The organism is Micromonospora sp. LOL_013 (genome assembly GCF_048060315.1).
GTDB lineage: Bacteria > Actinomycetota > Actinomycetes > Mycobacteriales > Micromonosporaceae > Micromonospora_E.
Window position 1 is genome coordinate 1 of record NZ_JBHMIQ010000003.1, and the last position, 56,994, is coordinate 56,994.

General features: G+C 71.3%; 55 protein-coding genes (1 of these 55 only partly in view). 24 read left to right on the forward strand and 31 right to left on the reverse strand.

Annotation, left to right across the window (positions count from 1 at the left end; translation table 11 throughout):
• The first annotated feature begins 220 nt into the window (after positions 1–220).
• Positions 221–382 (forward strand): hypothetical protein, encoded by a 162-nt coding sequence (locus ACFHWS_RS03010; RefSeq protein WP_416567572.1) that lies wholly within the window; start codon positions 221–223, stop codon positions 380–382.
• Between the two features lie 233 nt (positions 383–615).
• Here the strand turns inward: ACFHWS_RS03010 and ACFHWS_RS03015 are convergent, their stop codons facing one another.
• Positions 616–1,416: an NPP1 family protein gene (locus ACFHWS_RS03015; protein ID WP_416567573.1), complete on the reverse strand. Its 801-nt coding sequence runs from the start codon at positions 1,414–1,416 to the stop codon at positions 616–618.
• Between the two features lie 103 nt (positions 1,417–1,519).
• Positions 1,520–1,819, reverse strand: coding sequence for a SelT/SelW/SelH family protein (locus tag ACFHWS_RS03020; protein WP_416552357.1), 300 nt, complete (start codon positions 1,817–1,819; stop codon positions 1,520–1,522).
• Positions 1,820–1,943: 124 nt separating this feature from the next.
• Between ACFHWS_RS03020 and ACFHWS_RS03025 the strand changes: the two genes are divergently transcribed.
• Both ACFHWS_RS03025 and ACFHWS_RS03030 read left to right on the forward strand, forming a co-directional pair.
• Complete coding sequence (locus ACFHWS_RS03025; RefSeq protein ID WP_416552356.1) at positions 1,944–2,579, forward strand: helix-turn-helix domain-containing protein; 636 nt, start codon at positions 1,944–1,946, stop codon at positions 2,577–2,579.
• A 413-nt stretch (positions 2,580–2,992) separates the two neighbouring features.
• Complete coding sequence (locus ACFHWS_RS03030) at positions 2,993–3,298, forward strand: hypothetical protein (RefSeq protein WP_416552355.1); 306 nt, start codon at positions 2,993–2,995, stop codon at positions 3,296–3,298.
• A 240-nt stretch (positions 3,299–3,538) separates the two neighbouring features.
• On the opposite strand, the gene ACFHWS_RS03035 is transcribed toward ACFHWS_RS03030, so the two are convergent.
• The gene (locus ACFHWS_RS03035; protein ID WP_416567574.1) at positions 3,539–6,850 is read right to left on the reverse strand and encodes an SNF2-related protein; all 3,312 of its coding nucleotides are present in this window, start codon (positions 6,848–6,850) and stop codon (positions 3,539–3,541) included.
• Between the two features lie 47 nt (positions 6,851–6,897).
• On the opposite strand from ACFHWS_RS03035, the gene ACFHWS_RS03040 reads away from it, so the two are divergent.
• The 4 genes from ACFHWS_RS03040 (at position 6,898) to ACFHWS_RS03055 (ending at position 9,290) form a co-directional block, all read left to right on the forward strand.
• On the forward strand, positions 6,898–7,401 hold the full coding sequence (locus tag ACFHWS_RS03040) for an SRPBCC family protein (RefSeq protein ID WP_416567575.1): 504 nt from the start codon (positions 6,898–6,900) through the stop codon (positions 7,399–7,401).
• 340 nt (positions 7,402–7,741) lie between these two features.
• A complete protein-coding gene (locus ACFHWS_RS03045) occupies positions 7,742–8,242 on the forward strand; it encodes a sigma-70 family RNA polymerase sigma factor (RefSeq protein WP_416567576.1) in 501 nt (166 codons plus the stop codon).
• Between the two features lie 83 nt (positions 8,243–8,325).
• Positions 8,326–8,604, forward strand: a complete 279-nt coding sequence (locus tag ACFHWS_RS03050; protein WP_416567577.1) for a hypothetical protein — start codon at positions 8,326–8,328, stop codon at positions 8,602–8,604.
• Entirely contained in the window at positions 8,601–9,290 is a 690-nt protein-coding gene (locus tag ACFHWS_RS03055; RefSeq protein WP_416567578.1) for a hypothetical protein, read from the forward strand. Before ACFHWS_RS03050 ends, ACFHWS_RS03055 begins: the two co-directional genes overlap by 4 nt.
• A 960-nt stretch (positions 9,291–10,250) precedes the next feature.
• Here the strand turns inward: ACFHWS_RS03055 and ACFHWS_RS03060 are convergent.
• The 4 genes from ACFHWS_RS03060 to ACFHWS_RS03075 form a co-directional block, all read right to left on the reverse strand.
• Positions 10,251–10,775 carry a GNAT family N-acetyltransferase gene (locus tag ACFHWS_RS03060; RefSeq protein ID WP_416567579.1) on the reverse strand — a complete coding sequence of 175 codons (525 nt, stop codon included), beginning with the start codon at positions 10,773–10,775 and terminating at the stop codon, positions 10,251–10,253.
• A gap of 14 nt (positions 10,776–10,789) precedes the next feature.
• A complete protein-coding gene (locus tag ACFHWS_RS03065; protein ID WP_289207543.1) occupies positions 10,790–10,984 on the reverse strand; it encodes a DUF397 domain-containing protein in 195 nt (64 codons plus the stop codon).
• Positions 10,985–11,345: 361 nt separating this feature from the next.
• A complete protein-coding gene (locus ACFHWS_RS03070; protein WP_123605197.1) occupies positions 11,346–11,540 on the reverse strand; it encodes a DUF397 domain-containing protein in 195 nt (64 codons plus the stop codon).
• Positions 11,527–12,300: a helix-turn-helix domain-containing protein gene (locus ACFHWS_RS03075; RefSeq protein ID WP_416567580.1), complete on the reverse strand. Its 774-nt coding sequence runs from the start codon at positions 12,298–12,300 to the stop codon at positions 11,527–11,529. Before ACFHWS_RS03075 ends, ACFHWS_RS03070 begins: the two co-directional genes overlap by 14 nt.
• 49 nt (positions 12,301–12,349) lie before the next feature.
• Between ACFHWS_RS03075 and ACFHWS_RS03080 the strand changes: the two genes are divergently transcribed.
• Positions 12,350–12,829 (forward strand): hypothetical protein, encoded by a 480-nt coding sequence (locus tag ACFHWS_RS03080; RefSeq protein ID WP_416552348.1) that lies wholly within the window; start codon positions 12,350–12,352, stop codon positions 12,827–12,829.
• Positions 12,819–13,106 (forward strand): hypothetical protein, encoded by a 288-nt coding sequence (locus ACFHWS_RS03085; protein WP_416552347.1) that lies wholly within the window; start codon positions 12,819–12,821, stop codon positions 13,104–13,106. The genes ACFHWS_RS03080 and ACFHWS_RS03085 overlap by 11 nt, the downstream gene beginning before the upstream one ends.
• A 128-nt stretch (positions 13,107–13,234) precedes the next feature.
• On the opposite strand, the gene ACFHWS_RS03090 is transcribed toward ACFHWS_RS03085, so the two are convergent.
• Both ACFHWS_RS03090 and ACFHWS_RS03095 read right to left on the reverse strand, forming a co-directional pair.
• Complete coding sequence (locus ACFHWS_RS03090) at positions 13,235–14,350, reverse strand: FHA domain-containing protein (RefSeq protein ID WP_416552346.1); 1,116 nt, start codon at positions 14,348–14,350, stop codon at positions 13,235–13,237.
• Between the two features lie 75 nt (positions 14,351–14,425).
• Positions 14,426–14,719 carry a 4a-hydroxytetrahydrobiopterin dehydratase gene (locus ACFHWS_RS03095; RefSeq protein WP_278167350.1) on the reverse strand — a complete coding sequence of 98 codons (294 nt, stop codon included), beginning with the start codon at positions 14,717–14,719 and terminating at the stop codon, positions 14,426–14,428.
• 99 nt (positions 14,720–14,818) lie between these two features.
• On the opposite strand from ACFHWS_RS03095, the gene ACFHWS_RS03100 reads away from it, so the two are divergent.
• The gene (locus ACFHWS_RS03100) at positions 14,819–15,643 is read left to right on the forward strand and encodes a hypothetical protein (protein WP_416552345.1); all 825 of its coding nucleotides are present in this window, start codon (positions 14,819–14,821) and stop codon (positions 15,641–15,643) included.
• A 244-nt stretch (positions 15,644–15,887) separates the two neighbouring features.
• Positions 15,888–16,664 (forward strand): hypothetical protein, encoded by a 777-nt coding sequence (locus ACFHWS_RS03105; protein WP_416552344.1) that lies wholly within the window; start codon positions 15,888–15,890, stop codon positions 16,662–16,664.
• A gap of 281 nt (positions 16,665–16,945) precedes the next feature.
• Here the strand turns inward: ACFHWS_RS03105 and ACFHWS_RS03110 are convergent, their stop codons facing one another.
• The 5 genes from ACFHWS_RS03110 to ACFHWS_RS03130 all read right to left on the reverse strand — a co-directional run bounded on the left by ACFHWS_RS03110 (position 16,946) and on the right by ACFHWS_RS03130 (position 24,009).
• Entirely contained in the window at positions 16,946–17,971 is a 1,026-nt protein-coding gene (locus ACFHWS_RS03110) for a fatty acid desaturase family protein (protein ID WP_416567581.1), read from the reverse strand.
• Between the two features lie 226 nt (positions 17,972–18,197).
• Positions 18,198–21,695 carry an SCO7613 C-terminal domain-containing membrane protein gene (locus tag ACFHWS_RS03115; RefSeq protein ID WP_416567582.1) on the reverse strand — a complete coding sequence of 1,166 codons (3,498 nt, stop codon included), beginning with the start codon at positions 21,693–21,695 and terminating at the stop codon, positions 18,198–18,200.
• Between the two features lie 124 nt (positions 21,696–21,819).
• Complete coding sequence (gene cutA, locus ACFHWS_RS03120; protein WP_123605207.1) at positions 21,820–22,140, reverse strand: divalent-cation tolerance protein CutA; 321 nt, start codon at positions 22,138–22,140, stop codon at positions 21,820–21,822.
• A 10-nt stretch (positions 22,141–22,150) separates the two neighbouring features.
• Positions 22,151–23,173 carry a 1-acyl-sn-glycerol-3-phosphate acyltransferase gene (locus ACFHWS_RS03125; RefSeq protein WP_416552341.1) on the reverse strand — a complete coding sequence of 341 codons (1,023 nt, stop codon included), beginning with the start codon at positions 23,171–23,173 and terminating at the stop codon, positions 22,151–22,153.
• Positions 23,173–24,009, reverse strand: coding sequence for a patatin-like phospholipase family protein (locus ACFHWS_RS03130; protein WP_416552340.1), 837 nt, complete (start codon positions 24,007–24,009; stop codon positions 23,173–23,175). The genes ACFHWS_RS03125 and ACFHWS_RS03130 overlap by 1 nt, the downstream gene beginning before the upstream one ends.
• Before the next feature lie 203 nt (positions 24,010–24,212).
• Here ACFHWS_RS03130 and ACFHWS_RS03135 point away from each other — a divergent pair, with 203 nt between their 5' ends.
• Complete coding sequence (locus ACFHWS_RS03135) at positions 24,213–25,709, forward strand: protein kinase domain-containing protein (protein WP_416567583.1); 1,497 nt, start codon at positions 24,213–24,215, stop codon at positions 25,707–25,709.
• A 43-nt stretch (positions 25,710–25,752) separates the two neighbouring features.
• On the opposite strand, the gene ACFHWS_RS03140 is transcribed toward ACFHWS_RS03135, so the two are convergent.
• From ACFHWS_RS03140 to ACFHWS_RS03175, 8 genes are all read right to left on the reverse strand, one after another.
• Positions 25,753–27,123, reverse strand: a complete 1,371-nt coding sequence (locus ACFHWS_RS03140; RefSeq protein WP_416552338.1) for an ABC transporter ATP-binding protein — start codon at positions 27,121–27,123, stop codon at positions 25,753–25,755.
• Positions 27,124–27,222: 99 nt separating this feature from the next.
• On the reverse strand, positions 27,223–28,065 hold the full coding sequence (locus tag ACFHWS_RS03145) for a hypothetical protein (protein WP_416567584.1): 843 nt from the start codon (positions 28,063–28,065) through the stop codon (positions 27,223–27,225).
• Positions 28,066–28,150: 85 nt separating this feature from the next.
• Positions 28,151–28,306, reverse strand: coding sequence for a hypothetical protein (locus ACFHWS_RS03150; protein WP_416552336.1), 156 nt, complete (start codon positions 28,304–28,306; stop codon positions 28,151–28,153).
• 103 nt (positions 28,307–28,409) lie between these two features.
• Positions 28,410–31,871 (reverse strand): cyclic nucleotide-binding protein, encoded by a 3,462-nt coding sequence (locus tag ACFHWS_RS03155; protein WP_416567585.1) that lies wholly within the window; start codon positions 31,869–31,871, stop codon positions 28,410–28,412.
• A 127-nt stretch (positions 31,872–31,998) separates the two neighbouring features.
• Positions 31,999–32,454, reverse strand: coding sequence for an SRPBCC family protein (locus tag ACFHWS_RS03160; protein WP_416552334.1), 456 nt, complete (start codon positions 32,452–32,454; stop codon positions 31,999–32,001).
• Positions 32,455–32,556: 102 nt separating this feature from the next.
• Positions 32,557–34,134, reverse strand: coding sequence for a trypsin-like peptidase domain-containing protein (locus ACFHWS_RS03165; RefSeq protein ID WP_416567586.1), 1,578 nt, complete (start codon positions 34,132–34,134; stop codon positions 32,557–32,559).
• A 62-nt stretch (positions 34,135–34,196) separates the two neighbouring features.
• A complete protein-coding gene (locus ACFHWS_RS03170) occupies positions 34,197–35,813 on the reverse strand; it encodes a sensor histidine kinase (protein WP_416552332.1) in 1,617 nt (538 codons plus the stop codon).
• On the reverse strand, positions 35,810–36,511 hold the full coding sequence (locus tag ACFHWS_RS03175) for a response regulator transcription factor (protein WP_416567587.1): 702 nt from the start codon (positions 36,509–36,511) through the stop codon (positions 35,810–35,812). Before ACFHWS_RS03175 ends, ACFHWS_RS03170 begins: the two co-directional genes overlap by 4 nt.
• A gap of 442 nt (positions 36,512–36,953) precedes the next feature.
• Between ACFHWS_RS03175 and ACFHWS_RS03180 the strand changes: the two genes are divergently transcribed.
• The 7 genes from ACFHWS_RS03180 to ACFHWS_RS03210 all read left to right on the forward strand — a co-directional run bounded on the left by ACFHWS_RS03180 (position 36,954) and on the right by ACFHWS_RS03210 (position 47,082).
• Entirely contained in the window at positions 36,954–37,724 is a 771-nt protein-coding gene (locus ACFHWS_RS03180; protein WP_416552329.1) for a hypothetical protein, read from the forward strand.
• Positions 37,725–37,737: 13 nt separating this feature from the next.
• Positions 37,738–38,652 (forward strand): ATP-binding cassette domain-containing protein, encoded by a 915-nt coding sequence (locus ACFHWS_RS03185; protein WP_416567588.1) that lies wholly within the window; start codon positions 37,738–37,740, stop codon positions 38,650–38,652.
• The gene (locus tag ACFHWS_RS03190; RefSeq protein ID WP_416552327.1) at positions 38,649–39,476 is read left to right on the forward strand and encodes an ABC transporter permease; all 828 of its coding nucleotides are present in this window, start codon (positions 38,649–38,651) and stop codon (positions 39,474–39,476) included. Before ACFHWS_RS03185 ends, ACFHWS_RS03190 begins: the two co-directional genes overlap by 4 nt.
• 226 nt (positions 39,477–39,702) lie before the next feature.
• On the forward strand, positions 39,703–43,623 hold the full coding sequence (locus tag ACFHWS_RS03195) for a multifunctional oxoglutarate decarboxylase/oxoglutarate dehydrogenase thiamine pyrophosphate-binding subunit/dihydrolipoyllysine-residue succinyltransferase subunit (protein WP_416567589.1): 3,921 nt from the start codon (positions 39,703–39,705) through the stop codon (positions 43,621–43,623).
• Positions 43,624–43,636: 13 nt separating this feature from the next.
• The gene (locus ACFHWS_RS03200) at positions 43,637–43,813 is read left to right on the forward strand and encodes a DUF6104 family protein (RefSeq protein ID WP_199757927.1); all 177 of its coding nucleotides are present in this window, start codon (positions 43,637–43,639) and stop codon (positions 43,811–43,813) included.
• Between the two features lie 81 nt (positions 43,814–43,894).
• Positions 43,895–45,958 (forward strand): phosphate acetyltransferase, encoded by a 2,064-nt coding sequence (gene pta, locus ACFHWS_RS03205; protein ID WP_416552325.1) that lies wholly within the window; start codon positions 43,895–43,897, stop codon positions 45,956–45,958.
• Positions 45,959–45,963: 5 nt separating this feature from the next.
• Positions 45,964–47,082: an acetate/propionate family kinase gene (locus ACFHWS_RS03210; RefSeq protein ID WP_416567650.1), complete on the forward strand. Its 1,119-nt coding sequence runs from the start codon at positions 45,964–45,966 to the stop codon at positions 47,080–47,082.
• 52 nt (positions 47,083–47,134) lie between these two features.
• On the opposite strand, the gene ACFHWS_RS03215 is transcribed toward ACFHWS_RS03210, so the two are convergent.
• Positions 47,135–47,305, reverse strand: coding sequence for a hypothetical protein (locus ACFHWS_RS03215; RefSeq protein WP_416552324.1), 171 nt, complete (start codon positions 47,303–47,305; stop codon positions 47,135–47,137).
• A 92-nt stretch (positions 47,306–47,397) separates the two neighbouring features.
• Between ACFHWS_RS03215 and ACFHWS_RS03220 the strand changes: the two genes are divergently transcribed.
• Complete coding sequence (locus ACFHWS_RS03220) at positions 47,398–48,360, forward strand: alpha/beta hydrolase family protein (protein ID WP_416552323.1); 963 nt, start codon at positions 47,398–47,400, stop codon at positions 48,358–48,360.
• A 25-nt stretch (positions 48,361–48,385) separates the two neighbouring features.
• Here ACFHWS_RS03220 and ACFHWS_RS03225 read toward each other — a convergent pair whose 3' ends face one another.
• The 3 genes from ACFHWS_RS03225 to ACFHWS_RS03235 form a co-directional block, all read right to left on the reverse strand.
• Positions 48,386–49,339 carry a zinc-binding dehydrogenase gene (locus tag ACFHWS_RS03225; protein ID WP_416552322.1) on the reverse strand — a complete coding sequence of 318 codons (954 nt, stop codon included), beginning with the start codon at positions 49,337–49,339 and terminating at the stop codon, positions 48,386–48,388.
• Between the two features lie 63 nt (positions 49,340–49,402).
• Positions 49,403–50,569, reverse strand: a complete 1,167-nt coding sequence (locus tag ACFHWS_RS03230) for an NAD(P)-dependent malic enzyme (protein WP_416552321.1) — start codon at positions 50,567–50,569, stop codon at positions 49,403–49,405.
• A 139-nt stretch (positions 50,570–50,708) separates the two neighbouring features.
• Positions 50,709–51,038 (reverse strand): S24/S26 family peptidase, encoded by a 330-nt coding sequence (locus ACFHWS_RS03235; RefSeq protein WP_416552320.1) that lies wholly within the window; start codon positions 51,036–51,038, stop codon positions 50,709–50,711.
• Positions 51,039–51,147: 109 nt separating this feature from the next.
• Here ACFHWS_RS03235 and sodN point away from each other — a divergent pair, with 109 nt between their 5' ends.
• Complete coding sequence (gene sodN, locus ACFHWS_RS03240; RefSeq protein WP_123605226.1) at positions 51,148–51,555, forward strand: superoxide dismutase, Ni; 408 nt, start codon at positions 51,148–51,150, stop codon at positions 51,553–51,555.
• A 188-nt stretch (positions 51,556–51,743) separates the two neighbouring features.
• Positions 51,744–52,157, forward strand: coding sequence for an ATP-binding protein (locus tag ACFHWS_RS03245; protein ID WP_416552319.1), 414 nt, complete (start codon positions 51,744–51,746; stop codon positions 52,155–52,157).
• Positions 52,158–52,206: 49 nt separating this feature from the next.
• On the opposite strand, the gene ACFHWS_RS03250 is transcribed toward ACFHWS_RS03245, so the two are convergent.
• Positions 52,207–52,596 (reverse strand): hypothetical protein, encoded by a 390-nt coding sequence (locus ACFHWS_RS03250; protein WP_416552318.1) that lies wholly within the window; start codon positions 52,594–52,596, stop codon positions 52,207–52,209.
• A 42-nt stretch (positions 52,597–52,638) separates the two neighbouring features.
• Between ACFHWS_RS03250 and ACFHWS_RS03255 the strand changes: the two genes are divergently transcribed.
• Positions 52,639–53,589: a diacylglycerol/lipid kinase family protein gene (locus ACFHWS_RS03255; RefSeq protein ID WP_416552317.1), complete on the forward strand. Its 951-nt coding sequence runs from the start codon at positions 52,639–52,641 to the stop codon at positions 53,587–53,589.
• A gap of 424 nt (positions 53,590–54,013) precedes the next feature.
• Positions 54,014–54,271, forward strand: a complete 258-nt coding sequence (locus tag ACFHWS_RS03260) for a WhiB family transcriptional regulator (RefSeq protein WP_123605230.1) — start codon at positions 54,014–54,016, stop codon at positions 54,269–54,271.
• 119 nt (positions 54,272–54,390) lie between these two features.
• Here the strand turns inward: ACFHWS_RS03260 and ACFHWS_RS03265 are convergent, their stop codons facing one another.
• The 4 genes in view from ACFHWS_RS03265 to ACFHWS_RS03280 are tightly spaced (at most 19 nt apart) and all read right to left on the reverse strand, a layout consistent with a single transcriptional unit that may run on beyond the window.
• Positions 54,391–55,152, reverse strand: coding sequence for a sirohydrochlorin chelatase (locus ACFHWS_RS03265; RefSeq protein ID WP_416552316.1), 762 nt, complete (start codon positions 55,150–55,152; stop codon positions 54,391–54,393).
• Positions 55,134–55,895: a phosphoadenylyl-sulfate reductase gene (locus ACFHWS_RS03270; RefSeq protein WP_416552315.1), complete on the reverse strand. Its 762-nt coding sequence runs from the start codon at positions 55,893–55,895 to the stop codon at positions 55,134–55,136. Before ACFHWS_RS03270 ends, ACFHWS_RS03265 begins: the two co-directional genes overlap by 19 nt.
• Positions 55,892–56,056, reverse strand: a complete 165-nt coding sequence (locus ACFHWS_RS03275; protein WP_416552314.1) for a hypothetical protein — start codon at positions 56,054–56,056, stop codon at positions 55,892–55,894. The genes ACFHWS_RS03270 and ACFHWS_RS03275 overlap by 4 nt, the downstream gene beginning before the upstream one ends.
• Positions 56,057–56,075: 19 nt before the next feature.
• Positions 56,076–56,994 carry the 3' portion of a nitrite/sulfite reductase gene (locus tag ACFHWS_RS03280; protein WP_416552313.1) on the reverse strand. It continues 773 nt past the right edge of the window, so the window shows 919 of its 1,692 coding nt (coding positions 774–1,692); the start codon falls outside the window, past its right edge — the gene reads right to left on this strand; it ends in the stop codon at positions 56,076–56,078.

Genomic DNA, 56,994 nt, shown 5'->3' on the forward strand with positions numbered 1-56,994 from the left:
CGCCGGCGGCGGCCACGGGTGCGGCCAGGGCGGTGGGGGCGTGCTCGGCGGCCAGGGCGGGCGCGGCGACCGCGCCGCCGGCCAGGGTCAGCCCGGCGATACCGAGGGCGGTGTTACGCAGGGTACGGGTGATGATCGTGGTCATGGGGGGTCCACCTTCCGTTTGCCGAGGGGGCACACCCGTCACGGACGGGCGGGTGCGCGGTAAACGGTCATCCGGGTGGTACGGGGGTCAGACGCGGTGGCGCGGGGGGCGCTGCCGCGCGCCGTGACCATGTACAACCACGCCGGCCCGCCGACGATTCCCGACCGGGCCCACCCGCCGGGCCGCCCGGCCGGTGCTCAACGGCTACGGGCCTGGGCCTGGTGGCCGGCGGCCTGAGCCGGGCTGCCGCAGGCCGGAGTGCGTGGCGCGACCATGCACAACGACCCCGCCCGCCGGATCATTCCGCGCCGACCTGGACCTCAGGGCCACCCACGCTCGACGCGCAGCGTCACCTCGATGAGCCCACTGGCGACGCGGCGGGAGAGACCGGGTCGCACCAGAGCCGTCGGGCAGCCGGCTGAGGGCTGGTGTTGGCCTAGGCTCTGGTTGGCCAGTGCAGCCATCATGGGTCAGGCCCACGGGTCGAAGGGGATATCTGCCGGTTTCGAGCGGTCGAGCAGGTTACGGAACCGGTCGTCCTGATCGGTGATCTTAATGCTGGCGGAGCCGAAGTCGGCCGTCATCAACCGGTCCCGCAGCGCCGTGCTGGGCCAGCCGTTCCAGTCGACGACCGGCGGGTACCGCCAGGTGCCATAGTGGTTCTCCGGCGGGTCGTCGTTGCTGCTCGCCAGCCGGAAGTTGTGCGAGCCGAAGGCACCTTCCTTGTGGTAAACGACCTTTGGGTGCGTGCCGTCGAAACGCACCGAGGACCGCGGATAGGTTTGCACCTCACCGTGCACCGTACGGGACACGTAGTCGACCCGGTCCGACGTTTGGTTCACCCAGGAGACGACGTGCTCCCAGTCGTGCCGGTGACCGCAGCAGCCCGGCAGAACCTGGTCCTTCTCAAAGTAACTCGCGTACACGATGGCGCACCAGCCGTTGTTGCACTTCGACCTGGCGTACGTCTGAGTCCGGTCGAGATCGGACTGGTCACGGCAGTTGCCGTTGACCGCACCGCTGGTGTTCAGTCCGCCGTTGAGGGTGCCGTCGGGGGCGATCGCCGCGACCGGGTAGCACCCGTCGCCGTCGTAGTCGTAGGCCGGGGAGAACATCAGCTCATAGCCGCCGGCGGACTGGGGCAGGTTGGGCAGGTTCGCGGCCCGCGCGGCCGTGGCTGAAGCGACGACCAGCACAGTGGACAGCGCTGCGGCCGCGATCCAGTTCCGGCTGCGGGTCGGCGTACGGTTCGGGCTGGCGGATCGACGCAAGGCGGCCTCCCTGGGTGACCGAAGTGACCAGCTTATTGTGGTCAACGTCGATATCCAAGGAGTTGACTACCGGTGGCCGTACGGTGCACAGCCGAGCAGTGGATCAGAGCCCGTGCGGCAGGGCCCGGTCGGTGTGGCCGAGGCTGAGATCGGGCGCGATACGGTCCCGTACCAGTCTTTTCAGCTCGGGGATCCCCGGGAAGCCGCTCTCCCCCCGCGACCAGATCGTTTCGCCGTCCAGCCGGACCTCGAACACGCCGCCGGTGCCCGGCACCAGCGCCACCTCACCGAGCCGCAGCGCGAATGTGGTGAGCAGCTCCTGAGCCGTCCACGCGGCGCGCAGCATCCAGCGGCACTGCGTGCAGTACTCGATCTCCAACCGTGGCTGTTTGGTGTTGGTCACCAACCGAGTATGCCTGCGCCGGGCACCGGGTCGACAAGGCCACTGCCCGGCATGTCCGGCACGGCACCGTCGACTAGGCCACCGTACCGGCAAACGCCTTTGCCGGTCTGGCAAGCTGGGTGGCATGGACGACGACCTCGACCATGCCCTCGACTCGGTCGGCCCCCGGCTGCGGGCGCTGCGCAAACAGCGCGAGACGACCCTCGCGGAGCTGTCGGCTGCCACCGGCATCTCGGTGAGTACCCTGTCCCGGCTGGAATCCGGCGCTCGCCGGCCCACCCTGGAACTGCTGCTGCCCCTCGCCCGCGCCCACGGGGTCAGCCTGGACGAACTGGTCGACGCGCCACCGACCGGCGACCCGCGCATCCACCTGCGGCCGGTCAGCCGCTTCGGGATGACCGTCCTTCCGCTCAGCCAGCGGGCCGGCGGCATCCAGGCGTACAAGCTGATCATCCCAGCACTCAGCCCACGCCGCGAGCCTGAGCTGAAAACCCACGAAGGCTACGAATGGCTGTACGTCCTCGACGGGCGACTGCGTGTCCTGCTCGGTGAGCACGATCTGATCCTCTCCCCCGGCGAGGCGGCGGAGTTCGATACCAGGGTGCCCCACTGGTTCGGCGCTGTCGGTGATGAGCCGGTCGAGTTCCTCAGCCTCTTCGGCCAACAGGGCGAACGCGCCCACCTGCGCGCCCGCCCCCGGGAGCGAGCGCGGGAGCGGGAGCGGGCCGGGGAACGAGCCAGGGAGGGTGGCAGGCCCTGAACCGCGTACGTGTCTGGGCCATGCTCGGCTCCGTCTGCGTCGCCGTCGGTCTGTCGACCGCGATGGCCGCGCCGACCTGACCCTGTTCCTCGACGACGCGGTCCGGGCCAGCGCCGGACAGATCGCGCTGTGCCTGGTCGCCGCCCCGGTCTCGGCGGTGGTGACCGCCACCGTGGTCGGCCGGGTGTTCATCCAGTGCGCTCACCTCGGTCGTACGGACTTCCCGGTCTTTCTGCTCATCACGGTCACCTTGACCGCGTCGGCGCAGGTGATGGTCCCGCAGATGTTCGCCTACGCCCGGGAGGCGCTGGCCGGGTCCGCGCGAATAGCGATGGCGATGAGCACCTTCCGTACGCCGTTCTCCGTCGCCTGGGTGGCCAACCCGCCGCTGGCGTCGCTGCTGCTCACCGCCGGTGGATTCCGGCTCACCTACGCCGCCGTCCGCCCTGGTGTACGCCGTCGCCGGCGGCGTCGTCCTGCTCGCCTTGCGGCACCGTCGTCACCCGGACCTCGGTGCGGCGCGGGACACCGACCGGTACGGGACGGACGCCTCCCGCCGGATGATCTGGTTGAGCGTCGCCGCGTTCGGCCCGCGCGGGTTCCGGGAGACCCGTGGCCCGGTCGCCGAGGTGCGGGCCAGCGATCAGGCCCGGGATCCGGGCAACGGCCGCCGGATGTGGGCGGCGGCGGCCCGGCTCACCGGCGTCACGTACCTCTGACCGCCGCAGGAGATCACCATTGGGCCGATCCGTCGATGGGCGCAAGGTCGACCTCGGCCAACCGTCGGGCTCGACACTGCCGGGTCATCACAGTGGCCGGTCGAGGCAGACGAGGTCACCGCCGCCACCCCACAGGTGCACGAACGCTACGTCGACGTCCGCGACCGGGCGCTGCCGCTGCTCACCTGAGGCCGGCCGCCGCGTACGCCGACCCGATCCGGTCCCCGGTGCCAGATCGGCTCAGTCAAGGTCGAGCAGGTCTTTGATGTCGGCGGCGGACAGCTGCGCGGAGGCGAACTCGCCCCCGTCGAGCACACTGCTGAACAGCTCGGCCTTGCGCTGCTTCAACGCCATGACCTTCTCCTCGATGGTGTCCTTGGCGACCATCCGGTAGACCATGACGTTCGACGTCTGGCCGATCCGGTGGACGCGGTCGACGGCCTGGGCCTCGGTCGCCGGGTTCCACCACGGGTCGAGCAGGATGCAGTAGTCGGCCTCGGTCAGGTTGAGACCGAAGCCGCCCGCCTTGAGGCTGATCAGGAAGACGTCGGCGTCGCCGCGTTTGAACTCGGCGATCACGGCGGCCCGGTTGGTCGTCGACCCGTCGAGGTAGCCGCACCGGACGCCGGCGGCGACGAGCCGGTCACGCGCCGCGCCGAGAAAGCGCGTGAACTGACTGAACACCAGCGTACGGTGGCCTTCGGCGACCAGGTTGGTGATCTGGTCGGCCAGCACGTCCAGTTTGGTCGATGGGACACCCTGGTGTCTCGGGTCGACCAGGGCGACGTCGAGGCTGGCCTGGCGCAGCAACGTCAACGACCGGAAGATCTCGAACCGGTTCTTCTCCAGGTCCCCGAGCAGGCCGAGGACCTTCTGCCGTTCCCGTTGCAGATAGGCCTGGTAAATCCGGCGATGCTTACGGTCGAGGTCGAGCTCCAATACCTGTTCCTGCTTTTCCGGCAGGTCGGCGGCGACGTCGGCCTTGCGACGACGCAACATCAGCGGCCGGATGCGGCGGCGCAGCTGGGCGAGCCGGTCACCGTCGCGGTCCTTCTCGATCGGCGTACGATAGTAGTCGATGAACCGATCCAGCCGGGGAAACAACCCGGGGGCGGTGATCGAGCAGAGCGCCCAGAGTTCGAGCAGGTTGTTCTCCATCGGCGTACCGGTGATGGCCAGCTTGAACGGCGCAGTGAGCTGCTTGGCGCAGCGGTGGCTCTGCGACTGGTGGTTCTTGACGAACTGTGCCTCGTCGAGGATCAGCCCCGCCCAGTCGAGCGCCTGGTAGTCGTCGAACTCCAGCCGCAGCAGCGTGTACGAGGTGACGACGATGTCCGCCCCGGCGGCCGCCCCGGCGAGTTCCATGCCACGCCGTGCCGCGGTCTGGGTGACCGCCCGTACGGTCAGATCCGGGGTGAACCGCGCGGCCTCGGCGACCCAGTTGTGGATGACGCTGGCGGGGGCGACGACGAGGAACGGCACGTCGGCGTGGGCGTGCCGGATCAGGGCCAGCGCCTGCAGGGTCTTGCCGAGACCCATGTCATCGGCGAGGATGCCGCCGAGCTGGTGCTCCCGCAGGGCGGCGAGCCAGCGGAACCCGTCGAGCTGGTACGGGCGCAGCTCCGCCCGTACCTGCGGGGGCACCTGGTGGTCGACGGCGGCGCCGGCGGTGGCCAGCTCGCGGACCGCGCGCTGCCAGGCGGCGGCCTGGCCGGTGATCTCCCCCAGCTCAGCCAGTTCGGCCCAGAGACCGGCCTGGAAGCGGCCGACCCGCAGCAGGCCCGGTGGCCGGTCCTCCAGTGCCCGCGATTCGTCGATCAGCTCGCGGAGCTGGGCGAACTCGGGGCGGTCGAGGCTGAAGTACGTGCCGCTGGGCAGGATGAGGTACTGCCGGTCCTGGGCCAGCGCGGTGAACAGCTGATCGAAGACGACCTGTTCGCCGCCGACGCTGACCTGCACTGACAGGTCGAACCAGTCGTGTTCGCCGGGATGGTCGGTGCCGGCGAACCGAATGACCGGCGCCTCGTCCGCTTCCCGGTAGTCCGGTACGGGCTCCGCCGCCGACTCGACCACCTCGACGCCGTCGATGTCGGCGAGCCGGGGCACGACCTCGCTGAGGAACCGGATCATGGCGTCGCCGCGGAGCGTGGTCAGGGCGACGAGTCGCGGGCCGTTCGGAGTCGACTCGATCGCCTCCGGGACCGCTTTGGCCGTCACCTCGGTGACCTGGCCGACGACGGCGTCACGTGAGTCGGCGTGCCCGCGTGAGTCGGCGTGCCCGCGCGGACCGGTGGCCCACAGCGGCTCGGTCTGCCGGTGCGCGCCGATCGCGCGGACCCACTGCCAGTGGATCGACAGCGCCTGTTCCGGCATCGGGGTCACGGCGAGGGTGAGCGTGGGCGGCGACACCGGTGGCAGGTGCACCGCCGGGCCGGCGGCGACGACCTCGACCTGTTTGAGCAGCTCCGGGTAGAACCGTTCGAAGAACCGCGCCTCGTCGGCAGCGGGGACGCGGATCGCGGGACCGGCCAAGGACTTCGCCGCCGCCGGGGAGACCGCGCCGGACAGCCGTGCCAGCCGCAGCACCCGGTCCCGGGGCTGCGGCTCGACGCCGCCGCGCTCGGCCCACCAGGCGATCCCGTGCGCCGGTCGGCCGACGAAGACGGAGAACTCGGCGGCTACGGGTACGCCGTCGGCCAGCAGCACCGGCTGCACGATCAACTCGTCGTCGGTGCGGTCGACCTGCACCGACAGTCGTGCCGGCTGCCGGCCGACGACCACCGGCCGGCCGTACTTGCCGGGTTGGACCAGCGGCAGCCCGGCGTCGTCGGCCTCGGCCAGCAGGTCCCAGATCCGCCGGCTCGCGAACGCGTCCAGGAAGATCGTCGTCGGGTGGCTGTAGTAGCCGTAGCGGTCGCTGTCCACCGTCGACAGCGTGAGGATCTCGCCGAGCAACTGGCGGTGCCGTTTGGATTCCGGCGATCTGCCGTGCCCGGCGTACTGCACGTTCGACCAGCTGATGCCGGAGCGGACCCAGCCGTTCTGGCCGGGTAGGACCGGACGCAGTGCGACGCGGCCGGCGAGCGCGCCGACGCCGGCCGCGGCCGGTTTGACCAGCTCGAACTGCAGGCCGACGGTGGCCTGGGGCGGCGCGGCGGTGACGACCGGGGCGACGTCGGAGACCAGCGCCGACAGGCTCTTCTCCCAGTCCACTGTTGGCGCATCCGGCGCCCGCCGCTGCTGCGGGACCGTCGGCGACGCTCCGACGACGGCCCGCAGCACCAGCGCGTACGGGTGGCCGCAGGCCCTCTCGCCGCAGGAGCAGGCCCCGTCGACGGTGGCGACGAGCCCGTCGGGGTCGGTGGTGACCGCGGCCGTCACGGTGCCGCCGCGCCTAGGGTCCAGTCGGCCCTGGGCGTGCCCGGTCGTCGCATCCCACCGGGCGTCGGTCAGTTCGCCGTCCGCGAGTTGGGCACGGGCGCGCAGGAACGCCCGTACGCCGACGATCTCACACAACGCCGCCTCTTCGACGGTAAGTTCCAGCTTCGCCACTGTTCGTCGTCTCCCGATCAGGCCGCGTCGCGACGTAGGTTAGCCGGGTGTCAGCGCAACGATCGAACGCCCGTCCCAGTGACGCATCGTCGACCCGTACCGATTCGGCAGCCCGGGTGATGTCCGCCCCGGTCGAGCGCGTCTACGCAGCTCTGGTCGACCCGGACGCGCTCGCCGCGTGGCTGCCGCCGCAGGGGATGACCGGCCGGTTCGAGCGGTTCGACGCCCGACCCGGCGGCGGGTACCGGCTGGTCCTGACCTACGCCGACGCAACGACCGCGCCGGGCAAGGCCACCGCCGACACCGACATCGTCGAGTCCCGCTTCGTCGACCTCGTCCCCGGCGTACGGGTCGTGCAGGCCGTCGACTTCGTCGCCGACGATCCCGCGTACGCCGGCACGATGACGATGACCTGGGAGGTGTCGACGGTCGACGGCGGCACCCGGGTGGACATCCGCGCCGACGACGTACCGGCCGGCATCAGCGAGGCGGACCACGCCGCCGGCCTCGCCTCCTCGCTGGCGAACCTCGCCACGTACGTCGAACGGTAGCCTCCGCCGGCTCCGCTGCGGCTGTTCCGTACTGCACTGAGCGACGCACAGGTCGACCAAGCCGGTTGCTGGCCGCCGGGTGGCCCTGTTGGGCGTCTGGTAGCCCGAGGGTCCTAACGGCCGCGCTGCCCGCATGTCCTTCGAGTGCCCCGCCTAGCCCAACTGGTCGCCGATCGTAATAGCTATGACCGAAAGATGACATATAAGATAATAACTTTCACATATCAACACTCATCAGTATATTTGACTACCTGAGCAGTTCAGGGACGCCTTAGGCGTACACGCACAGCCGGGCCCCTTGCGCTGCATAGCCGCGATCATCGGGGAGGCGGGGCTGTCGATGGCACACGACGCAGATGAGGTGGAGTTCGAGCGATTTGTCCGTTTGATACGACATTGGCTACGAAAGGAGGTTTACGACATCTGCGGCGACTGGCACGAAGCGGAGGACCTTGTCCAGATAGCGCTGTTCAAGATGTATCAACACTGGAACCGGTTGGACCGGCGGACAGCGCTCGGCGCCTACGCTCGCCGTATCGTGGTCCGCAACTTCCTCACAGAACGCCGTCGGCCGCGCTGGCGACACGAGAGCGCAACGACGTCGATCACGACAACGGATATCGCGCTGGCACCCACACCGCACACCGCCGTCGACGACCGCGTATACCTGTCACCCGCGCTGCGACGACTGGGGCCGCGTCAACGCGCAGTCCTGGCGCTGCGTTTCTTCCACGACCTCAGCGTCACACAGACGGCACACGCGCTCGGGTACGCGACGGGAACGGTGACCAGCCAGACGGTGCGGGCCCTCGCGGCGTTGCGGAGAGATCTCCAAACCTGACCGCAACCCATGCAGCATCCGTCGGGCACCGGTACGTGTACGCATCGACACCCATCGAGAGTTGCACGGGAAGGAATCAGTCGATGAGGTTACGTCGCACACTTGCAATCGTCACCGCAAGCCTGCTGGCCGGTGCCGCGCTCACCGCGAACACGTCCGCCCCAGCCAACGCCACCCCGACGGGAACGGCTCTGTCTTCCTGGAACCCCGCACTGATCTCGTCAGAGATGATTTACGATGGTTCCGTCGTCCGGCAACGATTCGAGGACGGCATAACCGTCGTCGCGCCTGCCGAATCCCGGGTGATCTTTAAAGGCCAGGTGCCCACCGGGGAGCCGGCGCGACTGGCGAGGCACGCGTGATCAACCAGGAGGTCCGGGTCATCCTGCCAGAATCCGGTGAACCGACTATGGCCGACGCGCAAAAATACGCCGAAGCCGGACGCAGCGTCTACGCGGACGCCGTCGCGGCGGGCTTCAGTGCCGCCGAGGCTCAGCAGATCTCCAACAAGCTACGTGCGCGAATGCTCGAAAACCCGCCGATCTGGTCGTCGGGGTGCGTCTACAGCGACGACGTCGACCCGGACCCCGACTACAACTGGGACGGCTGCTTCTCGCGGTACGTCACGGAGGACTCCGACCCCAACAACTTCTACTCGACGGAATCCACCCTGGCCAGCGGATGGGGCACCGGCGTACTCGGTGGCGGCAAGGAGCTGAGTTCGGGCTACACGCGGAGCTTCTACAACCTCTTTGAAGGCGAGCTCGTCGAGTGGTCCCCGCCGGGCAGCCTGACCGGCAACAACTGCAACACCTTCACAATCAGCCTGACTCAGATCGTCGGGCTGGAGTTCGGCGTCCCTCTGTGTGATGACAGGTGGGCGGTGACGAAGAACCAGTGGAGCCATACCTCCGACTGGCAGGGCGGCAGCGCCGGCGGCTCCAGTGACACGCGGTACGCGGCCAACGCCACCACCCTGCGCGTGCCGAACGGCCTCAGTGGCGTCTACGTATACCAGATCGGCTGGTCATACCGCTGCTTCTGCTGACCGACGAGAGCGAGGGGGTGGGGCCGCCATTTGCCCCACCCCCTCTGGTCGTCCCTGCGTCGGGACATGCGAGTAGCCGTCGAAGATGGGAGAATGCCGACATGACGCGGCTACACACGCTATCGCCGAGCCGACAGTTCAGCGCCCGAGCCGCCGTTGCTGCGCTGACCGTCGCAGCCACCATCGGTTTGGCATCATGCGCGCAGCGGCACTCCGACCCGGTTGCACCAGCCAACGCCGCCAGCGTCCAAGAGGAGTGGCTACGTAAGTACCCACCAGTTACTGAGAAGCCGGCCCAGCTCGACCAGCAGGGCCGGGAGTGGACGACCCTCGCCTGGCTGTCCACCAACGACTCGCTATGTGTAGCCAGCATCAGAACCAGCCGGCCGACCGGCGACCTTGTCTCTTGCATGCCGGCGCCCGCTGCCCTTCTCGTCCCAGGGCCGCCGACACTGCCGTCCAAACCCCTGCCCCACCTAGGCCCGGTCAATCCCGACGATCCGGAACTTCGACTTTTTGTCGGAACGGTCAGAGGACCTGCCGCGACTGTCGATGTCACTGTGTTTGGTACGACCGCAACCGCACCGGTTGTCGCCTTCTCGACAGCTGACCAGCGTCACGTCGGCGTGTACGCAGTCTGGCTACCAACCGCCGGTCAGGGCGGTTTCCATTGGCCCGATATCACTTCCGTCATCGCCCGTAGCGCGACAGGAGACATCACCGCCCGGCTAAGCTGAACGGCCGCGCTGACTCGACCGGCAATCGGCGGCAGCCCTCACACCCCTACCAGCTGCTCAGAACGTCGATCCCCCGTGCGGACGATCACGCCGATCATTTCGACGCTGGTGTCCGCGATCACTCCGACCGCGAGGTTTGCCATCCATCCTCACCGTCGGCCTCCCTGCAGCACTGCTCATACTGTAGCTTCGAGCGTACGGGGTGATCGACCATGATCGAACATCACCCGGTCGTTGGTGACGTATCGAAGCTGAGGCAGATATCCGCAGGTGCGCCCGGCACCGACGCCACCTCGGACCGGTGCCAGTGCGGTCCGACCGCGTCGGTCGCCACCCGCTGCCAGAACGGCTGCGCTCCTGGGTTGTACGCCTGGAAGGCGATCCGCCACCGGCCCGGCCATTCGGCGATGGCCTGACCAGCGGCCACACGTCCCACGCCGGTCCGCCGCAGTGGCCGGACCACGAAGAAATCGTCGATCGAGGCAATCTCATCCGCCCGGCCCGCCATGACGAATCCGCCAAGCTCTCCCGCCACTGTGATCAGCCACGCCCGGGTGTCCGGATCCGCGCCGGCCAGAAAGCGGTCGAGACGGCGATTGTTGTAGGTGCCGTCCGCGTTCGGCAGGTGACGGTACGCCTCGGCAAGGTCGTACCGGTACAGCTGCCCCAGGTTGCCGAGCACCGCACGGTGCGACCGGTCGACCGGCGTCAGGCCGACCGGCGTCGACGGAAGCTCCGGCGGGCGCATGCCGGCCCCGGTGGTCAGCGTACGGCTGACGGGGTGTGGGCAACGAAGGCGGACCAGGCGGCCGGCGCGAAGGCCAACGTGCCACCGGCCCGGTCCTTGGAATCGCGCACCAGCACCCGGCCCGGCAGGTTGTCGGCGACCTCCACGCAGTCGCCGCCGTTCGGACTGCTGCGGCTCGACTTGCGCCAGATCGGCTCACTCGTGTTCATCGATTATCCTCACGATCAGGTCGCGGCCCGGATCCACGCCGGGTGTGAACGAGTGCCTGGTGTTTGGACTCCCACAGCCACCGTACCTGCGGAGGCACGACCTGGGTGGGCCAGAGCCGGACGAGTGTCGGGCCGTCGAGCCATCGAACGAGATCATCTGCCGTCGTCGCTTCGCGGAGCACTGTCTCGTACATGCTGGCCAGCCCACGAGGATTGGCAAGGTACGGGCGCTGGTCGGCGTAGCGCGACCCGCTCGGCGCGGCTCGCGCCGCCGGACTCGCCCCCGGCTGGTGGGACGGGGGCGAGCCGGTCGGCTGAGCGCAATGCCCAGAGTGCTGGGTGGGGCGGCGTTGGCGGTGGGTCAGCGTACGGCGGACGGGGTGTGGGCGACGAAGGCGGACCAGGCGGCCGGCGCGAAGGCCAACGTGCCACCGGCCCGGTCCTTGGAATCGCGCACCAGCACCCGGCCCGGCAGGTTGTCGGCGACCTCCACGCAGTCGCCGCCGTTGGAGCTGCTGCGGCTGGACTTGCGCCAGATCGGCTCACTCGTGTTCATCGATCATCCTTAGCATCAGGTCACGGCTCTGGCTGACGGTGAGTGCCAGTCCCGACACAGCATCCCACGTCTGTTCCAGGTCGACCACGTCCTGAGCCTCGGTGACGATCCGGCCGCTCAGCTGGTCATCCAGGTAGCAGGCCCGTCGGTCGTTGGGGAGGCAGGCGATGACGAACGCGCCCGCGATCCCGGGGTGCATGCCGACATCGGCGGGGAGCACCCGGATCTGCACATCCGGGCGGTGACCGATGTCGACCAGGTGCTCCAACTGGTCCTTCATGAACGCGCCGGTCAGGCGCAGCACCGCCTCGGCGATGATCGCGGTGAACTGGATGTCCTCGCCGCGGTCCAGCGTAGCCGACTGGCGTTCCAGTCGAACGGCGAGCGCCTCGTCGAGCCGCCGCCGGGTGCGCGGCCCGGCGGTGAGGACGGCGCGGGCGTACGCCTCGGTCTGCAGCAGCCCCGGGATCACCAGCGGCTGGAACGAGCGCAGCACCAGCGCCCGGCGCTCACTCTCCAGCCAGGAGCGCAGCCACAGGGCCTGCGCGTCCTCCCGGGCGGTCCGGGACAGCCGCTGGATCTGGTCACCGGTCTCGTAGATGCGGTCGAGGTCGACGGCGGTGTCCGGCAGTGGGATCGACTTGCCGGTCTCGAACGCGCCGATGAGGGAATTGCTGACCCGGATGGCCTCACCCACCTGGGCCTGGGTCAGGTTGCGCTTGAGGCGCTCACTGCGCAACAGATCCTGAAGTTCACTCATCTCCTGGCCTCCATTGGAATCCACTGGTACGCGCTGGAATGACTGACGCATGGCAATCGGTGAACTGAGTATTCCGTGTCGAGGTCGCACAGTCCAGGGTAGAAATCGCCACAGGCGCTTCGACGACGGCAAGGGAGATCACGTGGTACGCAACGACGGGATCGGCGGCACACCCCGCCTCGCCCGCTACACCTCGATCGGCACGCCGCCCGGCGGAGAAAAGGATCATGATTCGACGCCGAACCGACCGCCACTGCCGGACAGCGTCCACCTGTCAGTTGATCATCCGGTGGTACGGCGGGCGCGGGAGATCGTCAGCACGCATCTGCCGAGCCGACTCGCCGAATGCCGGGTGTGCAATTCCGCCGCGCTCTGCGAGCCGTTCACGAAGGCGCTCGCGGTGCTGCGCCGGCACGATCCGGGAAAGGCCCGACGGGTGATGGCCGTACTCTATTTCGCCGGCCTGTGGCCTCCGGTGACCCCCGACGACGAAGCCGATGGGAATGGGGATGGTGACGATGTCGCGTGACGAACTGCTCCGCGTCGGCGACACGCTGCGCCTGGGCAAGGCCGACTGGGTGTACGCCGACCGGTCGATGATCGTCCGGGTCGCCGACATCCGCTACGGGCTAGACCAGGAACAGTCGCAGGTCGTCGGGCTCATCGGCACCGTCGTCGCCGGTGGCCGGGACGGCCGGATGGTGGCGATCGCGGTCTACAAGAGCGCGCTGACCCGCCCCGGTGTCGTCGAGCGACCCCGCCCCGTCAACGGCGAGACCTACGACAATCAGCCTCATGAGCACTGAGCGCACACCGGCCGTACCGCCCGACTCCGCGCACGCGGTGACCGCGAGCCGCCTGTGCGCCTGGCTCATCGTGGCGGGTTGGCCGGCCGAGCAGGTGTTGCGGGGCTGAAGGAAACGCGGGTCAAGGGTCAGGGGCGGTCCATCATTCGCAGCGCCATGGTCGGCGCGTCGGCCATCACCGACGTCGGGTTCGACACGCCACCGGTGGCCCAGACCTTCGACCGGGCGATGTGCACCCCCGGGTAGAGCTCGACGACGTCGGTGGCCTGCAACGGCCGGGCCTGGCGTTTGATGGTGCGGCGTTCGTCGTCGTCGGGCGAACCCCCCGGCCGTACGCCGGTGCCGTTGGTGCTGACGTCCTGCACGACGAGGTCCCTGCCGTGCAGCTCGAACCGGACGTGGCTGCGGCTGATCCAGCGCCGCGCCTCCTCGGTGAGCCACTGGCCGAGCATGATGCCTTCGCCGCGCTCGGGTGCCCGGCCGACCACCATCGGGTGGTCGGCGGAGACGACGAACCGCTGCCGGACCATGCCGTCGATCCGGATCGACAGCACCTCGGCCGGCGGGCGGGCACCCGTCTCGGTGAGCCGTTCCCCGTGCCGGGGGCAGGTCGGCTGGCCGGTACGCAGCGTCGGCGGCGGCTGCCCGCCGGGGCGGCCGACCCGCATCCGGCCGAACAACGCGCACTCCGGGTCCGGGCAGCTCCACAGCCGGGCCAGCAGTTGCGCACCGGCAGGCGACGGCTCGGCGGTCGCCGGTGTGTTGCCGCCACCGGCGCGGGCGGTCAGCGCCGGGCCGCCGTGGCCGGGCAGCGGGGCGAGCAGCCGGCCAGGCTGGTTGAGCCACTGGTAACGCCCGCGCATGCCGTCGAACCGGTGGCGGCTGAGCACCGGCAGGCCGAGCAGTTCGGCGACCTCCAGCAGCCGGTCGGCGGGGTCGGCGAGCACCTCCACCAGGCCGTCGTCGGACCACCGGCGGGCGACCATCCGCTCGTTGGAGGTCAGGTCGGCGTCGGAGAGCATGCCTCGGTGCACGACCACGTACACCGGAACGTTCTCCTCGGCGACGCTGCGGCCGAGGGCGTCGATCAGCTGCCCGAGGCGCAGCATGTTGGCCGGCCGACCGTTGTCGAAGTCGACGTACCGGACGACCTCGGCCAGGTCCACGACGGCGCGTGCGGTCGCCGGGTCGGTGCTGAGTCGGCGCTCGATCGCGTCGAGCACCTTGCTGACCTCGAATCTCACCGCGTACCTCCCCCGGTCAGGAATCCCACCGCGTACCTCTCCCGGTCTGGGAATGTCACCGTGTCCGCTCCCCCGTCAGCCCTGCGCCGCGACGATCTCGTCGATCCGGCGGGCCAGCTCGATGTCCAGGGCGGTGGTGCCGCCGGCCGAGTGGGTGCGGCACCGGAAGGTCAGGGTCCGCCACCGGATGTCGATGTCCGGGTGGTGGTCCATCTCCTCGGCGGTGATCGCCACCCGGGTCACCACGGCGACCGCGTCGGGAAAGGTCGCCAACGAGACGGTACGGGCGATCGCCTCGGGGTCGCCTACCCAGTCCGTCAGCTCCGCGAGCGCGGCCTGCACCTGTGCGGTGTCCAGCACCTCTGCCATGCGGTGACCTTACCGTCTGTCCCGCCCAACTGATCGGCACGCGGGTCGCGGCGAGTAGGTTGACCCCCTCATCAGTCATTCCTGTTTGGGAAGGCATCAATGCCACAAACGAGGCAGACCGCTGCAATTGTCGGCGGGCTTGTTGTTTCCCTCGCCCTCGCCGTCACCGGGTGCGGCCGGTCGGGCCCCGCCACCGACCCGGACCCGACGGCCACAGCCTCGGCCACCTCCGCCGACGACCGGGCTGACGACCACGGCGACGCCACGCAGGCGCTGGCCGCCGCGATCGGCAAGGCCCAGGAGCAGCCCGCCAGGGTGCGGTTCGTCATGTCCAGCCGGTCCGGCGAGACGACCGAGGCGCACGCCGAGATCGACCCGGAGAACCAACGGATCAAGGTCGAGTCCTACTTTCCGGAGGACGGATCCACGGTGATGATCACCATGATCCTGCTGGAGAAAGACTTCTACCTCATGAGCGGCAGCGGAGAGCGGGCCGGGGTCTGGTTCCACACCGATCGGGCGAACCTCCCGCCCGGGGGCACCTTCGACACGATGGCCAAGGGCGATCTGATCGGCGCGGCCGGTCTGATCGGCGGCGTCACCGCAGCCGAGTGGACCGGGGACAACGTGATCGCCGGCACCGTCGACCTGACCGAATGGTCCTCTGTGGCCCTGCCCGAACTCGATGAACTCGGCGAACTCGGTGAGCTGGGTGACATGATCCGCGCCGTACCGTTCACCGCCGCCCTCGACCGCGAGCGCCGGCTCGTCGACCTGTCCCTCGGCGACGAGCAGCAGATGCCCGAAATGCCGACGATCTGGCTGCGCCTCGGTAACTTCGGCCGGGCCGAGACCATCGAGGCCCCCACCTACGGCGAGATCGTGCCGATGCCGGAGGCGATGGTCGCCGCCCTCGCCGATTGACTCGATTGACCCGATCGGCACCGGACCGCACCTGTCGGCACCGCGCCGCATCTGTCGGCACCGGACCGCGCACCGATCGGCAGCGGTCCACCCCGGACCGGAGCCGACCGGTAGGCTGACGCGGCACCAGCCGGCGGGCGCCGAACCGCAGTGGTACGGCGACGTCTAAGGCGCCACCATCGTGGCGTGCTCCCGCCGGCAATCATTCACGAGGGGACGGAACACTTTCATGCACATTCGACGGATGACGCACGCCGGAATCGGCGTCGTCGCCGCGCTCTCGCTCGCGGTCTCCGGCTGCGGCGGCACGGCTGACACCGACGCACCCGCGACCGACAGCAGCGCCGAGGCCGGTGCCGCCGACAGCCGGGGTGACGCCACGGAGGCGATCGCCACCGCCACCGCTAAGAGCACCGAGGAGAGTGCACGGCTCACCATGAGCCTGGGCACCGAGGCCGACGGCGCCCTGATGGAGGTCGTCGGCGACGTCGACCCCGCCGGTGACAAGGCGAACATCGAGATCAACATGGGTGCCGACGGCGACACGGTGAAGATCGTTCTTCGCCAGCTCGGCACCGACATCTACATGCAGCTCGGCGGCACGGACATGGACGAGCTCGCCGACGTGTGGATGAAGTCGGACACCTCGAAGCTTCCTGCCGGTGCCGGCTTCAGCATGATGCCGACCGGTGACCCGGCCGAGATGATCGGCAGCGTCGCCGAGGCCGAGTGGTCCACCGAAACCGAGATCGCCGGCTCGATCGACATGACCCAGTCGCCGAGCGCCGACGAGGAGATGCTCGCCGATCTGGGTGACGCCGCCAAGGCGGTGCCGTTCACCGCGGCCCTCGACGCCGAGGGCCGGCTGGTCGAAATGGTCATCGACCTGGAGAGCGTGTCGCCCACCTCCGGCACCATCACCATCGGGTACGCCAACTTCGGCGAGCCGGTGACCGTGGAGAAGCCGGACGGCGAGATCATCGACATGTCGGACGACATGCTGGACCTGTTCGACGCCTGACCGGCAGGCGGAGCAGGCCGACCGGCAGGCGGAGCAGGCCGACCGGCAGGCAGCGCTAGGCCGACCGGCAGGCAGCGCTAGGCCGACCGGCAGGCAGCGCTAGGCCGACCGACGGTGCGGGGCCGCCCACTGAGGTGGCCCCGCACTTGCCACCCAGCGGTCATCATGATCCCTTGACGCTGAGCTGGGCGACACGCCGGCAGCAGACCGAATTTTCATCAACTGATCATGGGTACGGCGGGGAGCGGAACCGGGTGGATCAGCCGCGGCAGCCGGCCGACTCAACGCAGCGGACGGCCGACGGAGTGCAGGTGGCGCAGCGCCTCGGCGTACGAGTCGAGCAACCCGGCCTCGGTGTACGGCAGGTCGCGTTCCTGGCAGTAGCCGCGCACGATCGGTTGGGCGTACCGCAGGTGCGGCCGCGGCATGCTGGGGAACAGGTGGTGCTCGATCTGATAGTTGAGCCCACCGAGCAGCAGGTCGACGAACCAGCCACCGCGCACGTTTCGGGAGGTCAGCACCTGCTTGCGCAGGAAGTCCAGGTCGTCGTCCGGGCCGAACATCGGCATACCCTTGTGGTTCGGCGCGAACGCGCACCCCATGTAGAGACCCCACAGCGCCTGGTGCAGCGCGATGAAGGCCACCGCCCGCAGCGGCGACAGCACCGCGAAGACGATCCCGAGGTACGCGGCGGTGTGCACCGCCAGCAGCGCCCCCTCCACGGCGCGCCGCTTCACCGGGCCGTTGATCACCGCTTGGATGCTGGCCACCCGCAGGGACAGGCCTTCGAGCAGCAGGAGCGGGAAGAACAGGTACGCCTGCCGGCGGGCCAACCAGCGGCCGAAGCCCCGAGTCGCGGCTGCCTGCTCCTCGGTCCAGACCAGCGCACCCGCTCCGACGTCCGGGTCGTCGTCTACGTGGTTCGGGTTGGCGTGGTGCCGGGTGTGCTTGTCCATCCACCAGCCGTAGCCGAGCCCGACCCCGAGATTGCCGAGCAGCAAACCGGCGGTCTCGCTGGCCCGACGGGTGCGGAACATCTGCCGGTGTCCGGCGTCGTGGCCGAGGAACGCCACCTGGGTGGCGGCGACCGCCAACCCGACGGCGGTCAGCAGCTGCCACCAACTGTCCCCGCCGGCCAGCAGTACCGCCCAGCCGGCCAGGTAGGCCCCGACGGTCAGCACGATCCGGGCGGCGTACCAGGCTGGTCGGCGGTCCAGCAGCCCGACCTGACTCACCCGCCGCGACAGGTCGGCATAGTCGCTGCCCCGCGGCTGGGGACTGGTACGGGTGGGTGCGGCAGCAGTCATCGAATACCTTCCGTGGCTCTCCCGGCCCGTCGGGGCCGGCGATTCGGGGGGTGGCGGGTGTCTGGGTAGTGGCCGTGCGCCAGGGCGGCCGTGCCCGGGTGGTCGTGTCGGGGTACTGGCGGTGCCGGGGATGGCCGGGCCAGCGGCGTTTTCAGTCTGCGGGGATCCGCCGCACGGGGTAATCCTGTCTGCCCCCGGAACCCGGGTGACGCTAGCCCCCTCCCGGTCAGGTCATCCGGCCGACAACAGTACGCAATCTGCGCAGATCCCGGCGACGGCGCTCGTAGGTGACCGCCAGAGTGATCAACGCCAGGCCGCCGACGGCCAGGAAGCTCCACCGGGGCAGCAGGTCCCAGACGGCGACGAGCTCCCGCACCGCGAGGACCGCCAGCACCGCACCGCCGATCATGACTGGGGCCTGCCGGCGGTACGCCGCACCGAGCAGCACCGCCGCCACCGCCCCGGCCCCGAGCAGCAGCCGGCGCACCGGCTGACCGTCGGCGACCAGCACCGAGCCGAGGCTGGGCAGCAGGGCGGCGGCCAGCCCGGGGGCGTACCCGAGCCAGCTGGACCGCTGCGGGTGGGCGCGCAGGGTCAGCCAGCCGACGCCGAGCGCGGCCAGGGCCACCGGCAGCGTGTACGCCTCGGTCAGCGCCACCTGCTCGCTGGCCAGCAGCAGCCACCAGGCGATGATCTCGCTGGCCAGGGCCGTCATGGCCAGCGCCCACGGCCGGTGCGGCACCGCCTGCCGTCCGCCTGGCCGCAGCGGCACCGGGTGGACGGTTGCCAGCAGTACCCGGGCACCCAGCACGACGCCCCACAGGGTGCATACCCCGGCGGCGTACCGGGCCGAGCCGACCGTCATCAGCAGGGCCGCACCGGCGACGGCGTGCCCGGCTACTTCGACGCCGATCGACTCGGCCCGCCCCCGTCCGCCCCCGGTGGCCGACCGGAGGGCCAGCACCGCGCCGACGACCAGGGCCAGCGCGGCGACGGCGAGCACCGCGTACCCGCCGACCCGGACCGGCAGGTCAGCGGCGCACACGGCGGTCGCGGCGAGGACACCGCCGGCGACCACAGCGACGATCCCGCCAGCCACCCGCACCGGGGTACGGCGACCCACCGCGCCGATTCCGGCGGCGCACGCCACCACGGCGGCCAGCGCGGTCAGGGTGCTGACCCGGGTGGGCAGTAGACCGGCCAACCCGGACCCGGCCAGTGGGGCACCGACCAGCAGGGTGACCGCCACCTGCGGCGCGGCGGTGGACCGGGCGGCGACCACCAGCCCGACGAGTCCGGCGGCGAGGCTGAGTGCCGGCACCACCGGCCACGGCGTCCCGGCGCTGGCCAGGGCGGCCAGCAGGGCTACGAAGGCGACCGGGCCGCCGGCCGGCATCGCGTACCGCGCCCGGTAACCGGCCACGACGGCCACGGTGACGGCGGCTGCGAGCACGGCCAGGGTGACCGCCTCGGCGGCGGGGACCGAGGCCGGCAGCGCCGGGCTGAGTCCGGTCCCGGCCGGTACGCCGGCCCAGCTGGCGTCCAGCCAGCGGTACGGGGTGAGCAGCAGCGACGCCAGCACCGGCAGGGTGCTGACCGCCGCCGGCAGCACCAGCGCCGCGGCCACGCCGGTCAGCAGCAGCCGCAGTACGCCACGGGGGACGAGGGTCGCGGCGACAGCCAGCAGCAGTGCCGCCGCGGCGGCGTACCCGCCGGTGGACTCCCCCGGCACGTACGGCACGGCCCCGACGGCCGGGGCGACGAGGGTGGCGACGACGGTGACCGGCAGCGCCGCCCCGGCGTACCAGAGGTATCCGGGCCACCAGCGGCGGACCGCGACCAGCGCGACCGGCAGCCCGATGGCGGCGGCCGCTGCGGCGCGGGCCGGCCAGCCCGCCGACGTGTCGAAGGTGTGGACGGCGAGCGCGACGAGGGCGGGCCAGCCGGCCACCGCGACGGCGACGCCGAGGCCGCCGATCGGGGCCTGCCACCAGCAGGCTTCGGGTCGCCGCACGGCGCGGCGGGCGACGGCGGCGACGGCGAGCGCGGTGCCGATGACGACCGCGACGGCGGCCGTGGCGACTGCCGGTCGGCCGGCGCTGACCAGCAGCGCGTGGCCGGTCATCAGGGCGGCGACGGCCGCGCTGGGCAACGCGACGACGGCATGCCGGGACCGGGCGGCCCGTACCGCCGCTACCGCCCCACCGGCCAGGCCGCTCGCGGCGACCGCCCACCACGGCACCGGGATCGCCGCCGGTACGGTCAGCAGGCCGGTGGCGGCACCGACGGTGAGCAGCACCGGCCGGAGCACCCGGGGCAGCAGCAGGATCAGCGCGCCGGTGACCGCGACGACGGCGAACGGCAACTGCCAGTCGCCGGGCGCGTCGACCGGGCCGGTGCCGGCCCGCCACAGCGGGCGGGCCGCCGCAATGCCGGCGACCCCGACGACCAGCGCGGCGAGCAGCATGCCGGTCCCGAGCAGCCCGGTCACCAGCAGCGCACCCGCCCATGGCCCGGTGCGGACCACCGACGGCAGCCGGCCGCGCAGGTACCGGCCGGCGAGGGCGAGCCCGACGGCGGTGCTGGCGGCGATGGCCAGAGTCAGCGACGGTGCCGGTTCGGTGCCAGCCCGGATGACGGAGATGGTGACCGCCGGTGCCAGTCCGGCCAGGCTGATCGCCTGCAGCGCCGGTACGCCGGTGAGCCGGCCGGCGACGACCAGCACGGCGGCAACCGCCAGTAGCGGCGACCCGGCCAGGGCGGGGGCGCCGGACGGGTGGCCGAGGATGACGGCGGCCAGGGCGGTGATCCCGGCGGCGGTCAACGCCACGCCGACGGCCACCCAGCCGGTGATCCGCAGCGCCAACCGGGCCGGCGGGGTGAGCGCGATCATCGCCAGGGTGCCCAGGGCGGTGCCGAGTAGCAACAGGGTGGTGCCGGCGGCGTCGGCGCGCAGGTCGGCGGCGAGCAGCGGCAGCACGGGTTGCGCGGCGAGCAGGGCAGCGAAGCGAGCCGCGGCCAGGCCGGTGGTCAGGTGGTAGCCGGCGGCGACCAGGCCGGTGACGGCGAACGCGGCGGCGGCGTACCGGGCGGCGGGCAGGTCGGCGGCGCCGAACAGGTCGACGGAGCGAGCGGCGTAGCCGTCGAGCAACACCAGCAGCAACCCGAGCGCGGCGAACGTCTCGGCAGTGCCGCGCAGGCCGCGCCAGGTGGCCAGCGGCGGCAGGGCGAGCAGTACGGCGGTGACGCCGGCCAGGATCGCGGCCCGGCCGCCGACGCCGACGCTGGCCCAGGCGACCGCGGTGAAGACGATCGCGGCGGTGCCGAGCAGAAGTCCACCGAGGACGAAGAGAATGGTCTGCACGGTACGGATGGAGGTCTCCGGCCGTGGTGACGGGCCGCCGGCTGGTGGGGCTGCCGTCGCACCGGCCGGCGCGACGGCTGGCCGGGCCGGTTGGACGGTCGTCGCCCGTACCGCTGCCTGCAGCCGGACCGCCAACTGCTGCCGGCGGACCTGCGCGGCGTGCAACTGCCCACTCAGCGTGGCCCACGCGGACCTGGCCTGTTCGACGCGGGCGGCCAGCCCGGCTATCTCGCCGTCGAGCCGGATCACCTCGGCGGCGACCGGGTCGGGCCCTCGGCCGCAGCCCGGGCAGCCGGCGGCGAGGCTCGCCGGCGTGCCGCAGGCTGGGCACGGGTAGTGGGCTGTCGCGGTACTGCTCACAACCGCATCGTCGTCGCCCGGCCGGGTGACCGACAGAGTGCGGGTACTCAGTCCGACCGAGCGGACGACTCGGGTACGGACGGTTCAGGACCAGCCGACCACGAATGGACGACTGAGGAACGACTCAGGGACGGGTGTGGTCGTACACCCACCGGGCGTAATCGGGATTGCCGGCTTCGATGACGGCGACCAGGATCTCGGGTACGTCGTAGGGGTGCGCGGTGCGCAGATAGGTGACCAGTGGGTCGCTACGGTCGGTGGCGGTCTTGAACTGCACAGACCACTCCTTTGTGGTCTCCACCCGGCCTTCCCACCAGTAGGTGCTGGCCACCGGACCACCGATCTGGGCGCAGGCGGCGAACCGGCCGGCAACCGCAGAAGCGGCAAGCACCTCGGCGACCGAACGGGCATCCACCACCGTCGTCACAACGGAGATTTGATCCACGGAGCGAACCCTACGCCCTCAAGGTGTCCGAGCGGTTCTTCTCGATCCACAAATCGATCCGCGCCCACCAGTCGTAGAGCCACTCGATGCGTTCGTCACGGCCGGCCGGGATTTCCTCGGGCGACACCGACCAGAACCGCATCACGATCCGTTTGTCCATCGGCAGTTCCCGCCACACGTCGGCTCCGGTCAGCATCCGGTCCAAACCGGTGTGCGCGACGAAGATGACGCCCGCGTCCGGGGCCGCGTCCAGCGCGGCGAGCAGGCCGCCGGGGCGCGGCGCCAGAACGTGCCGCATCGACTCGGCGCGGGCCGCCATCCCGTGCAGTCCCAACGCGTGCAGCCGCTCGATGGCCCGGCTGCGCCGGCCCGGGGTGAAGTTGCCGCCCTCGGGAAAGATGACGAACGCGTCGTTGGCGTCCAGTCCGGTCGCCAGATGCGCGATCTGGGTCTCGACCGGCTCGGCGCGCCGGTCACCGGGGGCGATGAACCGGTTGGGCAGCCGGTTGAGCAGCACATCGATCGCCGGATCCCACTGCAGGGTCTCCTTGAGCACGATCCGCGGCTCCCGGTCGAACCAGTTGACCAAGCCGTGGATCAGGATGAACGAGTCACCCGGGCCGGCGTGCCGGGACACCACCAGTTCGGGACGGCCGGGCAGCGCGGTGTCCGGATCGGTGCCGACCACGTCGATACTCAGCCGCAACGCCCAACGGGCGTGCCAGAAGAAGAACGTCAGGAACCAACCGGTCAGCACGTAGTGGGCGCGTTGAAAGGCCGGGCTGCGGATCTTCCAGCCGCAGCCGGAGGCCAGCCAGAGTCCGAATAGGGCGGTCAGAGCGGCGGTGTCCCACAGCAGATAGACCACGGCGACCCAGAACAGTCGCAACACCCGCAGCCGGCCGGGCACCAGCAGCGAGGCGGCGGCGGCCAGAAAGATCCAGAACGGCAGCGTGGTGAGCACCGCAGCGGCAAGCAGCGGTACGGCCGGGGCGAGCAGTGCCCGGCGTACCCAGCGGGGTGGCAGCGGCATCAGCAGCCGGCCACGTTGGTCTTGAGGTAACGCCGGGAGGCGGTGTAGGCGCGGCTGATCCGTCGGCCGACAGCAGTCATGTCCCGGTACGCCCAGGGTGTGTCGTCACGTGTCTCTCCCCCACCGGTCGGCAGTACGTGCACCTCCACATCGTGGCCGAGCGCCGCCAGTTCCCGGGCGAACCGGTGCCGGCGGGCGATCTCGAAGGCGACCTGGGCGACCTCCCAGGGCCGCCGGGGCGCGCTGAGTGGCCGCTCGATCCGGCCGACCTGGAGCACGAAGACGCGCTTCGCCCCGGCTTCGACGGCCTTGCCGATCGGGATCGAGTTGACGATCCCGCCGTCGACGAAGTGCTCGCCGTCGATCTCGGCCGGTGGCAGCAGGCCGGGCACCGCGGCCGAGGCGAGCACTGCCGGCACCACCGGGCCGGCGTCGAACCAGTGTTCGGCGGCGCGTTCAATGCTGGCGGCACAGCAGTGGAACGGCACGGCCAGGTCGGCGAAGGTGGTGGTGTCGCCCAGTTCGGCCTCCAGCAGCCGGCGCAGTGGCCGTGGCGAGTGCAGGTGGGTACGGGCGGCGAACCGGCGCAGTTGACGGGCCATCGAGTCGCCGTACACCTCGCTGGCCTCCGGGGAGGCCCAGAGCCGGACCAGCCGCAGGGTGACCGCCTCGGAGGGGTCGGCGGCGACCAGTGCACCGTTGACGGCCCCGATCGAGGTGCCGACGACGAGATCGGGCTCGATGCCGGAGCGGAACAGGGCGCGCAGCATGCCGACCTCGACCGCGCCGAGCACCCCGCCGCCGCCCAGCACGAAGGCGACCGGACCGTTGACCATGGCATTCATCCTGGCACGGGCCCGATGGCCGCCGGTCGGGGTCGGCTCACCGCCCGGGCTCGGTCGGTATTACCGGCTCATCGGCAATCCTGGCCCATGTCGGGCTAAATGATAAATGTTCACCTGTTTACCGTGCCGTTGACAGGACGTGCCAATTCGCGCAGCCTGATACGACCTCCACTCCCCAGGCAGGTGCGACAACGATGGCATCGCTGCAAGCGGGCGAACTGCTCGCCCGCAGATACCGTCTCATCGACCGGATCGGTGCCGGCGGCATGTCGGTCATCTGGCGCGCCCGCGACGAGGTGCTCGACCGGGTGGTCGCGGTCAAGGTGCTCGCCGCGTCGTTGGCCGCCGACGCACGGTTCCGCAGCATGGTGCGGGAGGAGGCACGGTCCGCCGCCCAGCTGATCCATCCACACGTGACCGCGGTGCACGACTACGGCGAGGCGGTCGCACCGGACGGCACCGTCACCGCGTTCGTGGTGATGGAGCTGCTGTCCGGTGAGGAGCTGGACGCCCGGCTCACCGCCGGCCCGCTGACCTGGCCGGCGGCGGTGGAGACCTGCGCCCAGGTAGCCGAGGCGCTGGCCGCCGCGCACCGGTTGGGCATCGTGCACCGCGACGTCACTCCGGCGAACATCATGATGACCTCGATCGGTGCCAAGGTGCTCGACTTCGGTATCGCCACCCAGATCGGCGCCCCCGACGAGGACGAGGAGGGCGAGACCTTCGGCACCCCGGCGTACGTGGCCCCGGAACGCCTCGACGGCCGACCGGCACAGCCCGCCGCCGACGTCTACTCGCTCGGCGTCCTGCTCTACGAGACCCTCACCGGCCGGGTACCGTACCCCGCCGACACTTGGGACGACCTGCACCGCGCACTCGATCAGGAGATCCCGCCGCTGACGGTGCCCGGACTGCCCACCCCGGTCGCCGAGATCTGCCTGCGCTGCCTGTCCCGGGACCCGCTGAGCCGCCCCACCGCGCACCAGGTCGGCGCCGCGCTGCGGGACCAGTTGCTACCGGCCGATCCGCAGGCTGCGACCATGCTCGCGCCGACGATGACCCTGCCGGCGGCGGCCGGGTCCGACGCTCCGCCACCCGCCGACGCCGAAACACCGGCCGCCGACGCCGGGCCGCCGGCTGTCGACGGTCAACGGCGGGTCGGCCGGCTCGATTCCAGGGTCGCCACGCTACTGGTGGTCGGCGCCGTAGCGGTCGCCGTGATCCTGCTGCTGCAGCCCGAGGTGCCGCGGCGGCCGGGCAGCGACCATCCGCCGCCCGCCGGGCAACCGCAGTCCGCCGGTACGCCCGCCGGTCCCACCCCGCCGACGCAGCCAGGGCCGTCGGCAGACGCACCGCCCACCGGCGCCGCGCCGACCCCCGCGGCAACCGACACCGCGCCAGCGGCGACCGCACCGGTCGTTCCGACCGTCGACGAGGCGATCACCCTGCTCGGTCAGGTGATCGACGACGGGCTGGCGGACGGCGCGATCCGCCGCGACGCCGGCCTCGACCTGCAAAACCTGGTCCGTAACCTGCGGACCTCGTTGACCAGCGGCACCGCCGACATCGACCGGGACGTCAACCAGCTGCGCCGCAAGGTGCGGATCCGCGCCGACGAAGGCGCGATCACCTACGCGTACGCCGACGAGCTGGACTCGGCACTGGACCAGTTGGCCGGTGCCGCTGTCTGACCGCCGGCAGCCACGGCACCGACCGGGTCGCGGTACAGGCGCGTCAGTGCAGGCGGATGCGGTGCCCGGACCGGTCGAACAGCAGCAGCCGGGCCAGGTCCAGCGCCATGGTCATCGTCTCGCCGGGCCGCGGCGGTGCTGTCGCCGGCACCCGGACCACGACATCGCCGTCACCGTCCGGTGGATCGGATGGATCCGGCTCGTACACCGGGTAGAAGCCGTACCGGGTCCGGGCGGTCGCCGGCGGGTCCGGACGGCGCTGCTGCGGGATCATCCGGGCGATGGTTTCCCGCAGCTGGTGTCGGGGCGGCGGATCCTCAGCCAGCAGCTCGGCCAGGTGGGTCTGCGGATCCGGCAGATCCAGTTGCGACTCAGCCGGAGAGGTGGGCAGGCCGCCGGTGTCCACCCAGGCCAGTGCCTCGTGGCCGAGGTTCTCCACCGCCCGGACCGTGCCGCGCAGGGAGACCGACAGCCTCCGGTCGGACCCGGCCGGGTCCGGGCCGTCGGGCCGCGCCGGGTCAGCGCCGGTCGGCGGTACGGGGTACAGCGCGTCGGCCCGCAACGCCACGGTCACCCGCTCGGTGTGGTGCTCGGCCAGCCGGGCCACCCGGGCGTCACCCACCGGCAACTCCAGCACCTGCGAACCGAGGTCGATCACCATCCGGTCCGGCTCGGCGTAGACCGCCCCCTGCAGCAGGCTGGTCCGTGGGGTGCCGAGGAACGCCGCGACGAACAGGTTCGCCGGGTCACCGTACACCTGCTCCGGCGGCCCGATCTGCTGCAGCCGGCCCTTGCGGAGCACCGCGAGCTGGTCCGCCATCGTCAGCGCCTCGGTCTGGTCGTGGGTCACGTAGACGGTGGTCACCCCGTGCCGGCGGGCCAGCGCCGTCACATCGGCCCGCAGCCCGGCCCGCAGCCCGGCATCCAGATTGGACAGCGGTTCGTCCAGTAGGAACGCCTTCGGCTGGCGCACGATGGCCCGGGCCATGGCGACCCGCTGACGTTGCCCACCGGACAGCACGGCGGGCTGCCGGTGCAGGTGTTCGGCGATGCCCAGCTCGGCGGCCACCTGCCGGATCCGCTGTTCCACCGCCGGGCCGTGACCCATACGCAGCGGAAAGGCGATGTTCTGGGCGACCGTCAGGTGCGGGTACAGCGCATGGTCCTGGAACACCATGGACACCTGTCGTCGCTGCGCCGACCAGCCGTCCACCACCCGGTCGTCGATCAGCACGTGCCCGGACGTCGGAGTCTCCAGGCCGGCGACCAGCCGCAGGATTGTCGACTTCCCGCACCCGGTCGGCCCGAGCAACACCAGGAACTGGCCGGACGGGACGGCGAGACTCACCCCGTCGACTGCGACAGTGCCGTCGTCGAAGACCTTCGTCAGCCGGTCGGTGGCGATGGCGACCACGCGATCACCTCCTGACCCCATCGTCAGGCCCAGCGGCCATCGACGCCAGCCCCTGTCGACGGGCGGCCCGCGACCGCCGGTGAGCGGTCGGCGGGGAGGTCAGCGCAGTTCCTCGGGAAGCTGTAGGTTGTCGCCGATCAGCCCGCCACCGACCGGGGGCGGTTCGGTGCTGGGCGGCTGGTTGGTGACGCTGCGGTCGAGCCACCCGTCGCCGTCGTCGTCGTAGTGGGTCTGTTCGAAGAACCCGTCACCGTCGGTGTCGTACGCCGCGGAGTCGACCAGACCGTCGGCGTCGTCGTCCCGGCCGACGAAGTCGACCCGGCCGTCGCCGTCCCGGTCGACCAGGATGTCCACCCCGCCGTCCGCCCGTCCTCGGACCATGTGCCGGTCCCACTCGCCGTCGCCGTCGACGTCCACCCGGGTCCGGTAGTCCTCCGGCACCGCTGGCTCGACCGGCTGGGGTGCCGTGCCGAACCCAGCGGACCGGTCCGGCACCGGCGGACCGGCAGCCTCCGGCCGTGCCCCGAAGTCGCTGTCCGCCCCGGCCGGGCCGAAGCCGCTCTGCGCACCGGCAGAGCCGAAACCACTCTGCGCACCGGCAGAGCCGAAACCACTCTGCGCTCCAGCCGAACCGAAGCCGCTCTGCGCACCGGCAGAGCCGAGAGCCTCGTCGACGGCACCGGCCGCCGCGCCGATGTCGCCGAAGCCACCCATCATTCCGGTCAACGGGCTCAGCAGCCCGAACGCGCTGGACTGGTTCGCCCGCGTCTCCACCGCCGCCGTCGGGCCGCCCGCGACACCGCCTATCTGGGTCCGCAGCAGTTCCTGCTCCTCGACGGTGAGCTGATAACCGGCGAGCGCCGCCGTCGGGTCGGCTGCCAGCGCGGCGGCGAATCCAGGATCGGTCAGTAGGCGTTCGAGCGCGATGTCGAAGTCACTCATCACCGGTCCCCTCGTCGATATCGCTCCAGGGTAGTCCGGGCCAACGATCAGCCACGAGGCCGACGGTGACCCGATTCCTCCGCGATCAGTCCAGCTCCGGCATCGGCACCGGCTGCGGCCTGGGTCGGCAGGCGCCGCACTGCAACGCGTCCTCGACGACCAGGCCCTCCGCCCGTCCCCGGTGCTCCGACCGGTGCACCTCCAGCAGATACGGACCGAAGCGGGCGTGGTCCTCACACACGCCTCGACCGCAGAACCGGCAGCCACCCCTGGCCGCCTTCGGGCAGAACCAACAAAGCACCTGTATCTCCGCTCGGGTCGATGTCTACGTCACAACGCCGGGTTCACCCGCAATCGACGACCTCTACCTTGCTCTCCACCTGGCGGCTGAGTCCTCCGCTGTCCGTGACGGTGACCGTGATCGTCACGGTCCCTCCGGCGCCCTGCCGGCTGGCCACCGGGCCGATGGAGCCGCTGTGTGTCCCGGCGCCGCTGAAGGTCTCCGTCCTCTCCACTGGTCCGCTCTGCCTCGCGACGACGGTCAGGCCGTCGGGTGAGTCGTCGGAGACCACGACCATCCAGCGCACGCTGGTCGGGTGATCGCTGCAGGGTCCGTTGTTGACCAGCTGGGTGATCCGGCCCTGCGGCTGAACCTCCCAGAAAATGGTCGGGGGTTCGTTCGGGGGTGGCGCGGTGGTCGGCGGTGGTTCGCTGGTCGGCGGCGCGGTTGTCGGCGGTGGTTCGCTGGTCGGCGTACCGGTCGTCGGCGCTGCCGTGGTCGGCGGCGGGGCGCTGGTCGGCGGCGGGCCGGGTGGGCTCGGCGGCGCGGCCGGAATAGTCGGCTGCGGCTGCGGCTGGCGAGTCACGCCGGGGTTCGGCGCCGGGGCCGGCGTCGGCTGGCCGGTCGCGGAGAGATCCGGCGACGGGCTCTGGACGGTCGGCGATCCGCTGGTGGCGCCTGGAGCGGGAGCGCTCGGCGTACCGCCGGGCGGATCGACCACCCGGCCGTCACCGCAGCCGAGCTGCTCCCCGGTAGTCCGCAGGGACACCCCGTTGCGCCGCACCTCGCCGAGCGACACCCGGGCCGCTCCGGCGTTCACCGCGAACCAGGCCTCGCCCCGGTTCGCCAGTACCGCGTCCTGGCTGATCACGGTCATCGCCAACGGCCGGAAGGCACCGGAGACGCTGGCGGTATCGGCCAGGATCCGGCCCCGGTCCAGGATCAGCTCCCCGCTCGGCGCGACCGGCCGGGTACCGTCGCTCCACAGCGCCCCCACCTCCGCTTCGACCCAGGCGCAGAGCACCGTGGCGGCACCACCACGGAAGACGAGTTCGCCGGTCGACCGGTCGGCGACTTCGACCCGGTCTCCTTCGGAGACGTAGGCCGCCGCACCGTCGCGCAACGTCAGCAGACGCCCCCCGGCGGTGCGCACCTCGACGGTGCCCCGCTCGGCCCGCAGCAGCGCCCGATCGGTCGGCATCTCTGCCCAGGCCGGTCCGGGCATCAGATTGCTGCCGCTGATCAGCAACGCGAACAGCAGCAGGAGCAGCACCAGCCACCACAGCCGGCGCTCGAACCGTCGGTCCACCCGGTCGTCGTCGCTCCCCGGTGGTGGTGGGCCGGGTGGGGCGGCCAGCGGCGGATAGTCGGCAGGCGGATGCACGCCGCTGGTCGGCGGAGCGCCGCGGACCGTCGCCGCGGCGGCATCAGCCACCTGCGACGGTGCCGCGCCGAGCAGCATCGGCAGCCCGGCGACTGCCGGCAACTGCCACAGCCGGGTCTGCGTACGGGTGGTCGCGACCACGTCCGGCGGGTCGGCACCGACCGGGCCGATCATCGTGCCCCGGCGCAGTTCGATGCCGTCCATCAGGGCGATCACACCCGACTCGAGGACCACCGCGTCGTACGGGTCGGACAGCTGGACCGGCGCGCCGGGCGGCAACGCCGCCGGCCGGGCCCGGGACACCAGCCCCAGCCGGTCCTCCGGGGTCAGCCCGGACAGCGCGGGGGTCTCGGCGAACAGCGACTCGGCGGCGGTCCGATCGGCCGGCGGCGGACCGGGCAGCGGGCCGACGACCGTGGCGACCGCAGTCGGCGGCACCGCCAGCAGCGTCGTACCGGCGGTACGCCAGGTGAGCGTGGCCGGCGTACCGGTCAGGGCGCTGGCCAGACCGACCAGACCGCCCGGTCCGAGCCGCTGCCGGACCGTGCCGGCCGGGTCGCCGGGCGCGCGACCCTCCACCGCGCCGTCGACCACGACGTAGACCGCGGGCTGGGCGGCGCCGGCGGCGACGAGTTGCTGACCGGTACGCGGGTGCACCCAGCGTGCCTGGGCGGCGAGCCGGTTCAACGCACTGGCCGGCAGCGTCCGCAGCGCGCTGGCGCGCAGCGCGTCCAGCCGCCGTGGGGTGTCGCTGGCGTGCCGCCGCTCGGCGAACGCGCCGCGCAGCCGCCGCCAGCGCCGGGCGAGCCAGCCGGCCGCCAGGTAGACCAGCGGGGCGGCGAGACCGGCGACCACCGCGGCGAGCAGCAGTCGGGCCGGCCAGCCGGACCGCCACAGGCCGAGGACCAGACCGGCGACCCGGTCGGTCCAGATCCGCCAGAACAGGTTCACCGCGATGACCACCCAGAGCACGGCGAGCATCCCGTACAGGGCGACCAGCCGGCCCTCCCGGTCCAGCACCGACCAGCGCGGGCCGCGCCGGCGCAGCCGGCCGACGACGTAGGCCAGGCCACGGGTACGCAGGTTCGGGATCTCCAGCCAGTCCATCAACAGGTAGTAGCCGTCAAGAGCAAGGAACGGATTGAGGTTGAACAGGGCGTTGAGGTACCAGGCGAAGGCGAGTTTGAACGTCCACGGCGCGGCGGCCGGAAAGATCAGCCCGACGATGCCGGCGACGCCGGCCAGTACCAGACCGGCGGCTGGCCCGGCGGCGGTGGTGATCAGCCGCTGGCGGCGGCCGGCCAGCCAGACGTCGGTGGTGTCGACGAAGACCGACGGGATACCGAAGTAGATGAGGAACCCGGCGGCCGGCACCCGGCGGCCGGCGTGTTTGGTGGCCAGGGCGTGGCCGAGTTCGTGGCAGGCGAGGGCGACGACGTTCAACCCGAGCAGCACCGCCGCCCCGGCCGCGTACGACCCGCTGGTGAGGAAGACCGCCTGCTCGCCGCGCCACCAGGTCCAGCAGAACGCGGCGAACCCGACCAGCGCGACGACGGCCAGCAGCACCGCCGCCAGCCGGGTGAACAGGAACCGACCGCCGCCCCGGTAGAGGGCGCCGACCAGCGGATCGACGTCGGCCAGCACGGTCCGCCGGCCTTGGGCCACGGCCAGCAGGGTGCGACCGAACCGCAGCGGCCACGGCCTGCGATGCACCCGCGCCAGCGGGCGGAACGCGTCGACCGGCAACTCGGCGAGCATCCGGTTGCCGGCCAGGTCGGCGACGACCCGGGTGACCTGGTCGGGGGCGAGCCGGCCGGCGATCCGGGCGAACTCGGCGACCAGCCGGGCCACCGTACGGCTGCCGTCCATCAGCTGGGCGAGCCGCCACTCGTCCGGAGCCAGCCGCAGGTAGCAGGCACCGCCGCGACCGTCCGGCGAACGGAGCATCACGTACGGCATCCCGCGTACCGAGGTCAATTCGACGTGCTCGATGCCGGGCCGCAGCACCGGCCGGGCCCGGGCCGGGTTGAGCCGTTCGACGACGGCGTCCCACAGGCCGGAGTCGGCTGGGGCGACCGGTTGCCCCGGCGCCCGCCCGGCCAGGGCCTCCCACACGCTCATCCTGGTCTCGGCGACCGTCACTGTGCCTGCTCCTCTGCCGCTACTCGCGGCTGCAGGTTAGACCGCCTTGTCGACCGCACGCGACTGCTCGACCGCTTTCGCACAGCATGTCGTGCGGAAGAAGTCTCGTCGATCGACTACGCCGGGGTCAGCCGCTCATCCTTTCGGCCAGGGTACGGGCCCGGAACATCTGAACCCGCCTGGCCGTTCGCACCACATAGGAGCGCAGCAGGGTCGGCATGGTGAGACTGACAGTGACGGTGACCGCCGATCCGGTGCCGTCGGGCTCGGTCTCCATCACGAATCGCACCGACACCCGCGCCGGGCTGCGTACCTGCATCACGAGCCGGCGACCCGGATCGGTCTCGGTCTGCCGGACGTGCAGGATGTTGTCGTACCGCAGCGGCCCGACGATCTTGAACCGCTCCACCGCGACGTACCGCAGCACGATGTGGCCGTCGGCGTCGGCGCTCCGCTCGATGTCACGGACCGCGACGATCAGCGGCGAAAGCCCGACGTGGTTGGCCGGGTCGGCCAGGTGGGCGTGCACCCGGTCCGGTGCCGCCGCGACGGTGAACCGGTCGGTGAAGGTCTCGGTGCGCACGCCAGGGACGGTAGCGAACGGCGGGTGGTGTGACCAACCCCCTTGGTCACACCACCCGCCGCTCTCTCTGGGGGGGCAAGTCAACCTGTCGTCATGTCGCGGTCACGGCGCGTCGACGAGGGTGGCGGAGGCGGTCCGCGCCTCGCCGTCGCGCTCGTAGGTGATCTCAATCTGCTCCCCTACCTGGCCGGACTGCACCGCCGCGACAAGATCATCCGAGTCGTTGACCGGGGTGTCGCCGATCTGCACGACCACGTCGCCCTGGGCCAGGCCGGCCTGGTCGGCCGGGCTGCCGTCCTCGACCGCCGCGATCAACGCGCCGCCTTCGTCGGCGGCGGTCACACTCACCCCGAGATACGGGTGGCTGACCTCCTCGCCGGCCATCAGCGCTTCGGCCACGTCCTTGGCCTTGTTGCTGGGGATCGCGAAGCCGACCCCGATGTTGCCCTCGCCCTGCCCGGAGGTGGCGATCGCGGTGTTGATGCCGATCACCTCACCGTTGGTGTTGACCAGGGCGCCACCGGAGTTCCCCGGGTTGATCGGGGCGTCGGTCTGGAGCAGCCCGGACATCGAGCTGACCTGACCGCCGCCGCCGAACGGGCTCTGCTGCTGGCCGCCACCCACCGAGATGGTGCGGTCCTGCGCGCTGATGATCCCGGCGGTCACCGAACCCTGCAGACCCAGCGGGCTGCCCAGGGCCAGTACGGTGTCGCCGACCCGCATCGTGCTGCTGTCGCCCAGGGTCGCCGGGGACAGCCCGTCCACGTCGTCGACCTTGACCACGGCCAGGTCGGTGCGCGCGTCGGTGCCGACCACGCTGCCGGACCCGGAGCCGCCGTCGGCGAAGTACACGGTGACCGATCCGCCGCGCGCCGACTCGACGACGTGGTTGTTGGTCAGGATGAAGCCTTCGGCGTTGAGCACCACACCCGAGCCTTCACCGGAGCCGGTGGAGATCGACACCACGCTGTCCTGGACGGCGTCGGCGATCTCGGCGAGCGACGAGCGGTCGATCACCGGTGCCGCGCTGCCCCCGCCGTTGCTGCCCCCGCCGTTGCTGCCGGTCTGCACCGCCGGCGCCGCGCTGCCGTTGTCGAAGGCGGCCACCACCGCACCGCCGACCGCACCGGAGCCGAGCATCAGGGCGAGGACGACCGCCGAGCCGGCGACGATCCGACCGACCCGGTTCGGCCGCTGGGTGGCGGCCTGGGCGGCGGCACCGGGCGGCGGCGACCAGCTGACGTGCGGCTGGCTGTAGCCGTGGCCGGCGTACGGCTGGCCATGGCTCCACCGCCCGTGCTGGCCGTGCCCGTACGGCACCTGGGCGTAGCCGGGGGCGTACGGGCCGGGCTGCGGCTGGCCGCTGAGCGGCGGCCCGGTGACCGGCTGCGCCGACGCGGGAGTCGCGGACGCGGGCGCCTCAGCTGCGGGTGAGGTGGGCGCGGGCTGGGCCGGCGCGGGTGAGGTGGGCGCGGGCTGGGCCGGCGCGGGTGAGGTGGGCGCGGGCTGGGCCGGCACGGGTGAGCCGGCGTACGGCTGGTTGGTCGGCGTCCAGTCGGTGGACGAACGACCGGTGGCCGGGTCGGGCTGGCCCGACTCGGCAGGGGCCTGCCAAGGGCTGGCCGGCGGTTGAGCCTTGTCCGACGGCTCCGCCGGCGGCGTGGTCTCGTGCTCGCTCATGTATTCAGATTGCCCCCCGGCACTTTGACGCACCTGATCTGCGGCTGAGGCTTTGCTGAAAATCATGATTCGCTGCCGTCGATGGGTTCGGAATCGACGAGGTTGGTGTCGGCCAGCGGGAGCCGGACCCGGAAGGTGGCACCCTGACCGGGCTCGCTGTGCACCTCGACGGTGCCCGAGTGGGCGACGACGAGGGCGGCGACGATCGCCAGCCCGAGTCCGGTGCCGGTCGGCCGCTCCGTGCTGCGGGTACGGGCGGCGTCGGCCCGGTAGAACCGCTCGAAGACCCGTTCGGACTGCTCCGGGGTGAGACCGGGCCCCTCGTCGGCCACCTCGACCGTGGCGAACCCCGGCTCGGTGGCCCGCAACCGCAGCGTGACCGGCGTGTCGGCCGGGGTGTGGTTGATCGCGTTGGTCATCAGGTTGCCGATCACCTGACGCAGCCGGGCGTCGTCGCCCAGCACCACCAGCCGGCCGGCACCGGGCCCGATGTCCAGCTCCACCCGGCGCTGCGGGTCGACCGCCCGGGCCGCCTGCACCGCGTCGCTGGCCAGCACCGGCAGCTCGACCGGCGCCAGATCCAACGGGCGTTCCCGGTCGAGGCGGGCCAGCAGCAGCAGGTCCTCCACCAGCAGGCCCATCCGGGCCGCCTCGTCTTCGATCCGGCGGACCAGCCGGCCCGCTTCCTGCGGCGACGCGGCGGCGGCCCCCTGCCGGTACAGCTCGGCGAAGCCGCGGATGGTGGTCAACGGGGTACGCAGCTCGTGCGAGGCGTCGGCGACGAACTGGCGCATCCGCTCCTCGGACCGGCGGGCCCGGGTCTCCGAGGACTGGGCCGCGACGGCAGCTTCCCGGGCCGACGCCTCGGCCATCCGGGCCGCCCACTCGGAGCTCGCCCGCGCGGTGAACGCCGCCTCGATCTGGGTCAGCATCGCGTTGAGCGTGCGGGACAGCCGGCCCAGCTCGGTCTGCGGCACGTGCGCGCCCGGCTCCGGGTCGGGCACCCGCCGGCTAAGGTCACCGGCGGCGATGGCCGCCGCGGTCTGCTCGATCTCGACCAGCGGCCGCAGGTTGGTCCGTACGATCGCGGCGCCGGCCAGCGCCAGCAGCGTCACCACTCCGATGCCGACCAGGATGTCGATCCAGACCAGCCGGCTGACCGCCCGGTCGACGTCGACGAGGCTCTGCCCGACCGCGATGACGTCGCCGGTGGGCAGCGACGCGTAGAGCATCCGCCAGCGTAGGGCGCCGTTGCGGGCGTACACGCTCTTCGGCTCGCCCTGCAGCGCGGCGAAGCCGTCCCAGTCGGCCGGCCAGCGTGGCAGCTCGCCGGTGGCGATCCGGTCGTCGTCGTAGTAGGGCCCGCCGAGCGGGCCGTCCTGGTACGAGACGACCACCAGGTAGTTGGTCGGCAGCGGGGCGGTGACCGAGGCGCGCTGGTCCCACACCGGCAGGCGTTGCGCCTTGCTCACCTCGTCGCGCAGGCCCGTGACGTAGTCGCGCAGGTCCGTGTCGATCTGGTCGACCAGGTAGCTGCGCAGGAAGAATGCGCTGCTCACGCTAATCACCAGCAGCGCGGTGAGGACCAGGCTGAGCACCGACGTGACCAGCTTGACCCGCAGCGGTACGCCGCGCAGCCAGCCCGTCACCGGGGCGGGCGCCAGCGTCGGCCTGTTCACGCCGCTGGTTTGCGCAGCACGTAGCCGACGCCACGCAGGGTGTGGATGAGCCGGGGCTGAGCGTTGTCGATCTTGCGGCGCAGGTATGAGATGTAGGACTCGACGATGTTGTCGTCGCCCCGGAAGTCATAGTTCCACACGTGGTCGAGAATCTGCGCCTTGGACAGCACCCGGTTGGCGTTGAGCATCAGGTAGCGCAGCAGCTTGAACTCGGTCGGTGACAGCTGCACCCGGTTGCCCGCCCGGTAGACCTCGTGGGTCTCCTCGTCCAGTTCCAGGTCTGCGAAGGTGAGCCGGGAGGAGGTCTGACCGCCGTTGCTGGTACGCCGCAGCACCGCCCGGATCCGGGCGGTCAGCTCCTCCAGTGAGAAGGGCTTGGTGACGTAGTCGTCGCCGCCGAGAGTCAGCCCGCGGATCTTGTCGTCGGTGGCGTCCCGCGCAGTGAGGAAGACCACCGGGGTACGGGTGCCGGCCTCCCGCATCATCCGAATCACCTCGAAGCCGTCCAGGTCGGGCAGCATGACGTCAAGCACCACGAGGTCGGGCCGGCGCTCGCGGGCGGCGTTCAGCGCGGCGCTGCCGCTGGTCGCGGTGGTGACGTCGAATCCGGCGAACCGCAGACTGGCGGAGAGCAGTTCGAGGATGTTCGGGTCGTCCTCGACGACGAGCAGCTTCGCCTCGGTCTGCGATGCGATCATGACCGCATCATCCCGGATCGGTCTGGGTTCGGCCTGGGGAGCCGCTGACAATCAGCTGAGAGTGAACTCGATGTCCGGGACGAGTGACCTCAGCCGACGAGGTCGAGGGCGGAGCGGGTCGGTGCCGGGTCAACCGGCCGGCGGCGGGCACGGTGGGCAGGGGGCAGGCAGCCGGCCCGCACCCGGATCGGGGTCGCCAGAAGGTGCCGTGCCCGACCGGTCCCCGGCGGGACCGGTGCGGGTAGCGGCTCGGGTTCGGCGAGCCAGGGACGACGTACTCGCTGGTCCTGGTTGGGGTGGCGGCGGTCAGCAAGACGGCCATGACAACTGGGTAAGGTGCCCCGGAACCGTCGGCGTGTCGGTAGCGGATGGCACCGGTGTCGATCCGGTGAACGGCGGTGGCGATCGAACGGCGGTGGCGGCCGGCTGCGAGGATGGTCCGATGCTGATCTCCGCCCGGTTCAACGGCCCGACCGGCTCCGCCAACGGCGGGTACGCGGCCGGCCGGTTCGCCCAGGCGCTGCTGCGCGCCGAGCCGGCCACCGTGGTCGGGGGTCGACCGGTCCGGGTGACCCTGCGCCGGCCGCCGCCGCTGGACACCGAGCTGCGGGTGGTCCGGTCGGCCGAGGAGACGCTGCGGGTGGAGGCCGGCGCGGATCCGGTGACGCTGATCGCCGAGGCCGAGGCGGTCGACGGCGCGATCGACGGCATGACCGGCCCGGTTGACAGCTCGGGCGGCCCGGTGGGTGGGCCGACCGTACCGCCGGTCGACCTGGCCACGGCGGAGGCCGCCAGCGCCCGGTACCCGGGGCACGACGCGCATCCGTTCCCGGACTGCTACGTCTGCGGTCCACGGCACCCCGACGGTCTGCGGGTGTTTCCCGGGCCGGTGGGTGACGGGCGCAGCGCCGCGCCGTTCGTCGTCCCGGACGACCGTACGGTGCCGACGGTCTGGGCCGCGTTGGACTGCCCCGGCGGCTGGACGGTGCTCGCCCCGGGCCGGCCGTACCTGCTGGGCCGGATGACCGCGACGGTGGCCGCGCTGCCGGCACCGGGCCAGCGCTGCGTGGTGGTCGGCGAGTTGCTCGAAACCAGCGGCCGTAAGGCCGAGGTACGCACGACGCTCTACGATGCTGCGGGACAACCACTGGCGGCGGCCCGGGCGACCTGGATCGCCATCGCCGGCCCACCGCCGGACGACGGGGCGGTGTGACGAGAGGAGCCACATGTCGGAGGACGGACGCATCGTCGTCTCCGGGCTGACCAAGCAGTACCGCACCGTCCGCGCAGTCGACGATCTGTCGTTCACCGTGGAGCCGGGACGGGTGACCGGCTTCCTCGGCCCGAACGGGGCCGGCAAGACGACCACCCTGCGGATGGTGCTCAACCTGGTCTCGCCGACCAGCGGTCAGGCCACCGTGGGCGGGCGGCGGTACGCCGACCTGACCAATCCGCTGCGGCACGTCGGCGCGGTGCTGGAGGCGTCCAGCGCGCACAAGGGCCGCTCCGGGATCAACCATCTGCGGGTGATCTGCGCCGCCGCCGGGTTGCCGCTGCACCGCGCCGAGGAGACGCTCGGCCTGGTCGGGTTGACGCCGGCCGCGAAGCGCAAGTTCAAGGGCTACTCGCTCGGCATGCGGCAACGGCTGGGGATCGCCGCGGCGATGCTGGGCGACCCGAAGGTGCTGATCCTCGACGAGCCGGCCAACGGCCTGGACCCGGAGGGGATCCGCTGGATGCGGGATCTGCTCAAGTCGTTCGCCGCGCAGGGCCGTACGGTGCTCGTCTCCAGCCACCTGCTGGCGGAGATGCAGCTGCTCGCCGACGACGTGGTGATCATCGCGGCTGGTCGACTGGTCCGACACGGCCCGGTCGCCGAGGTGATGGCCTCGATGTCCGGTGCCCCGACGATCCGGGTCCGCACGCCACACGGCGAGAAGCTGACGGCGGCGTTGGGCCGGGCCGAGGCGACGGTGCAGGCCGCGCCGGACGGTGCGCTGCTGGTCGTCGGGGTGGACGCGCCGACGGTCGGCCGGACCGCGCTGGCCGAGGGCGTCGAGCTGCACGAGTTGAGCACCGAACGACCCGACCTGGAACGGGTCTTCCTGGAACTGACCAGCGCGAAGGCGGCCATCCGATGAACCTGGTACGCAGCGAGCTGCTCAAGATCACCTCCACCGCCACCTGGTGGGTCTTCGGCCTGATCTACCTGCCGCTGTGGGCGGTCACCCTGCTGGTCAACTACGTACAGACCGCGGTGCTGTCCGACCCGCAGCGGTTCGGCCCGACGACGCCGGAGAACGACGAGGTGCTCAGCGCCGTCAGTGAGGCGCCGGCGCTGGCGGCCAACCTCTACACCAACGGCCAGTTCTTCGGGCTGCTGGTCGTGATGCTGCTCGGCGTGATCGTGGTGACCAACGAGTACTTCCATCAGACCGCGACCACGACCTTCCTGACCAGCCCGCGACGTACCGAGGTGGTGCTGGCGAAGCTGGCCGCCGCGTCGCTGCTCGGCTTCGTCTTCTGGCTGATCACCACGGTGGTCAACCTGATCGCCGGCGCGCTGGTGCTGGCCACCTTCGACATCGGTCCGGAGTTCGGCTCGGGCGCGGTCTGGGAGGCGGTCGGGCTCAACGGCCTGGCCTACCTGCTGTGGGCGGTCTTCGGGGTCGGCTTCGGAGTGCTGATCCGCAGCCAACTCGGGGCCACCGTCTCGGCGATCCTGCTCTACCTGGGTGGCTACCTCGGCACGGCGATCATCCTGGCCACACTGGCGTCCCGGTTCGGCGACTGGATCAGTGACCTGCAGTGGTTGGTGCCCTCGATCGCGTCGCAGCTGATGGTCGCCGGCACCGACCTGCCGGACAGCCCACCCCGGTGGACCGGTGCACTGATCCTGATCGCTTACGCGCTGTTGACCGGCGTCGTCGGTACGGTGATCACCCGCCGTCGGGACATCTCCTGACCGGTCCGGAATATCACCACTGACCTGCCATTCCGGCCGGTACGGCAACCGCCGTGCCGGCCGGTACGGCTGGGGCAACCGTTGTGAAAAGTGACACGAGCCGCATGCGACAATGCCGCCCGTCGGCGTACGGCGTAGCCTGGTAGCCGTCCCCGACCAGCGCCCCGACCCTGGTGGCGTCCCCCGCGTGACAAATCCGACCGCGTGAAAGAGGCGATTACCGGCCGTGTCGACCCAGCAGACTTCGCAGGACAATCCGCTGGCGGGCTTCGGCCCGAACGAGTGGATCGTCGATGAGATGTACCAGAAGTATCTCACCGATCCCGCCAGCGTAGATCCAGCTTGGCACGACTTCTTCGCCGACTACAGCCGCGAGCAGGTCGCCTCGCCGACCGAGGCGGCCGCCGCGACGGCGACCACGGCCGCCGCCCGGGCCGGCACCGACGCGCCGGCCGCGCGGTCCGCCCAGCAGACCGAAGCGTCCGCGCCGGGTAGCGGGACCACCCGCCGGGCGGCCGAGCCCGCCGCGGCCAAGAGCAGCCCCACCCGGGCGAACGCGCCGACCGGCAGGACGGCACCGGCGGGCAAGGCAGCACCGACCAGGCCGGCCGCCGGCACGGAGAGCACCGGAAAGACCGCCGCCGGCAAGCCCACCGGGGGCCGGTCCGCCGCGACCAGAACGGCGGGCAAGGCACCAGCCGGCAAGGCACCGGCCGACAACGGTTCGACGGCCGGCGGCAGCCGACTGACGCCGCTGCGCGGGGTCGCCGCCCGGATCGTGCAGAACATGGACGCGTCGCTGGCGGTGCCGACCGCGACCAGCGTGCGCGCGGTCCCAGCCAAGCTGCTGGTCGACAACCGCATCGTGATCAACAATCACCTGGCCCGGGGCCGCGGTGGCAAGGTCAGCTTCACCCATCTGATCGGGTACGCCATGGTCCGGGCGCTGGTCGAGCACCCGGAGATGAACAACTCGTTCGCCGAGATCGACGGCAAGCCGAACATGGTCGCGCCGGAGCACGTCAACCTCGGCATCGCCATCGACCTGGCCAAGCCGGACGGCTCCCGGACCCTGGTGGTGCCGTCGATCAAGGCGTGCGAGCAGATGGACTTCCGGCAGTTCTGGCAGGCGTACGAGGACGTGGTCCGCCGCGCCCGCCGGGGCGAGCTGACCATGGACGACTACAACGGCACCACGATCTCGCTGACCAACCCGGGCGGCATCGGCACGGTGCACTCCCAGCCCCGGCTGATGACCGGGCAGGGGGCGATCATCGGCGTCGGCGCGATGGAGTACCCGGCCCCGTACGCCGGAATGTCCGAAGAGACCCTCGCCGACCTGGCAGTCAGCAAGGTCATCACGCTGACCAGCACCTACGACCACCGGATCATTCAGGGTGCGCAGTCCGGCGAGTTCCTCAAGACCATGCATGAGCTGATCCTCGGCGAGCACGGCTTCTACGACCAGCTCTTCACCGCGCTGCGGATCCCCTACGAGCCGGTGCGCTGGGTCCGCGACGTCGCAGTCAGCTCCGAAGGGCAGATCAACAAGACCGCCCGGGTCAACGAGCTGATCCACGCGTACCGGGTGCGCGGGCACCTGATGGCCGACACCGACCCGCTCGAGTTCAAGATCCGTAAGCACCCGGACCTGGACGTGCTGCAGCACGGCCTGACCCTGTGGGACCTGGACCGCACCTTCCCGGTGGACGGCTTCGCCGGCCAGCAGCGGATGAAGCTGCGGCAGATCCTCGGCGTGCTGCGCGACTCCTACTGCCGCCGGGTCGGCATCGAGTACATGCACATCCAGGACCCGGAAGAGCGCCGGTGGATCCAGGAACGCATCGAGCGCGGCTACGAGAAGCTTGACGCGGCCGAGCAGAAGCACATCCTGAACCGGCTCAACGCGGCCGAGGCGTTCGAAACCTTCCTGCAGACCAAGTACGTCGGGCAGAAGCGCTTTTCACTGGAGGGCGGCGAGTCACTGATCCCGCTGCTGGACGAGATCCTGCAGTCCTCGGCCCGGGCCGACCTCGACGAAGTGGTCATCGGCATGGCCCACCGGGGCCGGCTCAACGTGCTCGCCAACATCGTCGGCAAGCCGTACGAGAAGATTTTCTCCGAGTTCGAGGGGCACCTCGACCCGAAGTCCACCCAGGGTTCCGGGGACGTCAAGTACCACCTCGGTCAGGTCGGCAAGTTCACCACCCCGGACGGCGAGCACGGCATCACCGTGTCGGTGACCGCCAACCCGTCGCATCTGGAGGCGGTCGACCCGGTGCTGGAGGGCATCGTCCGGGCCAAGCAGGACCGGATCGACCTCAAGTTGGAGGGCTACACCGTCCTGCCGCTGCTGGTGCACGGTGACGCCGCCTTCGCCGGGCAGGGCGTGGTCGCCGAGACGCTCAACCTGTCGCAGCTGCGCGGCTACCGGACCGGCGGATCGGTGCACGTGGTGGTCAACAACCAGGTCGGTTTCACCACCGCGCCGGAGCACAGCCGCTCGTCGCTCTACTCCACCGACGTATCCCGGATGATCCAGGCGCCGATCTTCCACGTCAACGGCGACGACCCGGAGGCGGTGGTCCGGGTCGCCCGGCTCGCCTTCGAATACCGCCAGGCGTTCAACAAGGACGTCGTGATCGACCTGGTCTGCTACCGGCGGCGTGGGCACAACGAGGGCGACGATCCGTCGATGACCAACCCGTTGATGTACGCGATCATCGACTCGAAGCGCAGCGTCCGCAAGCTCTACACCGAGGAGCTGATCGGCCGGGGTGACATCACCATCACCGACGCCGAGGAGCTGCTGCGCGACTACCAGACCCAGCTGGAGCAGGTGTTCAAGGCGACCCGGGACGCCGCCACCTCGGCTACCAGCCGGTTGCCCAGCCGCCAGCCGGAGCCGGAGCCGCAGGTGGCGACCGCGGTGGACGCCGCCGCCGTGCGGGCGGTCGGCGACGCGCACGTGGACCTGCCGGAGGGCTTCACCCCGCACAAGCGCATCCAGCAGCTGCTGGAGCGGCGGGCGAAGATGTCGGTTTCCGGCGACATCGACTGGGGCTTCAGCGAGATCGTCGCGTTCGGCACGCTGCTCGCCGACGGCATCACCGTCCGGCTGGCCGGCCAGGACTCCCGCCGTGGCACCTTCGTACAGCGGCACGCCTCGGTGGTCGACGCCCGCACCGGGCGGGACTACCTGCCGCTGGCCAGCCTGGTCACCGGGCGGGACTACCTGCCGCTGGCCAGCCTGGTCACCGACGAGTCGCGGTTCTTCGTACACGACTCACTGCTCAGCGAATACGCGGCGATGGGCTTCGAGTACGGCTACTCGGTGGAGAACCCGGAGGCGCTGGTGCTCTGGGAGGCGCAGTTCGGCGACTTCGTCAACGGCGCCCAGTCGATCGTCGACGAGTTCGTCTCCTCCGGCGAGGTCAAGTGGGGGCAGCGGTCGGCGCTGACTCTGCTGCTGCCGCACGGCCACGAAGGGCAGGGCCCGGACCACACGTCCGGGCGCCCGGAGCGTTACCTGCAGATGTGCGCCGAGGACAACATGCGCGTCGCCATCCCGTCCACCCCGGCGAACTACTTCCATCTGCTGCGCCGGCAGGCTCTGTCGCCGAAGCGCAAGCCACTTGTGGTGTTCACCCCCAAGTCGCTGCTGCGGCACAAGCTCTGCGTCTCCTCTGTCGCCGACTTCACCTCCGGCACCTTCCAGCCGGTGCTGCCGGACCCGGTGGCCGACGGCCGGCCGGAGGCGGTCAAGCGGGTGCTGCTGTGCACCGGCAAGATCTACTACGACCTGTTGCAGGCCCGTGCCGAACGGCACGCGGGCGCCGGCGGCAACGGTCAGCTCGACACCGACACCGTGATCGTGCGGATGGAGCAGCTGTACCCGCTGCCGGTGGAGCAGATCCGGGCGGCGCTGGCCAGCTACCCGAACGCCGAGGACTTCGCCTGGGTCCAGGAAGAGCCGGCCAACCAGGGCGCCTGGTCGTTCGTCGCGCTCAACCTGCTGGAGCACCTCGACGGCGTACGGCTGCGGCGGATCTCCCGGCCGGCGGCGGCGGCGCCGGCGGTCGGCTCGACGAAGCTGCACGACGTCGAGCAGTCCGCGTTGATCGACGCCGCGCTGCCGCGACGCTGACCGGGAGGCACACGTGTACTTCACCGACCGGGGCATCGAGGAACTGGCGCAGCGCCGCGGCGAGGAGGAGGTGGCCATCTCCTGGCTCGCCGAACGGCTGCGTGACTTCGTCGACCTGCACCCGGAGTTCGAGACCCCGGTGGAACGGTTCGCCACCTGGCTGGCCCGGCTCGACGACGAGGACGACTGAGCCAGGCGTTGACGCTGGACCCGGCCGGGCCGGGACCAAGGTCACCAGACTTCGACCGCCTGCGCCTTGTACGTTGGGGCGGTGGCGCGAAGTGTCTACCTGGCCGGTCTCGGCCCCGGTGGCGGCAAGTCCACCGTCGCCCTCGGCCTGGCCGAGCTGCTGTCCCGCCGGGTCGAACGGATCGGGGTGTTCCGGCCGCTGCTCGCCGGTGCTGGCCCGGACGCGACCCTGACCCTGCTGCGTGAGCGCTACCGGATCGACCTGCCCGACGACCAGCTGTACGGGGCCAGCTACGCCGAGGCGGCCGAGCTGGTCGCCGACGGCCGGCGGGAGGAGCTGATTTCCCGGATCGTCGACCGGTACCGCGAACTGGAGCGGCGCTGCCCGGCGGTGCTGGTGATCGGCAGCGACTTCGACGACGCCGGCGACAACGGCGGTCTCCCCCGCGAGCTGGCGTTCAACGCCCGGCTGGCCACCGAGTTCGGCAGCGTGGTGGTGGCTCTCGTCGACGGGATCCGTCGGGACGCCGCCGAGGTCGCCGGCGCGGCCCGCAGCGCGTACCACTCGTTGACCGAGCTCGGTGCGACGGTGCTGGCCGTGATCGCGAACCGGGTCGACGCCGGGGTGGAGACGCCGACGCTGCCGGTGCCGGTCTACGCCATCCCGGAGATCCCGGCGGTCTCCGCACCGACCGTCGTCGAGGTCGCTGGCGCCCTCGACGCCACCGTGCTGGCCGGCGACGACACCGCCTTGAGCCGTGACGTGCTGGACTTCGTGGTCGGCGCGGCGCACGTGCCGGTGCTGCTGGACCATCTCATCGACGGCGCGCTGGTGATCACCCCCGGCGACCGGGCGGACCTGCTGGTCGCGGTCAGCGCGGCGCACGCCGCCGGGCTGGTGTCGCTGGCCGGGGTGGCGCTGACCCTGGGCGAACGGCCCGACCCGCGGGCGATGCGCCTGGTGGAGCGGCTCGGCACCAACCTGGCGGTGCTGTCCGCACCGGCGGACAGCTTCCATGCGGTCGCCACCGCCGGACGGATCTCCGGCCGGCCCAGCACCGCGAACCCTCGCAAGGTGGAGGCGGCGCTCGGCGCCTTCGAGTCCAGCGTGGACACGACCGAGCTGGCCCGCCGGCTGGACGTGACCCGGTCGGCCCGGGTCACCCCGATGATGTTCGAGTACGCGCTGATCGACCGGGCCCGGGCCGCCCGCCGCCGGCTGGTACTGCCGGAGGGCACCGACGAGCGGATCCTGCGGGCCACCGAGATCCTGCTACGGCGCGGCGTCGCCGACCTGACCCTGCTCGGCGACGCCGACGACATCGGCCGCCGGGCCCGCGAGCTGGGCGTGCAGATCGACGGGGTCGACGTCGTCGACCCGGCGGTCAGCCCCTGGCGCGACGACTTCGCGTCCCGGTACGCCGAGCTGCGCCGACACAAGGGCGTCACCTGGGAGCTGGCGCACGACGTGATGGGCGACGTCAACTACTTCGCCACGATGATGGTGCACGTCGGGCACGCCGACGGCATGGTCTCCGGGGCCACCCACACCACCGCCGCGACGATCCGTCCCGCCTTCGAGATCATCAAGACGCTGCCGGACGTGTCGGTCGCGTCCAGCGTGTTCTTCATGCTGCTCGCCGACCGGGTGCTGGTGTACGGCGACTGCGCGGTCAACCCGGACCCGGACGCCGACCAGTTGGCCGACATCGCGGTCAGCTCGGCACAGACCGCCGCCCGGTTCGACATCGAGCCACGGGTCGCCATGCTGTCCTACTCCACCGGGACGTCCGGCAGCGGCGACGACGTCCGCAAGGTCGCCGCCGCCACCGACCTGGTCCGCAAGCGCTGCCCGGACCTGCTGGTCGAGGGCCCGATCCAGTACGACGCGGCGATCGACCCGACGGTCGCCGCCACCAAACTGCCCGGCAGCGACGTCGCCGGGCGGGCCACCGTCTTCGTCTTCCCCGACCTGAACACCGGCAACAACACCTACAAGGCGGTGCAGCGGTCGGCCGGTGCGGTCGCCGTCGGGCCGGTCATGCAGGGTCTGCGCCGGCCGGTCAACGATCTGTCCCGGGGAGCCACCGTGCCCGACATCGTCAACACCGTGGCGATCACCGCGATCCAGGCGGCCGCGCGATGAGCGACGTGGCCCGGATCCTGGTGCTCAACTGCGGCTCGTCGTCGCTGAAATACCAGCTCTTCGGCGGCGACAAGGTGGTCGACAAGGGCACCGTGGAACGGATCGGCGAGCCCGGTGGCGGGCCGGCCGACCATGCGGCCGCGCTGCGGCTGATGGCCGAACGGGTCGACCTGACCGGGCTCGGCGGGGTCGGGCACCGGGTGGTGCACGGCGGTGTCCGGTTCGCCGAGCCGACGCTGATCACCGACCAGGTGGTCGCCGAGATCGAGCGGCTGGTGCCGCTCGCTCCGCTGCACAACCCGGCCAACCTGATCGGGATCGCCCAGGCCCGCCGGCTGCTGCCCGGTGTGCCGCAGGTCGCGGTCTTCGACACCGCCTTCCACCGCACCCTGCCGCCGGAGCAGGCCAGCTACGCGATCGACGCCGACACCGCGCAGCGGTACGGCATCCGCCGGTACGGGTTCCACGGCACCTCGCACGCGTACGTGTCCCGGCGGGCCGCCGCCCTGCTCGGCCGGGCACCGGCCGACGTCGATGTGATCACCCTGCACCTGGGCAACGGGGCCAGCGCCTGCGCGGTGGCCGGTGGCCGCAGCGTGGCCACCTCGATGGGGCTGTCACCGTTGGAGGGTCTGGTGATGGGCACCCGCAGTGGCGACCTCGACCCGGCGGTGGTGTTTCACCTGGAACGGGTGGCCGGCTGGTCGACCACCGACGTCGACCGGCTGCTAAACCAGCGCAGCGGCCTGGTCGGGCTGACCGGGGTTGGCGACATGCGCGAGGTGCTGCGCCGCCGCGCCGACGGGGATCCGGCGGCCCGGCTCGCCTTCGACATCTACTGTGCCCGGATCCGGTTCTACGTCGGCGGGTACCACGCACTGCTCGGTCGGGTCGACGCGATCGTCTTCACCGCCGGGGTCGGCGAGAACGCCGCCCCGGTGCGGGCGGCGGCGCTGGCCGGGCTCGACCGGATCGGTGTCCAGGTCGACGCGCGGCGCAACGACGAGGGTCGCGGCGAGCGAATGATCTCCCCGGACGGCACGCCGGCGCAGGTGTGGGTGGTCCCCACCGACGAGGAGTACGAGATTGCCAGTCAGACGCGGGCGGTGCTGACCAACGGCTGACTCCGGGCCGACCCGGGTCACGGGTGCCGGGTCGGGGCCGGCCAGCGAAGGATCAGAGCACCAGCCAGAGGGCGATCGCGACCACGATCGCCACCGCGACCGCGACCGCGACACCGATGATCAGCGGCAGCCGGGACGGCTGGTCGGCGACCGGCTGCGGCGAGGTCTGGAAGGCCCGGAAGGCCTCGGTGTTGCCGCTCGGATCGACGTACTCGTCAGACATGACGAAAACCCTAGCGAAGTCGGCCGGACGCTGCCACGACCGGCTGGCGCGAGCCGGTGGTCGACTCGGCGGATGCCGGCAACAATCGTCCAATGCGTGACTTCCGTCCGGCGGTAGCCGGCCTGCTCATCGTCGGTCTGCTCACCACCTCGCTGGCCGGATGCGGCACCGCCGCCGCGCCCGGCCCGGTGGCCGACGACCCGACGAGGACGCAGACCGCTGCGGCGGCGGGACAGCCTGACTCGACGTCGGCGCAGCCTGACCAGCGGCCCGGCCGACCGGCACCGACGCGGCGACTCGACGTCGGGACCCGCACCCTTGATCTGAACCGTGGTGACCGGCCGCTGCCGGTCACCGTCTGGTACCCGGTCGGCGGGGACGGCCCGTACCCGGTGGTGCTGTTCAGCCACGGCCTCGGCGGCAAGCCGGCCGACTACCGTACGGTGCTGTCCGAGTGGGCGGCGGCCGGGTTCGTCGTCGCCGCCCCGACCTACCCGTTCACCAGCCAGGGCGGCTCCGGTGGCAACGCACTGGACGTGCTCAACCAGCCGGCCGACGCGTCGCACGTACTGGACGAGTTGCTGGCGCTCGACGGCCGCGACGGTGACGAGTTCGCCGGCCGGCTCGACGTCGAAAGCGTCGCCGCCGCCGGACATTCGGCCGGTGGTATCACCACCGTCGGGTTGTTCACCGCCGCCCGGGACGACCGGCTGGACGCCGGCGTCGTGCTGGCCGGCAGCGCGCTCGGCGTCGGTACGGCGTTCAGCGGGGCCGCCGCCCCGCAGCTGTTCATCCATGGCGAGCTGGACGAGGTGGTGTCGTACGCGTCGGGCAAGGCTGCGTACGACCGGGTGCCGTGGCCGAAGGCGATGCTGAGCCTGCCCGACGGCGACCATGGTCAGTCGCTGCTGCGGCCCGGCAACCCGGCGTACGACGTGGTGCTCGGCACCAGCACCGACTTCCTGCGGTGGACGCTGTACGGCGACGACGCCGCCCGGCAGCGGCTGGCCGACGACCCGCCGGCCGGGATCGCCGTCTTCGACGACCAGCTCTGACCCGGCCCGTTGGTGATGCGGCTCGTCAACGCGGGTGGTCGAGCACCAGTTTGCCGAACGTGCTACCGGCGTGCAGCCGGGTGAACGCGTCGCGCACCTCGCTGAAGCCGTACTCGGTGTCGACGACCGGCCGGATGCCCCGCTGCGCGCACAGCGCCAGCAGATCCCGCAGCTCGTCGGGAGTGCCCATCGAGGTGCCGAGGATCTCCAGCTGCATGGCGAACACCCGGCGCAGGTCGACGGCGGGCAGGTGGCCGCTGGTGGCACCGGACACGACGATCCGGGCACCGGGCGCGGCGGACTTCATCGAATGGTCGAAGGTGGCCGCACCGACGGTCTCAATCACCACGTCGACCCGCTCCGGCAGTCGGCTGCCCGGCGCCAGGGCGGTGGCACCGAGCGCGGCCACCCGCTCCCGCTTTTCGGCGTCCCGGCTGGTCGCGTAGACCCGCTTGCCCAACGCGACGGCCAGCACCACGGCCGCGGTCGCCACCCCACCGCCCGCCCCCTGGACCAGCACCGACTCGGCCTGGTCGACCCGGCCCCGGGTGGTCAGCATCCGGTACGCGGTCAGCCAGGCGGTGGGCAGACAGGCCGCCTCGGTGAAGGTCAGCCCGGCGGGTTTCGGGATCAGGTTCGACCGGGGCACCGCTACCCGGTCGGCGAACGTGCCCGGGTAGCGCTCGGACAGGATCGACATGCCGCGCGGGTCCGCCGGATCGGGCACCACCGAGTGGACGACGACCTCGTTGCCGGCGTCGTCGACCCCGGCGGCGTCACAACCGAGGATCATCGGCAGCCGGTCGGCGGGCAGCCCGACGCCGCGCAGCGACCACAGGTCGTGGTGGTTAAGGGAGCTGGCCCGGACCTCGACCACCGTCCAGTCCGGGGCGGGCAGGTCCGGTTCGGGCAGCTCACCGACGCGCAGCGCGGCAAGCGGGTCGTCGGCGTCGACGGTCGAGGCGAAGACAGCTCGCATGCACCGCACGCTAGCAGCCGTGGTGCCGGCCGGCGCGCCGTGCGTTCCGGCCGGCACGGCAGGTCAGCGACGGGCGACGCCGTCGCGGCGGGCGGCGGCGGCGACCGCCGCGGCGACCGCCGGCGCGACCCGAGGATCGAGTGCCGACGGCACGAACGCCTCCGGTTGCAGCAGGTCGGCCACGACGCCGGCGATCGCGTCGGCGGCGGCCACCTTCATCCCCTCGGTGATCCGGGTGGCACCGGCGTCCAGGGCCCCCCGGAACACGCCGGGGAAGGCCAGCACGTTGTTGATCTGATTGGGGAAGTCGCTGCGGCCGGTGGCCACCAGGGCGGCGTACCGGTGGGCGATCTCCGGGTGGACCTCCGGCGTCGGGTTGGCCAGCGCGAAGACGACCCCGCCGGGTGCCATGCCGGCGACCGCCGATTCGTCGATCTGCCCACCGGAGAGGCCGATCAGCACGTCGGCGCCGACCAGCGCGTCGGCGATGCCACCGGCACAGGCGGCGGTCATCGCGGCCAGCTCGGCCTTGACGCCGGTGAGGTCCGCCCGGTCGGAGTGGATGATGCCGCGCGAGTCGCAGACCACGGTCTTCGCCGGGTCGACGCCGCCGGCGATCAGCATCCGGGTCACCGCGACGCCGGCCGCGCCGGCACCGCTGATCACCACCCGCAGGTCGCCGAGCTTGCGGTCCAGCAGGGCGACCGCGTTGCGCAGGGCGGCCAGCACCACGATCGCAGTGCCGTGCTGGTCGTCGTGGAAGACCGGGATCGGCAGCGCCTCGTCGAGGCGGCGCTCGATCTCGAAGCAGCGTGGCGCGCTGATATCCTCCAGGTTGATCCCGCCGAACGATGGCGCCAGGGCGGTGACCGTCGCCACGATCGCGTCGATGTCCCGGGTGTCCAGACAGATCGGCACCGCGTCGACGTCACCGAACTGTTTGAACAGCACCGCCTTGCCCTCCATGACGGGCATCGCGGCGCGTGGGCCGATGTCACCGAGGCCAAGCACCGCGGTGCCGTCGGTGACCACCGCGACCGTGTGCGACACCCAGGTGTAGTCGTCGACCAGGGTCGGATCGGCGGCGATCGCCTCGCACACCCGGGCCACCCCCGGCGTGTACGCGAGTGAAAGGTCCTCCCGGTCGGCCAGCGCGACGGTGGGCATGATCGCCATCTTGCCGCCCCGATGCAGGTCGAAGACCGGGTCAGAAATTGCCACAGTAGACATGGTGACTCCAGAGCCGTTGAGCGTGACAAATAGCCGCCGGCTCGGCGCGAGGTCAGCGTTGACCGGCGAGGCGCTGCGGGGGTCACCCGGATTCCGTGTCGAGCATAGTGTCACACAGCACGATTTCCTGCGAAGTGATTCACAGCAGTCGGCGACCCGGGCCCACCCGGCGTGGCCGCGGCCAGTAGCGACACAGCACCCGGCCACGCACGTCGGCCACACCGAAGGCGCGTGAGTCGTCGGTCACCAGATCGTTGTCCCCGCGCAACCACCAACCGCCGGACTCGGCCCGTACCACCCGTTTGACCACCAGCAGTCCGGGACGCGACCGGAAGGTGGCGACCACCACGTCCCCCGGGCGGACCGCCCGCCCGCCCCGGCGGACCAGCAGCGCGTCGCCGTGCCGCAAGGTAGGGGCCATCGATGGTCCGTGCACGAGCACGGCGAACAGTGGTGAAAGCACTTGCACCTCCCGCCAGGTCCGCGAGCCCGATGCGCGATAGGGTCGGCAGGGAGGATCATCCTCCAGCTTACGCGTGCCGGCGATCGTGCCGCCGGCCAACACACGGAGGGTCCTGATGCGACTTCTACGCATGTTTACTCCGCGCACGGTGGTCAGCGCCCACTGCGACCTGCCCTGTGGCGTCTACGACCCGGCGCAGGCCCGGATCGAGGCTGAATCCATCAAGGCGATCGCGGAGAAGTACCAGGCGAACACCGACCCGGAGTTCCGCACCCGGGCGCTGATCATCAAGGAGCAGCGCTCCGAGTTGGTCAAGCACCACCTGTGGGTGCTCTGGACCGACTACTTCAAGCCGCCGCACTTCGAGAAGTACCCGCAGCTGCACCAGCTGTTCAACGAGGCTACCAAGCTCGCCGGTGGCGGCGGTGGGACCAAGGCGTCGGTCGACCCGGCCAAGGCGGACGAGCTGCTGGTCAAGATCGACGAGATCGCGAAGATCTTCTGGGAGACCAAGCAGGCATGATCTGTCGGGCCGGCCGGTGCGCGATGCGCACCGGCCGGCCGGTTCCGCCGGGCACGAGCCGCCCTGCCACAGCCGAGGCGTGGCAGGTGCCGCGTACCACCCGCCCGGCTCGGTCGGACGACGAATCACTCCGGATGACACCGCAGGGATAGACGTCAACCGGTAGAGTCCAGGCGGGGGTATCCGGGATGAGTTCGCTGGTCACACAATCCGAGCCGACCGTCGACGATGACGTGGTGCTGCTCACCGTGCCTGCCGACGGCGGCTACCTGAGCGTGCTGCGTACCGCGACGGCCGGGCTGGCCGCACGCCTGCACTTCGCGCTGGACGAGATCGAGGATCTACGGATCGCGGTCGACGAGGCCTGCGCCATGCTGCTCGCCGTCGCCGCCCGCGACGCGGACCTGCAGTGCCGGTTCTCGGTGACCGACGACGCGCTGACCGTCGAGGTCGCCGTCGCGACGGTACGCGGTGCCCGACTGCCACCGGACTCCTCCTTCGCCTGGAAGGTGCTCCGGGCGCTGACCAGCTCGGCGTCGGCGACCGCCAGCAGCGGCCAGGCCAGCATCAGACTGCTCACCCGCCGGTCCGGCGGCCGCTGACCCCGCAAAAAGTTCTCCACCGGCGGTTGTCCCGCCGGTGTTCGGTTGGTCACTCCAGCCCGAAGGCCCGGGTCGTCGGCGGGGCCACCAGCAGCGCCGTCACCAACAGACCGAGGGCGATCAGCGGTACGCCGAGCCAGGCCAGGCCGCCGACGATCATGTAATAGCCGACCGGTAGCAGCATCAACTGCGCGACGATGCCCGGTGCCCGCGCCGCGCTGCGGCGGCGGGCCACGGCACGCGCCAGCACCGCCAGCAGCACCGCGCCGCCGACGGCGAACCCGGTGACGATCAGCGCCGAGACGAGGTCGGTCGCGGCGCTGGTGACGTCCTGGTACGCGAGGTAGCCGGCGACCAGCCCGACGGCCACCGCCTCCCCGGCCAACGCCCACACCGCCCACCGCAGGGTCGCCGGTGTGGGCTGTGCGTCGATGGTCACGGCGTCACGATACCCGCGACAGCTCGCGATAAAGTGCCGCCCATGCGGGCCCTCTTGGTGGTCAATCCGAAGGCCACCACCACCAGCGAGCGCACCCGGGACGTGATCGTCCGGGCGCTGCGCAGCGAAGTCGACCTGTCGGTGGCGTCCACCCACCGGCGCGGGCATGCCGTCGCGTTGGCCAGGGCGGCCGCTGAGGACGACTTTGACGTGGTGGTCACGCTGGGCGGCGACGGCACCGTGAACGAGGCCGTCAACGGCCTGATGACGTCTGCTCCGGCGAGGGAGACGCTGCCGGGTCCGGCGGCGGACCGGCTGCCGGCGCTGGCGGTGGTGCCGCTCGGCTCGACGAACGTCTTCGCCCGTGCGGTGGGGCTGCCGCCGCAGTGGCCGGAGGCGACGAGTGTACTGCTGGAGGGTCTGCGGACCGGGCGGTTCCGTACCGTCGGTCTGGGCCGCGCCGACGGCCGGTACTTCACCTTCTGCGCTGGGCTGGGGCTGGACGCGGCGGTGATCCGGCAGGTCGAGCGGGCCCGGCTGCGCGGGCGCCGGTCGACCGTCGGGCTCTACCTGCGTTCGATGGTCAGCGAGTTCTTCATTGGCATGGACCGGCGGCATCCGGCTATTCGGTTGGAGCGGGCCGGCGAGCCGGTGGCGGCCGAACTCGCCACCGTCGTGGTCCAGAACACCGCGCCGTGGACCTTCTTAGGTGAACGGGCGATCAATCCGAATCCGGAGGCGTCCTTCGATCTCGGCCTGGACGTGATGGCGCTTCGCCAATTGCATGTGCCGAGCACCACCCGCACTCTCGCCCAGATCGCCGCCAGCCGACCGGATCCACGCGGCCGCCAACTCGTCCAACTGCACGATTTGTCCGAATTTACGCTATCCGCAACACAACCGCAGGCCTTCCAACTCGACGGCGATTATCTCGGGGAGCGGCTCAAAGTCCGTTTCACGGCGGTCCGAGGGGCCTTGCGGGTGGTCTTCTGACACGCTCCGTAACTGAGCTTCGACTGCGGAGCGTGACCGGAGGCACGGAAGACACGGGGCTGAAATGCCTGCACTGTGGCGCGGACCGTACTACATTGATTCTCAACTGTCGCACTCCGGGTGTCGGTGAGCGTCAGAAAACGGACAAATAGGTCGTGACGTTGCTCACCCGATTGGACTTTTTCTGAGCGCTACCCTTGACATCGCAGGGGTTCGTGAAAGTATTCACAAGCGGACCGATTCACCCGGGACGTTGCCTGGATGCGCTCGCCACGCGGCAGCTAGGAGCAACGTTCCACAGGCTTACGCCTGCTCACGCGCTGCCGATCCGACGGATGCAATCCGTTGTGGCCGACTGCGCGGGCGCATAAAGAAAAACCGGAGCATTTACCGCCACCGATCCAGAATGAGGAGTGTTGCCGCCATGGACTGGCGTCACCATGCTGTCTGCCGCGACGAGGACCCGGAGCTGTTCTTCCCGATCGGGACGTCCGGCCCCGCGATCCTGCAGGTCGAGCAGGCCAAGGCTGTCTGCCGGCGCTGCTCCGTGACCGACCAGTGCCTGCAGTGGGCGCTGGAGTCCGGACAGGACGCTGGCGTCTGGGGCGGGATGAGTGAAGAGGAGCGGCGCGCCGTCAAGCGTCGCGGCGGACTGCGCGTCCTGCGCGCTCAAACTGCCTGACCCACCCGACGACCACCAAGCGACGTTCGTACGGCGCCTCGGGGCTGTCCCCGGGGCGCCGTCGTACGTACCTGCACTCCGGCTGCCGTGACCCGGCAACCGCTGCGGTGCGCGGCGCCTCACTTAATCAGTACCGGCGCGGCCACCCGGTCGACCCGCCGCAGTACCAGCCGGGCTAGTTCCGGCGCGCCGGCCAGCGGTGCCGCCGCACAGACCGCGCCGGCCTGCCGGGCCGACGCCATCGCCGTGTCGTAGAGCAGGCCCGGTGCCAAGAAGTACGCGGCCACCGCGACCCGCCGGGCACCCGCCGCACGCAGGGTCTCGACCGCCGCCCCGGCGGTCGGCGGTGCCGCCGACGCGAACCCTTCGACGCAGGGCACCCCGACCTCGGCACCGAACGCCGTCGCGGCCACCGCCACCGTCTCCCGGGCTGCAGCCGACCGGGTGCCAGCGGCAGCCAGCACCACGGCGTCCCAGCCGGAGCCGGCCTCGGCGAGTCGCCGCCGCAGCCCGGCCGTCAACAGCGGGTCCACCGCGCCGGAGCCGACCGACGGGCCGAGCACCTGCGTCGTCGTCACCGGCATCCGCAACCCGTCCCGGTACGCGGCCCGCACCACCTCGGGAATGTCCGTCCGGCCGTGGAACGCCTCGGTCAGCAGCAGCGGCACCACCGTCGCCTCCGGATAGCCGGCAGCCTGCAGGTCGGCCAGTACCGTCCCGGGGCGTGGTCCGGCGTGGTCCAGGTAGGAGGCCCGGACGTCGACCCCCGGCCGGGCTGCGGCTACTGCCCGAACCAGCGCCCGGGTCACCGTCGCGGCCCGCAGGTCCCGGCTGCCGTGCGCCACCAGCACGATCGGTCCGGTCATGAGTGCAGGCCGCACTCAGTCTTCTCGAACATCGCCCAGCGGCCGGCCCGTGGGTCCTCGCCGGCGGTGGTGCGCCGGGTGCACGGCCAGCAGCCGATCGAGGTATAGCCCTGCTTGAACAGCTCGTTGACCGGGATGTTCCACCGGGACACATAGGCGTCCACGTCCGCCTGGGTCCACGCCGCGATCGGATTCACCTTGACCCGGCCGCGTCGGGCGTCGAACCCGACCACCGGGGTGTTGGCCCTGGTCGGCGACTCGTCACGGCGCAGCCCGGCGGCCCAGGCGTCATAGTCGCCGAGCGCCCGCTCCAGCGGCTCGACCTTGCGCAGCGCGCAGCACTCGTCGGGCGCCCGGTTGAACAGCCGGGGACCGAACTCACCGTCCTGCTGGCCGACGGTCATCCGGGGCCGGATCGACCGCAAGTTCACCGGCATGGTCGCGGCCACCTGATCGCGGACCCGCAGCGTCTCCGGAAAGTGCAGACCGGTGTCGAGAAAGACCACGTCGACGCCGGGCGCCACCCGGGAGACCAGATGCGCCAGCACTCCGTCCGCCATCGAACTGGTCACGCAGAACCGGTCGCCGAAGGTTTGCACCGCCCACCGGGCGACCTCCTCGGCCGGCGCGCCCGCCAACTCCCGACCGGCGTGTTCGGCGAGAGCCCGCAGCTCGGCAGGGCTGCGCCGGGTCGGCGGCCGGTCGGCGGCCGGGCCGAGCCGGATCAGGTTCAGGTCGGCGGCGAGCACCGGGCTCATCGGGACACCTCCCTGCGGGCCAGCAGTCCGGTGAACCTGACGGTGAAGACGCGGGCGCAGTCGTGGCACTCCCAGGCGGTGTGCGCGTCGGCGTGCGGGCGGAGGTTCTCCTCTCCGCAGTAGGGGCAGTAGAGCGGTGCCGCGCGTGTCCCGGTGCTCACCACACCTCACCTCGCTCGTTCATCGCAACTCCTCCTCGTCGGCCCGGACGACCCACCTGGCGAACGTCTCGCCGTCGGTACGGCCGGCCAGGTAGCGGCGGACCACGCGTTCGACGTACTCGGGCAGCTCGTCGGCGGTGGTCTTGAGACCCCGCACCTTGCGCCCGAAGCCGGCGGTCTGCCCCTGGGCCATGCCCAGGCCACCGCCGAGATGGATCTGGTAACCCTCGACCTGCTGGCCGTCCGGCCCGACGACCAGCTGGCCCTTGAGCCCGATGTCGGCGACCTGGGTTCGGGCGCAGGCATTCGGGCAGCCGTTGATGTGAATCGATATGTCGGCGTCCTCGGCGAGGCCGGCCGAGGCCAGTCGCTGCTCCAGGTGAGCCACCAGCTCCTCGCCGCGCCGCTTGGTCTCGACGATGGCCAGCTTGCAGAATTCGATCCCGGTGCAGGCCATCGTGCCGCGCCGCCAGGTGGACGGCCTGGCCTCCAGGCCGATCGCGCGCATCCCGGTGACCAGCGACTCGACCCGGTCCGGCGCGACGTCGAGCACCAGCAGTTTCTGGTACGGGGTGAGCCGTACCCGGTCCGAGCCGTGCTCGGCGGCCAGGTCGGCCAAGGCGGCGAGTTGACTGCCGGAAACCCGCCCGACCACCGGAGCGACCCCGACGTAGCGGCGGCCGTCGGCCTGCGGGTGCACCCCGATGTGGTCGATCGGCTTGGCCGGCAGCTCCGGAGCCGGCCCGTCGAGCAGGGTGCGGCCCAGGTACTCCTTCTCCAGCACCTCGCGGAACTTCTCAGTGCCCCAGTCGGCGACCAGGAACTTCAGTCGGGCCCGGTGCCGCAGTCGACGGTAGCCGTAGTCGCGGAAGATGCCGACCACGCCGGCCCACACGTCCGGCACCTCGGCCAGCGGCACCCAGACGCCGAGCCGCTGG

Bases quoted from the DNA above. Each gene is read 5' to 3' on its own strand.
- ACFHWS_RS03025 (WP_416552356.1), top strand. From the start codon at position 1,944: ATGGACGACGACCTCGACCATGCCCTCGACTCGGTCGGCCCCCGGCTG.
- ACFHWS_RS03070 (WP_123605197.1), bottom strand. From the start codon at position 11,540: ATGAACACGAGTGAGCCGATCTGGCGCAAGTCCAGCCGCAGCAGCTCC.
- ACFHWS_RS03080 (WP_416552348.1), top strand. From the start codon at position 12,350: ATGGCAATCGGTGAACTGAGTATTCCGTGTCGAGGTCGCACAGTCCAG.
- ACFHWS_RS03245 (WP_416552319.1), top strand. From the start codon at position 51,744: ATGAGTTCGCTGGTCACACAATCCGAGCCGACCGTCGACGATGACGTG.
- ACFHWS_RS03085 (WP_416552347.1), top strand. From the start codon at position 12,819: ATGTCGCGTGACGAACTGCTCCGCGTCGGCGACACGCTGCGCCTGGGC.
- sodN (WP_123605226.1), top strand. From the start codon at position 51,148: ATGCGACTTCTACGCATGTTTACTCCGCGCACGGTGGTCAGCGCCCAC.
- ACFHWS_RS03050 (WP_416567577.1), top strand. From the start codon at position 8,326: ATGAGGTTACGTCGCACACTTGCAATCGTCACCGCAAGCCTGCTGGCC.
- ACFHWS_RS03260 (WP_123605230.1), top strand. From the start codon at position 54,014: ATGGACTGGCGTCACCATGCTGTCTGCCGCGACGAGGACCCGGAGCTG.
- ACFHWS_RS03100 (WP_416552345.1), top strand. From the start codon at position 14,819: ATGCCACAAACGAGGCAGACCGCTGCAATTGTCGGCGGGCTTGTTGTT.
- ACFHWS_RS03180 (WP_416552329.1), top strand. From the start codon at position 36,954: ATGCTGATCTCCGCCCGGTTCAACGGCCCGACCGGCTCCGCCAACGGC.
- ACFHWS_RS03110 (WP_416567581.1), bottom strand. From the start codon at position 17,971: ATGACTGCTGCCGCACCCACCCGTACCAGTCCCCAGCCGCGGGGCAGC.
- ACFHWS_RS03065 (WP_289207543.1), bottom strand. From the start codon at position 10,984: ATGAACACGAGTGAGCCGATCTGGCGCAAGTCGAGCCGCAGCAGTCCG.
- ACFHWS_RS03165 (WP_416567586.1), bottom strand. From the start codon at position 34,134: ATGAGCGAGCACGAGACCACGCCGCCGGCGGAGCCGTCGGACAAGGCT.
- ACFHWS_RS03145 (WP_416567584.1), bottom strand. From the start codon at position 28,065: ATGAGTGACTTCGACATCGCGCTCGAACGCCTACTGACCGATCCTGGA.
- ACFHWS_RS03045 (WP_416567576.1), top strand. From the start codon at position 7,742: ATGGCACACGACGCAGATGAGGTGGAGTTCGAGCGATTTGTCCGTTTG.
- ACFHWS_RS03270 (WP_416552315.1), bottom strand. From the start codon at position 55,895: ATGAGCCCGGTGCTCGCCGCCGACCTGAACCTGATCCGGCTCGGCCCG.
- ACFHWS_RS03215 (WP_416552324.1), bottom strand. From the start codon at position 47,305: ATGTCTGACGAGTACGTCGATCCGAGCGGCAACACCGAGGCCTTCCGG.
- ACFHWS_RS03175 (WP_416567587.1), bottom strand. From the start codon at position 36,511: ATGATCGCATCGCAGACCGAGGCGAAGCTGCTCGTCGTCGAGGACGAC.
- ACFHWS_RS03095 (WP_278167350.1), bottom strand. From the start codon at position 14,719: ATGGCAGAGGTGCTGGACACCGCACAGGTGCAGGCCGCGCTCGCGGAG.
- ACFHWS_RS03190 (WP_416552327.1), top strand. From the start codon at position 38,649: ATGAACCTGGTACGCAGCGAGCTGCTCAAGATCACCTCCACCGCCACC.
- ACFHWS_RS03125 (WP_416552341.1), bottom strand. From the start codon at position 23,173: ATGCCGCTGCCACCCCGCTGGGTACGCCGGGCACTGCTCGCCCCGGCC.
- ACFHWS_RS03185 (WP_416567588.1), top strand. From the start codon at position 37,738: ATGTCGGAGGACGGACGCATCGTCGTCTCCGGGCTGACCAAGCAGTAC.
- ACFHWS_RS03225 (WP_416552322.1), bottom strand. From the start codon at position 49,339: ATGCGAGCTGTCTTCGCCTCGACCGTCGACGCCGACGACCCGCTTGCC.
- ACFHWS_RS03130 (WP_416552340.1), bottom strand. From the start codon at position 24,009: ATGGTCAACGGTCCGGTCGCCTTCGTGCTGGGCGGCGGCGGGGTGCTC.
- ACFHWS_RS03255 (WP_416552317.1), top strand. From the start codon at position 52,639: ATGCGGGCCCTCTTGGTGGTCAATCCGAAGGCCACCACCACCAGCGAG.
- ACFHWS_RS03105 (WP_416552344.1), top strand. From the start codon at position 15,888: ATGACGCACGCCGGAATCGGCGTCGTCGCCGCGCTCTCGCTCGCGGTC.
- ACFHWS_RS03075 (WP_416567580.1), bottom strand. From the start codon at position 12,300: ATGAGTGAACTTCAGGATCTGTTGCGCAGTGAGCGCCTCAAGCGCAAC.
- ACFHWS_RS03230 (WP_416552321.1), bottom strand. From the start codon at position 50,569: ATGTCTACTGTGGCAATTTCTGACCCGGTCTTCGACCTGCATCGGGGC.
- ACFHWS_RS03060 (WP_416567579.1), bottom strand. From the start codon at position 10,775: ATGCGCCCGCCGGAGCTTCCGTCGACGCCGGTCGGCCTGACGCCGGTC.
- ACFHWS_RS03135 (WP_416567583.1), top strand. From the start codon at position 24,213: ATGGCATCGCTGCAAGCGGGCGAACTGCTCGCCCGCAGATACCGTCTC.
- ACFHWS_RS03220 (WP_416552323.1), top strand. From the start codon at position 47,398: ATGCGTGACTTCCGTCCGGCGGTAGCCGGCCTGCTCATCGTCGGTCTG.